This window comes from Sulfobacillus thermosulfidooxidans, assembly GCF_001280565.1.
GTDB lineage: Bacteria > Bacillota > Sulfobacillia > Sulfobacillales > Sulfobacillaceae > Sulfobacillus > Sulfobacillus thermosulfidooxidans_A.
Genome location: NZ_LGRO01000001.1, coordinates 571,759 through 624,832, shown reverse-complemented (window position 1 = coordinate 624,832; position 53,074 = coordinate 571,759). Strand labels below are relative to the sequence as shown.

Genomic DNA, 53,074 nt, shown 5'->3' with positions numbered 1-53,074 from the left:
TTCAGTGTGTAACCATTATTTTAGCTTTTTATAGGTTACATTATAAGAAAAAAATGACACTTGTAAATGATCATTTTACCGGTTACAGTGAAGGGGGAGTGATGCTAATGGATCGTGACAAATCTTTCACGTTATGGACGGATTTAGTTAATACGCGGTACCTGCACAACGGGCATGAGGTTGATGACTTACAAACCATGGATCGTGCGCAAGAGTGGCTTCAACGACATTTTCCGGACATGCTGCCTGTCCTCGCCACTGATGATGCTGTGTTTTCCGAACACTGGCTGGGCCGTCTTCGCGAATTGCGGGACATTTGTCTTGACGTAGCGTCCACCGTCCATGATCCCGTATCTTTGGGGACCGTGTTAGACCGTTGGAATCAATGGATGCAAAACCTCCATCTTACGGCTTACATCATAAAGGATCACGACCAACTCCACGAAATAATCACGGGCGTGGGGCGTTCGGAGCAAATTTTGTGGCGTATTAGTCACAGCCTTGCAGAAACGCTGCGACATTACCCCCTTGAGCGGATACGTCAATGCGAACATGATGAGTGCATTCGCTATTTTGTTGATACATCTCGTGGCGGCCACCGCCGCTGGTGTGACATGGCAACCTGCGGTAACCGTCAAAAAGTTGCACGGTATCGGGCAAAACGGTAATGGCGACGTGTGCGAAGGGCGTCTGCGCCGCTGAGATGAGAGTGATTTGGGACATGGATCCCTTTGCCTGGTGCAGTATTGCCCCGATCCTATCCCATTTAAGGCAGTTTTGGCATCGCTTTTTCTTCCTCCGATACCCTTTTTGTTAATTGACCCTCTCCGCTCACCAACACGTTGTGCCCGGCAATGCGATAAACCACGTGGACGCCTGCATCGGGGATGGGCGGCAAGGTTTTTGTAAGCAACACAACCTCTTGATCATTCACCCGCGCCTCATAGAACCGAAAGCCCATCAGCATCAGGGGCAGATTGACATACCGCACCGATGTCGTCAGGCCCAGCGTCCCCACGATCCCGAGACTCAATACCCAAGCCCCCACTTCGCTCCACGTATGAGCCGGAAAGAGCATCAGCGGCAATACATAACTGATAAGATACGTGGTCATCGTGGAATAACTTGGCGAGACTGCCGAGATGGGAACTCTAAGCAAGCCGTGGCGATAGGTGATGGTCAATACCAGCAATTGTCGGACTAACACGTTAGCTCCCAGCGAGAGCCCAGCTACTGCGATAACGACCCACTCAACCACATGGGACGGCGTGAGTGTGAGTCGAAAGGGCCAATAAAACCCCCGGAAGCCCAATATCACGAACAATGGACTATACGCGCTGAGGCCAAACACGCCAGACCAAAATTGCCGGGAACGATACGTGAAGCCCCGTTCAGATACTTGTCGAATCAGACGAGTCATGGGATGAAATCTCCTCTTCGAGTTCCCACAAAACCTGTCGCACGTACTCGGTGAGCCACGGAGGAGCATCGCCAAGGAATGTTAACAGGGCGCATTGGGCCGTTTGTCCTCGCCACTGCTCAAATGCATTCACGGCGAGGTACTGCACAAATGGGTGGGCGTGGGTCAACGACGTGGCAACAAATTGAAGAATTTCGGGGCGTTCTGAGACAAACGTCGCATCCAGGTGTGCCAGCGTATACAACACCTTCGCCATGCAGTCCGGAGACTCCTTTATGGTATCTAACTGGCGAAGAACCTGCGGATAATAATCCTGTAACAACATGCGCAATGCGTTTTCTGACGATAACGTATAGCCGAGATTGAGGGGTTCCTCGGCCATTTGACGGGTATAATCCCGCCATCGCATGAGAAAGTCTTCCGAAGATCCCGTCAACCGCCCTCACCTCCTTTTTACGCTGGTGTTTCCAAGGTGTTCCATTCATGCGAGGAATCCCTAGAGCCACCCGACCCCTTCGGGGTCTCCCATGCGCTCCGACAACCACCGTACAAACCGGGGGGTCTGAGACTGCGGGATGCCCGCCGCTCCCGGATGCCCGCCCCCTCCAAATCGTTGGGCCAACGCGGACACATCGAATGATCCCCGAGACCGGAGGCTGACTTTGCGCGCGAGAGGGTCAAGAATGACCACCGCATCCACTCCGGGACGATGCGCGAGCAGCTCTCCCAGTTCCGAATGATGCCGCTCGGCCACCACCACGACCAAGGTTTCCCCACTCTCCCCAGATACCCGGCGCAATGTCGCGGCACACCGCTCCAGATACGTTTGACGTTGCTGTCGCAATGCCTCCACCATAGCGGAACCCGCGAGGGCATCGGGGTCATCCCCCCAGAACGCCTGCACAAATGCGGGAGCATCCTTCCACGCCGCGATCATCCAGTGGGGGCCAAAGGCATCCAACAACAACGCCAAGTCGTCTGATCGGGGATCGCGTCGAATCCACAAGTCATAATCATTGACGATGGCCACGAGATCCCGATGAGCTTGAATCCTGTCTCCCCATCCCTGGTTCACCAAATACTCGAAAAACAGGGCAGCGCCACACCGGGACGGATCCACAGTCGCCCACGCCCACTGATTGAGTGGCAGAGCCGTGCGGTGATGATCCAACACCACCACCGCGTGGGGCCAGGTATCGAGAACCTGCGCCGTGGCCTCTCCCACACTCATATCCACCACAAATACGCGATCCACGTCGGGGGACTGAATCACTCGTTGAACCGTGGCATCATTGTGGCTATAGTCCACTAACTCGACCTGATCCACAACCCCAGCGACGATGCCCAACGTGGCCGCCAGACACCCATCTAAGCAATGGTTATGAGTGACCAAGACACTCGCCATGTATCTAGCTCCTTTTGCGACCTCTTCCGAGTGCGACGGGATCGAATCCACCGGGACTGCGCTACGTCTCGACTGATTTCGTTATCCATTCCTCCACATCTCCTCGTTGTCATGTGCTTTATGGGTCTTGGCGGATGACGTCTTGTTCGTGAGGTGCCATATCCGAACACTCCGCCCCCATGGAGTGCTGCTCAACGGGTTCAAGCGATTCAGCATCAAGGGGATACAAGATATCGTCCAAATACACATCAACCCAATCCGGCTTGGTATCCAAGTGCGATTTCGCCGTAGCCGATTTTTCGGCTAACGACAAAAAGGCCCGAAAGAGATCGGCATATTTTGTAACATCGCTCTCTTTCCAATCCAGAGCCCGCAAATGTAATGCACTGACCAGTTCATCCACTTCCATTCGGGTCAGGGTGAGATGGGCTTTTTGCTTACGGGACATGGCGCATGGTCCTTTCTCAATGGGATGGACAATGACCGGGCACACAAACACTCGATTGATCCCCCGACACGCTCCCCGCTTGGGTCGGTGTGGGGTTCACAACATGTCCGGGGGCGGGGTATCACCGCCCCAGGGACTTAATTGCCAAGTGGTTTGTCTTGGGAAAGGCAAATGACTTCGCCATCTTTCAGGTATCCGTGATTCTCACACCATTGGAACCACTGGTTCCGCAGGTCGCTATTCCACACTAATTTTAACCCTTTGAGATCCGCGATAATTCCATCTCGCATGCGGGCAATTCCTCCCAACACCACTCCCAAGGGGCCTTGCGATAATCCTGCCAGAGTTTCTGGACTGAAAACCACATCTAAAAACGTTAGGGTATCCCACCCGTTCTGTATGGCTCTGCAAGTAACTTGATACAGACTGTCAAAATAGTCCTCATAATTCGCATTGCCCACGACATCATCGCTCCTTTAGGTTTTTGACATCCAAATTGTTGGATGCCCTCGACATCTTAATTTTCTCGACTTGGAATTTCGTTGTGCTCGACAATACCTTGTATTCCTGACTTCGTGTTTGCTCACGACTTCCGTTGTTGCTCAGGGGATAGTGGCACCGAATAACCTCTCGATTCGTTCCTCCCCTCAAAGAAACACCTCACCACCTTAGTCCGTGGTGAGGTGTTTTCATCGATGCCAGCAAGACCCTTCCCCACTATCTACATTGGGGAGACAAACCGGAGTTCCATCCCTTCCCGCCTTATGGCTCCTGGGCCAGCCGGTCGAGAGCGGCTTCGAGAGTTCGGAGCACCACCCACATCTCGGTGATGGCCTGGTCTATCGCGCTGATTTCGGATCGCAGAGTTTGCAGGGTATCCCGAATGGCTTGCACATCAGACTTCATGAATTTCACCCCCATGCTGGGGCGTATCCAATATCATCAGATCGCCTGCATTGCATGAAAATCATCAAAACCTTTGAGGAGCGTTCTTCGTGATAGACGTTGAAGAAACGCCCGATCACGTTAACCAAGGGGTTTATGATACTGATGCTCCCGTTCCCGTTCTTCTTCCTCCCGGCACTGTCGGCAAAGCGTGATCCATCCTTCGTAGGAATCCGTGACGCGGATTGCGTGCGTGTAGCACAGGGGCTTGCCACAATACGTACACCGATCCACGGCGCGGTGGAAACAGTCAGGTTCTTGGCATAGGCGATTCATGGGTGGCCTCCTTTCGCGTGGGCATGGCCCACAAACGCCCCCGACCCATAACGTGGCGAGGGTCATGGGCCGAGAGCTATTTCCCTGGATCGTGAGGCCGATGTCCCGCGCTGGTGAAGTGGGCCTTCCCGTTTCCGATTCGCAAAACCGAACCTCGGATGGCTGGCGCATCAGAGGTGAGGGGGATGAGACCGTGCGTAAAGAACGTAATAAACCAGTTCTCTTCCATCGCTCCACAGGCGCATTGCCGCAAAAATTACCAAGGGAAGAACCAACAACACGGTGATAATGCTCCCAATTTCAGCCCCCGTTTGGAGGATCGTATAGATGAGGGGGTGATGGATCATCATCCCCCGTACATCCTGATTCCCGAAAAGTCGGGGGTTGGTGATCAGTTGCACGGCGAATATCGCCCCCAACGCTCCGCTGGATCCCGCCCAATATTGTTGCGATTCAGAGAACAGGTAACTCAACCCCAGAATCAGGAGCCCTCCCACCATCAATGCACAATACCCCGCCAATAACAGGGTATGCACCCGATTCACCGTATCCTGCCACACAAAAAGCCGATCCCCGCTCCAAAGAATGCCCGCCAGAACACCCAAAGAAACCCCGAAGGCTATCAGGTCCTTGAGCCCGTTAAACACAATGGATTTCACGTGTGTCTCCTTTTGTACCAGAACGATTCCTCACGGTTTGTGAATCCCCGACTCCGATCTCGGATCGGGAGAAAGGGGCAACAACGTCTCGTCATCGAGTGGCCAGGCCCGGGGAGGGAGTCCCCGAGTTTGACGGATGGCATCGGCCATCCGTTGCAAACGCAAGAGAATCCGGAGTTTTTCTTCATACGGCAGGGCGGCCAGAGCCTGGCGTCGGCGGTCTTTGGCCACGATCACCCCGGCCATGCACTCGGGTAGCGCACGGTTCATGATCATCCTCCTCGTCATGGGGTTCTCTCAATCCCTAGGGAATTTTTCGAGAGTGATGGAGCATTGGCTTTTCCTCATTCTTCGGATAAGTCCGGGAAAGGCACTACCTCGTTCGGACTTTGATGCCAATAAAGTTTCCCCTTAATCCGTTCATAGCCTCCGCACCAACACAGTTCGTGCTGTTGTGCTTCCTCTCGACAACGGAAACCATCCTCCGCTGCACTGTGTAAACAACGAGGCCCACTAAGATCACGTTCTATACGGGGACCCCAAACACCCAGTAATGCTAAATCGGCCCAACAAAACCGCCCAGGATGTTGTTGCCACAAGGCTTCTAACCGCTGCATCCGACGTTGTTCCACAGTTTCTTTCTTATCGTCTGCCACCTCGTCCTCCTTCTGTTTACCAGCCACCCCGGTGACCATGCCGCTGGCTGTGTCACCGCTTTTTGGACAACGCGGTTCCCGGGGTAAATCCCTCAACAGGAAGGGGTGCCCGGAACGCGATCCGATGACGGTGCAATTCATCTTTGGAGGAATGGCCTGCTTTTTCCGTATTCCCCTGGTCTCTTAACACTTCGAATACCCACACGCCTGACAGTGCTGGCATCCTTCCTCGTACACCAAGGATGCCGCCCCGCATTGCGGGCATAAATCTCCCGCCCGACGCGGGGTGGGGGGGATAGGGGCGGGAGCCACAGGGGGATCAGGGGCTTCGGGTGAGGCCCCCGATCCTTCAGGGGGCTTTGCCGGTAGCTCCGCCGTCTCTCCCCCATCCTCCGATGATTCGGCTAAGTGCTGGGCCATCAATTGCCCCACCGCATCCACGACACTTAATACCCGATGCGGTCCCCATCCCATTTGTTGCGCCCCTCCAATGCCTTGGAGTTGGGCCGCCACAAGCTCCAAGCAATCCCGGGGGGTCAAGGCTTCGGATGACCGCAAGTACAAACTAATCACCCGGCCCAAGGCTTCCAGAAAGGATTGCACTTCGGATCCCGCCCGCCCCAACAAGAGAAACACTTCGGTCGGTTGCCCGGCATGGGTGTTGATGATCACCCGCAGAGTGCCTGCGGGCGTTTCGCGCCGATAAGTGATCCCCGTGACCATCCCGGGCACGGGGCGCACCGGATCGTGCTTAGACATGGCCATCCCTCCTCATCGGATCATCTCCCCATCACGCATTCGGGCAGGGAGTAGGCACACCCTCAGACGCCATCGCAGGCCCATCCATCAGCCATCGCATCAGGCGATCCATCCACTCGGCATCCCCCCGATGTCGCCATCCCCGCGAGAGAGGATGGCCCTCGGCATCCGTGAACACAGGCCACACCGAGAACAGGGGCAACACATCCGCATAGAACCGCTCCACGGAGAAGGAGGACACCCGCCAATGCACATCACGGGGCGTGGGAGGCACCCACTCCACAATCCGAACCGCCTCATCGGGAAGCCACGGCCCCCACGTCCATTCGCGTCCATGGTCATCCCGCCCCCGCCATCCCAACCGAAACCGGAATGCCGTGGCCTCTTCCGGATCACGGGCATCCCACACACAGAGAGCGTGCCCGATCACGGCCTGCAATTCCTCCGGATCGAGATTCGACAGAGCCCATTGAATCAGGCAGGATTGGATGTGTGTGCGAATATTCACGGCATTCCTCCTTATCTTCCTACCACGTCGCCTCGCCCCACGATTGCGCGGGGCCTCGGGACTGAATGACTGTGCTCGTTGGAGTGATGGCCACAATTTCCACGAGCATCACCGCTTCCTCGTGTCGGGGCAACACCAACATTCGGTCATGCACCTGCACGCCCAATACCGCTGGGGTGAGGGTTACCTCGTGATGATCGCACAATGCCCGCCATTCGGCATCGGAGACTCCAGTGATGGCAATCATGCGTGCGCTCCTGTTCTCGTTGCTTCATCGGGGGCGGATTATTCGGAGGATTTCGCCTCCGTCATCGTTTTGCCGATCTGACGCCAAGAGCTCATAAACCCACTCGTGAATGCGACATCGAAGAGCGCCCACAGGGTATGGTGTTGGTAGTAACTCGCGATCCTCAGTTTGGCACACGTCACCGCGCCATCGAGGACGGGCAACTGCTGACACCACAATATTTAAGATGGCGAGAAAACGGCGCACATCTGCATCCACCATCAACCCCTCCTCACATCTCCAGCGCAGCGATGTCTTGCTGCATCGAACACGGTGATAGCCCACCAAACGAATCCACCCCGGCACAACGAGAATCCCCGCTCGAAACCCCAGCACGGCCCTCGCCATGCCACAGGGTTTCAGAAATCGAGGAAACGGGGGGACGCTCCGCATGGAGTCCTTCGATTCGGGGCGATAAACAGGCCCAGGCACCGATGGCACAAAAAACCGGCATCCCTGCCCTACGAAACAGGGATGCCGGTTTTTGCGGGTTTTGCGCACCCTCTCGGGGGTGCGGGTCGAAAACGTTGAAATCATTGTACTTGATACACCCCCCGTCGACAAGGCTCTTTTCCCATTTTTTTATAAAAACCCGCAAGATACTAGACGCAGACAGGGCACTGCCCGGTCATGCTCATCGGTCTCTCCCGCGTCTTGATGGGCTTGACCGGGCAGAGACGGAGCCTAGACGGGGATCGGCCCCGAAAGGCCCCATCACGAAAAGCCATCGCATCGCTCCCCAGGACGGGCGGGAAATTCGATGGGCCTTTGCCCCCCCTCGACACCGCTCGCGAGATGCGTTATAATACGCACTACCTTCTACACGAATCGGGGTTGGACTCTGCCCCGACTGCGCAAAACCGCAAAAAACCGGCATCCCATCCTGTTGGACGGGATATAACCAAACCCCCTCAATGATGACACCATCATTGAGGGGGTTTTTCGTGTGCGTGGCGGCCCGTCCTCCACCACAGCCCTGCGTGACCATTTCATCACCAAAGGAGGTCAAAACATGAACCCTTATGATCATACACCCCCGGAACAGGCGACACAAGCCCGGGACACCACATTCCCCGGCAATCCACCGGGGCGGGAACCTTTGGACGAACCCCAGGGGCCTCCAGCCTTTTCCGATTCCCTGGATGATGACCCCCGCCCCACCGCAGTCCCCACGCCCCCGGACGCGGCGGACTGGTCACAGGACACCGACCCCGTTGCCTGGGTTTCGGACTTGGCCCAACGCATGCACGACCGGGTGAAAGCCCATGCCCTCCCCGAGGAGTTGTTAGCCCCGGATACGCTCCGGCGTCTCGCGGTATTGGCCTATCATCACCCCAAAACGTGGGATCTGGTGCGCCCCATTTTGACCAAGGCCGTGCCGTGGAAATTGTGGCGCGTTGAATTTCGGGAGGCCCAAGACCAACTGCGGGCCGATTGGCAGCAAGCCGAAGTCGAGCTGGCCTTGATGCAACTCGCGTGGGATCTCGAACACCATCAAGTGTCATCGTGGGAGCAGCTGGCGGATCTGATTACCCACATCTGCACCACGGGAGGCCCCGACTATCTGCGACACCCCCTGGTCCTGCGCGCGTTAGGCCTGGCGTGGGCGGACTACCGCGATGGCATTGAACGCTTAGGGCGGAGCCTCACCAATGGCCGATGGCTGAAAACCGATTGGACGGACTGGCTGAAAAGCATTGCCCGCCTGAACCCGTCATCGGCATCGCGACGCAAAGCCCAAGAGCGGGGATTGCAGATTGTCAGTCCATCGGATTCGGCTTCCACGCCTGGGGACGGTGTAGATCATCCGATGGAGGCGATGGAGGTTTCGTGGGATCCGGATTTACCCCCCGCATTTGACGGGTTGGTCGTTCCCGAGGGGTATCGCGTGACTCGTCAGGGATTGTTTCAAATCACCTGGTCGCTGGATGGGGAACCCGTTGAACGTCTGGTTGCTCAGTGGCCATTGGTCATTTTACGCCACTTGACAAACCTGGATACGGATCAGGAGTACGCCGACCTTGGCTGGTTATCTCCGCACTCTGAGAGGGTCTGGAAACGCCGTATTGTCAGCCACGGGGTAATTAGTCATGCACAACAAATTGTGACGTTAGCCGATTATGGGGCTCCGGTAAATTCCAACAACGCTAAAGCCATCATTGCGTTTTTAGATGCGTTTCATCGAGCCAATGCAGATCACTATCCCCGAGTGTTTGCCACGTCACGATTGGGGTGGCAAAGCCATCAGCGAGGATTTGCTGTGGGGGTTGATCAGTACTATGACGCCACCGGCACCTTGCAAGTCGTGGAATTTTTGGCGGATTCCGCTGGAGATCAGCAAAAAGCCCAAGGCTTCCATGCTCAAGGCGATGCGGCGTCCTGGTGGGCCATGCTCGATGACGTTGTGGCCTTTCCCGCTGTCATGATTGCGGTGTTGTCCAGTCTCGCCACCCCGTTATTACACCTCATTGGCGCACCCAACTTTGTCTTAGACTACGGGGGCATCACCAGTAGTGGGAAAACCACTACGTTGGAAATTGCAGCCAGCGTATGGGGACAACCGGATCTCAAGAACGGCCCCGCGGCCATGTTTTCCTGGGCTTCCACCAACGTGGGGGTGGAAATGTTAAGCCAGCTCATTAGTGGACTTCCCGTGATTCTGGATGACACTAAAACCGTTCAAGGAAACCCCCGCAAAGTTACGGAAATCCTCTATGGGATTGTCAGTGGGATTGGAAAAATGCGGGGAGCCAAGGCGGGAGGATCTCGCGCTACGGGACACTGGCGCACCATTTTGCTGAGTAGTGGTGAACAGCCTATTACATCCTTCACCACGGATGGAGGGATTAAAACCCGCACGCTGTCCGTCACCCAGGCCCCATGGGGGGATGAGGATCAGGCCGAGCTCGTCCAAGACATCAAACGCACCATCCGGGCACATTACGGGCACGCGGGATCCGCCTTTATCGCGTGGCTCTTGCAGCATCGCGATCAGTGGTCCACGTGGGCCCACGCTTACCAAATGCGCTTGGCGGATCTCGGGCGGCATCATACCCGAGGCACCGCGCGGTTAATGGAATATCGAGCCTTGCTGGAGGTGACGGCGGATTTGCTCGATCAAGCCCAACTGGGCGGAGAACGGGCATGGACATGGGGCATGGTGACTCAGGGAGAAGGTTGGCAAGAGTTGTGGAATCGCTTTGAAGAACAAGCCAATGACCCCTTGGGATTGCATAAAGCTCTGCGACAACTGGGCAGTTGGATTCAGTCCCACGCAGAAGAATTTATGGGGCATCGCACAGACACCGATCACCCCCCATTGCAATGGGCTGGACAATGGAAGCTCACCTCCTCGCGACATGGACATCCCGCTTCTCCGTGCATCTATACCCACGTACTAGAGCAATTGCTCATGCAATGGGACTACTGGCCCCCCGCCATTATTGACGGGTGGTATGCGCAAGGATGGTTGCAAACTGAGGGAATCCATCGTTTACCGAAAGTTACGATCCTTGAAGGTCCCGATGCCGGACAACGCAAGCGTGTGTTTTATGTGCTAAGCGATAGAGGAATGCAGGTGGCGTTTGGAGAGGACGAAGATCTCGTTGCACCGACTTCTGCGATGCTCGAATCCCCCTCGGATGACCTGCCCCCGTTGCCGGATGAGGATCTGCCATTTTAGGACGTGGGTTTCCCATCACTCCCCTAGAGTCACGAGCCAAGCGTTGGGAACCAACAAATTTTTTTAACCCCCTCCCCTTAACCCAAAAGACAAAAAATGCCGTGGGGCAAGTGGGGCAAGTGGGGCAAAACCATCTCTTTCCTTGTTTGGTTTTTTCTACCTATCAATTTTTATTTTGACGTTGTAAGCATTACTTAATATAACGTTTATAGAAAAAGGGAAATGCCCCACGCCTGCCCCACTAAAAATCGGTCTGCCCCACTCGCAAAAAAACCGCAAAGCCTCACAGGACAAGGGATGCCCCACATGCCCCATAACGCCCCACTAAATCGCTATATAGAGGGGGGGGAGGGGAGGGGGTAAAAAATATTCACGTGCAAAAAAAAAAAAAAAAACCCCCCCCCCTCCCCTATATAAAGATAAAAATGCGTGGGAACGTGGGGCAGTGGGGCGTTGCCCCCGAAACCGTTGTGTGGCAAGGGTTTCGGGAATCGCGCCTTGTGGGGCAGTTTTGGACAGTGTGGGGCATTAGTTCCGAGACCGTTCCCGTGCGGGATCACGCCCCGATGAGATCGAAGGCCATGCGATAGCGTGCGTGGGACAAGCACCCCGGCTGGAGACCGGGAACAGGGTTGGATGGTTCGAGAGGTTGAACCCCTGGATTATTTGGTGGTGGTTGGATAAAAACCCCCCGTCAGACGCCCTGAGAACCCGTCTACGGTGAAAAATGGGGTCGCCCTGTGTTCTGCCCCGTGTCTCCGAACCAACGCCCCGGAGAACGCCGGATTCCGGCACAACGCGGGTTCGTTGGGAACCCCCGGATGATCATGCGAAAGGAGGATGTCCTATGTCCACACGGATCTGCACTGCGGATACGGTGTCCGAGGCCGCGTTAACTCGTTTGCGCACGTTTTTCCGGCAAATCGTCGGACGCCCCCGCCACTCCTCGCTCGTGCGGGTGACGGTCGATGACATTCGGCGGGCCACGCATTTGAGCCGGATTGTCGTCCAGCGCGGATTGCGCCAATTAGAGCGCGAGGGATGGCTGACCATTGTGGGGCCGACATCGTGGCATCGGATGTCCAGCTATGTGTGGCTGGATCGTCCCGATGATCAGGCTCCGGTCGTCCTGTCGCGGGCCGAATGGGATGCGCTTGTCCGCCGGTGTCAAGGTTTCGAAGCCCCGCCCCGCTCCGATCCCCGCAAATCTCGCGATGTCCCTCCCTCCTCACCCCGGTAACTCGCCCCCATGCGTCACAAAAAATTGCGCCCGGGACTTGACACGATGCGCACGGTCTGCCTATAATGCCTTAACAATAGATATCGGGTTCGCATAGCCATCGAACGAGTGCACAAAACCGCAAAAAACCGGCATCCCACCTTCTCAAAGTTTTCGAGAAGGTGGGATTTTTCTGTCTCATCCATTCCCTCCGAGGAGCAGAGGGACTCGCATCCGAGTCCCCATACCCCAAGGAGGTGCAAAAAGGATGCGTCTGCAGCACACGTTTACCACGTCTTGGTCTGCCATGAACCCCGTCTGGTCTTATCACGCCCAAGCCCGATGGCGCATGCGCGTGGGAGGCCATTTACCGCATCGCGGCACCGTGTGGTGGGTCGGACGGTATGACCGCTATACGGGGTGGCTCTTGCGATGGCGTCATCGGTACTGGGTGCTCGTCACCGCGAAGGATCAGGAACGCATGATCGTTGTTTCCGTCTGGAAACCCCAATGGTGGTACGACCGCTTAGCAACCCTGGCATCCGATCCCCACGCTCGCGATATTCATGCCGCGATGACCACACTACAAGATTACGTGGCCCTGGCGCAATAAACGCGGTCTCCTGCCCGCCACGGAATGCACCACACGGGTTCATTCCGGTCCCTCGTGATGAGGTGCCCAACACGGAGATCAGCAATTTTACGAGAAAAGAGGCCAACGTGATGTCATCTTCTTCAATGCCCCCCTCATCGCCAGCCGGACTGCCCACGGTGTTTGATTGGGTCGCGATGTATCCTGCAATGGCCGATGCCACGCAGTTTGGGCTGATCACGATGTCCCCCGATGACGATGCCCAAGGGTATGCCCTGATCATGGGGGACCCCGTGCGGATTTTACGGGCGTTTTTAGCCACGATCATGATGGATCGGGTCGAACATCATCCCACCCTACCCGTGGGAGAACTGGTCGGGGAAATGACTGCGCTCTGCGTGGATGCCCTCGACCAAGCCTTAATGTACACGCAAGCCACGGTGTCGGAATGGCATCCCCGCCCTGATTCCGAATCGTAGGGATTGGCCCCACGGCCTATTGGCTAACACGGTTGATTGCGAGGTGAAATGCAATGTCTACTCCAACCCGCACGGTGTTTGATGTGGTGGTGGCCCACCCGGATGTGGCGAATGCCTCCACCTATTGTGTGATCACGATGCCCGCGTCCGAGGAACCGGATCGCGTGGTGATGAACGCGGCGCCCCGCGATGTGTTACACCTGTTATTTCTCGCCTGGCTGACGGCGTTGCAAACCGAAAATCCGAACACATCGCTGGAAACCGTCATGGAGACCCTGACCCACCTGACCCTGCACGCGATGGTCGAGGCTTTGCGGGATTATGCCCACGACACGCCATCGGAGGGCGATGCCCCATGACCGCCATTCCAGTGTTGTGGCCCTGGCAAGGGAGCAAGGTACGGTTGGCCCCCGTGATTGCCTCCCGTCTGCCTCCCCATCGCACGTATGTCGAACCGTTTGCAGGCACTGCTGCCGTGTTGTTGGCTAAAGATCGTAGCCTTGTGGAAGTGCTGAACGATGTCAACGCGGATCTGGTGGCCGTGTATCGATGTCTCCAAGACGCCCAGCTCAGTCGTCGGCTGTACCGGCGCATCCGGTGGACGCCGGTGAGCCGCATCGAGTGGAACCGGGCGCAGGATGCCCCCAATCCCGATGACGTGGTCGAACAGGCCGCTCGATTTTTGATTCGCATGCTCCAGGGATTTAACGGCAAGCCCGATGCCACCGCATGGGGGGGCAAACTCACACCCCAGGGCGTAGTGCAACGCCAAACCCGCTTTTTACACCGGATGATGCCCGCGGCCCAGCGACTGACCGGGGTCATTCTGGAATCGGGGGATTGGCGCACCATCGTGCAACGGTATGAAGCCCCCAGCACGTGTGTCTTTTGCGACCCCCCCTATCGCACGGCATCCTCGGATGCGGAGAACGCCTACGGAGGCCCCCCGTGGACGGATGCCGACTGGAACGATCTGATTACGTGGGCTCTCCAAACTCCCGCAATGGTGTGCCTCACCCACTACCCCCACCCGGCGACCGACCGCCTCCGCGCCGCGGGATGGCACGTGGAATCGGTGCGGTTGTGGGTGAACGTCAAAGGCCGCACGCAGAGAACGGGCCTGGCGGGAGGGCATCTCAACACGTCCGTGGATACCCGGGTTGAGCATATTTGGTGGTCTCCTCGTGCATGGGACCAAGCCCCCCGGCAATTAACGTGGTGGAACGCGGATGTGTCCCTAGCGGAGGTGGGGGTTGATGGAGAGTAACACGGTAGCAAGCGTGACGGTGTTGATTGGGGATGTGCGGCGCCAGTTGGCCACCCTGCCTCCGGCATCGGTGCATTGTGTGGTCACGAGTCCCCCCTATTGGCAATTGCGGTCGTATCTCCCCCCCAATGACCCCGCCAAAGAGCAGGAAATCGGGAACGAAGCGACTCCCGCAGAATATATTGCCCATTTAGTCAGCGTGTTTGATGCGGTGGCTCGGGTTTTGCGACCCGATGGCACGCCTGGATTAATATCGGGGATACCTATTCCCGAGGGGATAAGACGCGGGTGCCCCGTGATGCCGAACGGGGCGTGCGGAGCCGGATTCATGGCCCCGTAGCTCAGCGGGCCGGATACGGAACCGGGGGGATGGCGGATCGCCCGCCCAAAAACTTGCTGTTGATTCCCGCCCGGCTGGCCTGGGCATTGCAGGATGCGGGATGGATTTTGCGCAGTCATAGACCCCACACCTAAAGGCGGGGGCTTGGGTTGACGAGCCTGAGTGAAATCTATGCACTAGACCGGATGCGCGTAACGGGCTACGAAGCACCTCCCGAATGCCAGTCCTAGTTTGGGGAAATGCGGCAGAATCGTTGAATGCCACGGTGGGGAGAAATTCCCCTCCTAAGCCGGTTATGCAAGGTCGAAGGACACGAAACTCCGAAAGGAGGCACGAATACCGTGCAAAAAATACCTGTTGTTCATCAAGACGGGACACCCCTCATGCCTTGTTCACCGTCGAAGGCAAGGAAGTTGCTAAAGGCAGGCGCAGCCGTGCGAAAGTGGACGAAAACAGGGATCTTCTACATCCAATTGACGACACCAACGAGCAAGCAGACACAGGCTTTGACGCTGGGTTACGATCCCGGCGCATACTACGATGGATTTGCGGTGGTGAGTCACCAACAGATTCAAACCACGGGGATGCTGGAAGTAAAGAACAAGATTTCAAAAAAGCTGGAGCAACGAAAGAACATGCGGCGTGCCAGACGGTTTCGCAAAACAAGGAGACGCCCGAAACGGTTCAATAACCGCAAACGCCCGGCGGGTTGGTTGCCGCCGTCGATCCAAGCGAAGGTTGATATGCGTAAGACGTTCCTCAAAGTCTTGTTGGCGATCTACCCCGTCAGGACTGTGGTCGTGGAAGACATGCGGATCGACGGAAACGATCTGAAAGGCATTACAGGACGGAAATATTTCACCTGGACAATGGAGAACAAGCGGCCCTTCTACGATTGGTTGCGGGAACGTGCGAACCTCGTGTTGTACGAAGCGAACGATACGGCGCAAACCCGACACCTGTTAGGGCTGACAAAGACAAAGAAGAAAGGTGAGCACATCTTCACCTCCCAGGCTGTGGACGGAGTGGCACTGGCCTGGATGGAAGCCAGGACGGAGGACTTGCATGTCCCCGGCTTCACCGTATGGCGGAGGCCGGAAGTGCCCCGGCGGCAACTGCATCGGTTCGAGCCGGAAAAAGGCGGCGTGCGCAAGCTGTATGGCGGCAGTCGGGCACTGGGATTTCAGAAGAACACGGTGGTGTGGTATCAGGGGAAGTTGTATCGGACAGGCGGGACAACGAAAGGGAAGCTGAGTCTGCATACGTTCGACTTTGCCAACAAGCGAGTGAAGCAAAATGCCAAAGTAGAAGGATGCCAACCGCTATTCGTACAGACCTGGTTTACCAAGCGAGTTATTTGAAAACGAAAGGAGCGAAGGCACGGCTCCTCCCCATAACGGAAGTCAGGGGTGTCCGCCGTGCCGAAATGGATGAGTATGTCTCATGTTTTTCGACGCCAAACGTTTCTTGCGGAGGATCAGGTCGTCGTGAGCACCATCGCCGATGTTGATCGCATCGGACTGAGGGATACGGCGGAAACGATGGTATTTCCGGCCACGGCCCCTGACGCGATCCAATTCGAGCAGGTGCTCTATCGCGAGGGCCATGGCATGTTTCCCAGTGTGGAGTGGTTGCAAGCTCGCCACGATGCGATTGTGCAGACGCGCCCCTGGGTCCGGTAACGGAGAGGACATTCGGGTTTTCGCTGCCCTGATTATCACCGACCTCGGGGGAAATCTCCGGCCTGAAAGGCCACGTGAAAGCGTGGTCATGCACGGGGACGAATCGTTTCCTGCACTATGCCCTGACAGCCAAATTGGCCCCGACTCTTCACGAGGCTCGGACGTTGTTGGTCGCGATGGAGCGGAAAATCGAAACTCTGGCGGAGTTCCCAGCATGCGGGGAATCCGTGACCACGACCACGAGACAGATGTTCTGCACTTATATAGCAAGGGTGCGAAACAACAATGGCATTGCAGTTTCGCAGCATGGATGCATTAGAGCAACTCGTTCAAGAGGCGCAACCCTGTAAAAATTATGGCCATAAAGCGGCTGGTGTTTATAAAGTGCAAACGCCTTCGGGCTCGCAGTATGTGCAATGGAGAATCAGTGAAATGACGACCGATGAAATGGCTCTGGCATTATTAGCGGCTGGATGGGTAACAGTTGATCCCGAAACGGGCAATGTGTTCATCCATCGTGGCCCGGGCGGACCGCGACTATCTGAGCCGAGCCAAGCAAAAGGTACCATAATTAATGGTTATCGAAGTTCTAAATTTCATCTGAATGGAGAAACTCATCCCATACGGCATCATCGGCTCATTTGGATATCCGCTAATGGGTCGCCGCCAGAGGGCTTTGTAATTTGCCACCGCAATAACAACAAGCTTGACAATCGCCTGAGTAATCTCTATTTGGCTACTCCACAGCAAAATAGCCACGATGCGAAACGGGACGGTCTCTACCCCGATTATAATCACCATCCTCGTGCAAAAATCGGCATTGAGACTGCCCAACAAATTGCCAATGACTACAAGCATGGTCAAGGAAGTATTTACCAACTTGCTAAAAAATATGGTATCTCCAAGTCTCGTGTCTCACAAATCGTGCATGAGTTTGGATAGACGAAAGTTGACGCCCACGTTCTTGAGCGCTTCGATGGGGTGCGGTATCGCTTGGTAGGCAACGCGATTACGGTGCCCGTGGTGGCGTGGATTGCCCGGCGGATGGTAGCGGTTGATGCGTTGCGGCATGAATGGGAGGATCACCCATGATCTTGTATCTCTCCGGTCCCATGTCGGGGCTGCCAGATTTTAATTATCCGGCGTTTCATGCCATGGCATCGCAGTTGCGTACTCGGGGATATGTGGTCATCAACCCCGCTGAGAGTGGCACGCCCCCCGGTTGGGAATACGCGGATTATTTGCGGCATGATCTGGTGCAACTGGTGGAGCACGCTGAGGGCGTGGCTTTGCTTCCGGGATGGCGGACTTCCCGAGGATCGCGCGTGGAAGTGATGGTGGCCGAAGCCCTGGGGTTGCCTGTGGCGAGCCTTAATCAGTGGATGACGCACGGGTCGGAACGGTCTTAAGACCCCCCGGAATCCTCGAAGAGATGCCCCTGGGCACCCGATGCGGCGCCCAGGGGTTTTGTGTGGGGGTTCTCCCCCATCCATTCTCCAGACAGGAGGCGTGTGGCATGACGTTGCGAGCCGCTTGGGATGACGCCCAACACGATGCCGCCATTGTGCAAGGTCGGCAATGGCAGGGAGTCACTCCTCGCGTCACGATAGATCGCATTAATCGGTATTTTCGTCGGGTGTTGGCCCCCTGGCAAGATCGCGAGGCCCCCATCACATGGCGTGCGGGACATCCTCGGCACGGCCCTACGCAATGGCGGGGGCGCATCGTATCGGTGGGGCCCACCGGCATGGTCGTGGGGGCGGTCAATAGTGCCAACGAGGTGATTTGGCGCACCTTTATTAGTTGGGTGGATCTCTGGGCGGGTCACGTCAGCGTGGTCACTCCGGCTACCTGTGATCACGACATTCAAACGGCCCGGTCGCGGTTGAGCACGATTACCGTGGCGCGCTCCCGAGAACAGGAGGGGTTATGGTGAATTGGAGCGATGTGTTGTTTTTGGCAAGCGGCTTAGGAGTGTGCGTGTCGGGGGTGTGGGATGTCCTGGCGCAAACGGCGGCGTGGGACCGGGAACAATCCGCCGCGTTTCGGCGGGCTGTGCGCAAAGCGGAATTAGCCGGACGGCTCCCCCCCGATTGGGAAAGCTGGAACGATGCACAAATTGTGCAAACCCTGCGGGATCTGGCCACGGCAACAGGCCATCCGGAAGTGGTGGATGGGGTCATGGCCCCGGATGTGGAACCCCCACGGCCTGCCATGGGAGGCACCGTCATTCCCGGCCCGTGGGTGCGGTGAACGGAGTCCAAAAAACACACAAGGAGGAACACTATTATGTCTGATCGCGTGATGGGGTGGAAAAATACCCATCCCTTTGCCGCCATTGTCGGGTTGGGGATCGTGTTATATTTTATCGCGGAACGGGTGCCTCTGATTAACGGATTAGTGGGGTGGATCGTGTTGATTAGCATGCCGATTCTCTGGAGTCGGTGGAATGCTTCGGCTCTCACGTCCCGAGAAAGCCCGGTCGGATATGCCGTGGGAATCGGGGTGCTGGTGGGAGCCTTGGTGGATTTGATCGGAGCCATTCTGAACACGATTTTTTTGGGCATCGTGACCGTGCTGTTTCAATCCATGGGCAACGCTACCGGATTGGCGGGAGCCACGGGCGCCGGGCTGATTACGACGTTTAGTATTGTGCACTGGTTTATTGCTCCGTTCGTGGGAGGCTTCTTAGGGGCATTGGGAGGACTCATTGGAGGAGCATCCCTGCCCCGCAGTCGGTGAAACCCTTTACCGCCATCACCGCGCGCATGCATCGTGGACCCCAGCGGGTTCGGGTCATTCCGTGGCGGTGGTGGCGGATCCATGCAGTGGTGCGCCGGGCTCAAAGGAACGAATCCAGTCTTGAGTTTTTGTGGACTCTCTCCTCCCCCTGGGTCTTACCCATAGCCCGTGCGTATTATGCCCAGGAATGGGAAGAGGATGACTGGGTGCAAGAGGTGCGCATCGGGTGGTGGAAAGCGGTCCAAACGTTTCAGCCGGGGCGGGGCATCTTTTTTGGAACATGGGCCAAATGGGTGGTGCGAACGCATTGCCATTCCGCGCTACGAGGAGCCACGCGCTATAAACATCTGCCCTTGAATACTGCCATTTCCTTAGCCGCCCCCGTGGGGTCGGATCCCGATAGTCCTGTGTGGGAAGACCGGGTGGCCGATCCCACGCAAGATCCCTTGGACGCTCTCTGCGCTCGAGAAACCCGGACAGCGCGGTTGGCGGCATGGCAAGCCCGCCTGACGCCTTGGGAATGGATTGTCCTGTGGCACCGAGTCGCCGGAGATTCTTATGCCACAATCCAGTCCCGGTATCATTGTTCGAATCGCCAAATCGACAACGCCTGGCAACGCGTTCGACGCAAGGTGCGGCAGATCGAACGGAGTGTGATCGCTTGTGACCGATGACAGCATGTCGTGGCCCTGGGTCATTCACACGGGGGTGGGGGTTGTAGCTCCGACCACATTAGGGCCGGATGCGGTGGAATACCGTGAGGTGCCCTTCCCCCGAGAAGGAGTCAGCCGGACCTTATGGATAGGCCGACAGGGATCCGTCTGGGCGTGGGTCTGGCGACACACTCCGTATCAAGGGGTGGGCTATCCCACTCCCAAGGCGGCGATGTATGCCGCCTGTGCGGTGGCGGCCCAAACGTGGGATTGGCGGTGTGCCGTGGCGGGGGCGCAGTCGTGATGCCTCCCGCCAGCAACCCCTTGGCGTGGGATGTGCCCGCTATGCGCCAGACTTTGCGCCGGGTGGTGTCGGCCTTGCAAGATGTGGGATGGCCCAATCCTCCCCGGTTGCGGGCGTGGGGATTGCGTCTCGGACAGGGCTCCCCCTCATCCCAGTGGGATGGCCCCACGTTGCACCGAGCCATCGTGCTATGGGGCACGATCACTCGAACCCTGTCCCGTATGTCTCCGGTTCATCGGGATGCGTGGTGGGATACGTGGGGAGATGGCCCTTGGGATGATGCGTGGGTGACTCAAGCCCTGGCGGATTGGTTGGGACACCTGGATGCGACTCGGAGTGCAGGCCCCCCCGGATCGTGAGAACCCCTGGGGATTGGGAACGGTCTGGGGGCACCATCTTAAGATCCAAACCGACACGCCCCCGTCTTGTTCGGACTGAACGTGGTATATTTTGCCCTCGTGGGATTGTCGCAGTGGTTTTGGTGGCGGTGGAATCCCTAATCGACCACCATCTTCGGCATTTCGTGCGACTAGACTAAAGGAGAATGGCCTGTGACATATCACCTCATCACCGATGCGGTCCCAACCCGGTGTGCCCGGTGTCAGACCCCGTTTCGCCCGGCCCGCCATCACGGACGCTGGCAACGATATTGTTCTCTGGCGTGTGCCCGGCGCGCATCCTCCGAGGCCAAACAGTCCCTGGTCAAAACGACTTATGGGTTAGCGGATGATGCCGCGTTGCGAGCGTGGTTAATTGACCAACTGAATCACCGCTCGGCCACTACCGTGGCGGCATTGTGCGGAGTCCATCGCCAAGCCTTAATGCACTGGATGCGCCAGTTAGGGATTCGGAAGGTGGTGCGCTTTGAGTAAATGGTACGGAGTGCTCTGGGTGCCCGATCTCTGGGGGGCGTGGATGACGCTGGCGCGGGCAATGGCTGACCCACATGCCCCGGGCGTTCCGGCTCATATCGTGGTGCAAGGCCCCTGGGATCATCGGGCGGATATTACTACGACTCCGTTGGAACATGTGATGACGGTGCATATTCGGGGGTTATCCCGATGGTGGCGGGGATCCCGCTTGATTCTTGGATGGGCCATTGATGCCCCATCTCTGGCTTCGCTCTGGCACATCCCGCCCTCTGCCCCGTTTTGTCCGGGCATTGTGTTATATGATGGAGAGGATGTCGCGTATGCGATTCGGTTGTGGCGAGCTTTAGCCCGCCCGAGCCATCGGATTCAGGGATCGTTTGTCGCATCCGCATTGAGCGCGTGGTCTCCGGATGGAGAGAGTGACGCTCCTCCATATCCGGCGTGGACCCCGTTTGCACTGACCCCTGCCGAGCGGATTGTCGCCACCCGCCAGCTGGTGCGCCAGGGAATGTGGGGATCTCGCTCCGTTCGGAGTTTGTGAGGATTTCCTACTGAAAACAAACTAGACGAAATAAACGGGAGAGATACCATGCGTGACCCGTTTTGTGGTTCAAGATCCGTGGAAACGCCAACGATAGGAGATGCCCATTCATCATCTTAGGGTTGGGGTCAGAGCGTATTTGTATTGCGAGAGGATCGGGAGGAAGAAAATGCGTGCCTCCCCATTGCATTCCACGATTCCCATTCGATGGTCGCTCGTTGCCCTGCGACAAGTGATGGGACAAGAGATTGCGAAAGTCACGGGAGACGATCTGTGGCATCAGCCTCTACCTGGGACGCGCGCGACATGGGAACAATTGCACCAAGCCTGTCACCACGCCCCCCGTGCGGAAGTGTGGGAGGGCCCGTGGTTGTTGTGCAGTGCCCCCGACGTGTGGGAGCAGTACTTGACGCACTACGATGCATCTCCTCCGGATGTGCAGGTGGCCATCCGCGAAGCCTTGTGGTTTTGGGGCGGATTGGATTGGAGTCCGTATGCCAATCTCGCGACATGGGCCCTCGAATCGTATCTCATAGACATCTGGCTTCCCGATTTTTGGCGCACGTTGGTGCGATGGCCATCGCGCCCCGTGCGGGATTGGCTCCGACTGGAACGGCGCATCTTGTATCTGCGCGTGGCCATTGACACCGCGGCCCAGGATCGGGCATCCGCCCGATGGGGTCAAGGGTGGATTGATTGCCAGGGATTAATCCTAAACAGTAAATCCCATGACGTTTCGGGCGAATGAATGGAGCGGATTACGGTGATGTAATGCATGGGCCGGTATCCCTCAATGCCCCTCTCCCATCGTATGAAGCGTTTTGCTAATTTCACACCAGGAGGTGATTTGTTTGGGATACACCCATTATTGGGATCGCCCGCCATCGATTGATCCAGTGGCCTATGGGCACATGATCACGGACGCCCAACGCATTCTTGCGGCGTGCGTGGCGCAAGGCATTGCCGTGGCAGGATGGGATGGAACGGGCTCGCTGACGTGTACTCCCGATGAGCTGGCATTTAATGGCAATCGAGAGGCCGGTGAACACGATGAAACGTTTCGGTTCGACCGAGAATCGCCCGACCCGTTTAGTTGTTGTAAAACCGGGCATCGCCCATATGATCTGGCGGTGACGGCCATGCTCGTGGCGATTAAACACCACATTCCCGAGGTGCACGTGCATTCGGATGGTACGTCCTCGGACTGGGATGCCGCAAGGAACCTCTGTCAGGCGGTCTGCGGATACGGCGCGGACTTTGCCTTGGACTCATGATAAAAGATAAAAGGCAATAACCATACCATTTGGGAAAAAAGGACGGGTTAAACGCATGAACAATCCTCTCGCTCAGCACCTTCTCACCTTTCTCCGCGACATTTCCAACGTTGATCCGCCCTGTTTCCTGACACCGAGCGTGATAGCCCGGGCTGTGCAGGCTGACCCGCAAGACGTGTTTGACACACTGGTCGCTCTCTCGGACCACGGACTCGTGACCCAACACTTTGACATCCGCTGCCCGTGTTGCTCTTACCTCTTTCCCTATCCTGCTCCTGAAATCGACCAGGCCGTTATCTGTCCTGCATGCCATCACACGTTTCCCATAGCTTACGACCATCTGATGGTGCGTTTTGCTTTAGTGTCAGCATCTTCCCCCATGACGATATCCGATGCCTACAATGCCGTGCAGACGTTTCACGCCCGGCATGGATTTCCGGTTGCTACGGGAACCCGGGACGAATTGTTGCTCCGTTTGGCCCTCATGCAAGAAGAATTGGGCGAAATCGCCTCAGTGGTGACGAAAGCTCCTCGGGGCGCCGATCACACGGGGTTTACCCAAGCCGATTGGGAGCACCTCACCGAAGAACTGACGGACCTCTTATACCTGTGGTTGGGCACTGCCGTGCATTGTGGCTGGACTCCTGAAGAAATCTCCCAAAAGTTTCACGCCGTCCATCACAAAAATATGGGGCGCGCGCCCCGCCATACGGCCTTGCAACACCCTCACTCCGAATCGGAGTAAATCTGCTATCACAATATTCTCTCCGACCGATTAACGCTCCCTCAATCCCGTTTAACCGCTTCGGTGTCAAAACTCTTACGATTACCGACTAATATCCTCGCGGCGTCATCAAAGTCTCGCGAATGGGGTTCGGTATGTTTGGCGTGCACCGGAAAGATCCGCGATGCCAAGACATGGCAGGACAACCCGTAAATGTGTTCGTAAGAAAGGAGACCTCGTATGCAGATTCTCGACCCGATTGAGATGAGTGAAAGCTATCGGGATCCGTGGCACTTAGACGACTACGTCTGCGTTGGAGAATGGGGCTTGGGCACATCTTGTCGCCCCGAGATGGATGATGTGGTATCCCTGTATCGACACCGCACCGATCCGTGTCAATACGTCTATGACACCGACGAATATGCGTATCGCTTCCACGTGGACGATCCGCAGGCCTCGCCCGTGGCCGTGCGGGATGCGTTGTGGCACGCATTTTGGCCCGATCCCGCGCTCGGTCACCATCCTCACCAGTTTGTCGAGAGAGATCATGATTAACCCATCAGCATCTTCGTTATCGACCTCCCGTTGCGTGGAACAAGCTCGCCAATGGGTTCGGGCTCCCTGGCAAGCCGGACCGTGGGACCCGGATGTCGCGATGGCCTGTATCCAGCAAACCGAGCACCGGGTCGATGCCACGCTCGCCCACCGATCCGCCGCGTGGTGGCAGTTCGTGGAACGATCCGAGTGGGAGACTTTCCGGGCGTGGCGTGTGGCGCATCATCGGATGGTGCAGGCGTGGAGCGCGCAAGATCCTCCCACGTTAGCCCAGGCCTGTGTAGACTGGTGGCAGATGACACGGAAGCTCGCCGAGATCCGCGATCCAAACGGGGGATCGCTTCGGGGGTAAACAGGGTTCCCGACATCGCAATGCATCGGAGTTACGAAAAACGCGTAAAATGGGAACAAAAAACGATGCACAAGTAAAGAGGTGTGCTGTTATGCATCGACCCGTCGCCATTGCTGTGGAGATTGACGAAAGCACTCAACAATTGTGTATTCACTTATCGAATCACGGGGAACTGCGATTTCCCCTTCATCGCTTCCCCCGACTTGCCGCAGCATCAGCCACTCAACGACAAAACTGTCAGATTTGGGGTGGTGGGCAATTTTTGCAATGGCCGGAAATTGACGAAGATATATCGGTCCCGCAATTATTGTGTGGCGTTTGTTCCTGGGTCGCACTGGATGGCCCAGCTCATCATCAACCTATGCATCTGTCATAGCGGGGTGCATGCCCCATGGGAACGCTCCCCGCCCAGTGGCTCAATGATGAGCCGTGGGAACCCGATGATCTGCCGCTTCACCGGGAAACGGTTGAGGTGATCCCTCCCCCTTGTCGCCATGGGAACGGACACCGGGCAATGGATTGTTCCCGCCACCGATGGCCCCATATGGTGGTGGGGCGTCCCGGACCCGAAGCCCGGGCGGATTCCCGTTGTAGAAAAGGAGCAAAGTAAATAGAGGCGGGAGAGAAAACCGGAGATTTGATGGTGGCCCTTCGATCTCGAATCCCTTCGGACACGATGCCCGGCTGAACGGCCAAGGGCTTCGCTGATCCTGGTTCAGGTATTGGGGTAACCATGTCAAGATGGTGTGATTCAGAAAGGGTTTAAGCCGATGAGTGGAAATGTACTCGGTGTCCTGCGGGTGTTGGGGACGGGGGTTGCCTATGCCATTGTAGGATGGGGTGTGGTACATCTCGCGGCTCCTGCGTGGCAGATGCGCAATGTGGTACCATGGGGAACCATCTGCGTGTTAGTGCTCTTCACGGTGTGGTGGCAATATTTGGCGGTGCCCTCGTTCTCGTTTACCCGGGAGCGGTCTGTGCATAATTTTGTCCCGGCATTGTACATCCTCATTTGGGTGCGATGGGGGATGGGCGTGGCCACCTGGGTGGCTCTCGGGCACGGGGCAGCCACGATCCTGTATCGCTGGGCCGGTCCTCGTGTGGCCCAGCGGCATCCCACGCACCCTCTTGTGCGATGGTGGGCGGTCTTAGTGAATGACACCCCTCAGCATTTGCAACGCATGGGGCAATCGTGGGTGCCCTACGTGCAAAACGCCACCGCCGCCGTGTTGTTTTTGGGATGGCTCTGGTGGTGGCGCGGGCTTATGCCCCCGGGAGATCCGACGTGGATGCACCAAGCCGGTCGCATGGCGGGGGCTGTGATCGCCGTGATCACGGCGAATAACTATTTGGGGGTTTTTCTGCTCAGCCCGCTGTTACCTCAGCGGGACGCGGAGCGACTGTGGCGTAGCACCATTTGGTGGGATTCCATCCCCGTCAGTGTGGTCGAAAGCATTCTTGCGCTCTTGTTGATTGGGGCGTGGCCCGTCTGGTCGTGGGGAGCGTTGGCCCTGATTATGGTGATTGTGCATCGGATGGCTTCCCAGCTGACGCAACAGCGGCGGTTGCTGGAACAAGAATATTGGTTACAGCGGGAGCGCGAAGCGGCCCGCACAGACCCCCTGACGGGGCTACCCAATCGTCGATCCTTGGAAGAGTACGCGGCCCAAGTGACCACGGAGGGATTACCCGCCGTCATCGCGTTATTGGATATCGATCACTTTAAGCACGTCAATGATACTTGGGGGCATGATGTCGGGGATCATGTGCTCAAGGTCGTGGCGGAACGCGCTCGGCAAGCCTGTCGGACAGATCGAGCCCCCTGGCCCGACATGGTGGGCCGGTGGGGGGGCGAAGAATTTGTCTTGGTGTTGCCGCAAATGCCCGATGCCGCGGCCCCGGGGCGTGTCGAAACCATTCGGCGCGCGATCTCCCAACCCGTGCGATTGGAGAGCGGGCAAATCTTGGCGGTCACGGCATCGATGGGAGCGTATAGTGTCACCCACCATCCGTGGGATTTGACCCATGCCGTGAAACACGCGGATCAGGGTCTCTATCAAGCCAAAGCGCATGGACGGCATCAGGCGTGGTGGCAAGGATCGCAAGACTCCGAACCGCATCCCGTGACCGGAGGCTCCCGATTTCCCGCCACGGACCCGATGGGGAATTCCGAGCTCTCGGCTCCGTGGACGGGCGATGTCAGTGTGCATCCGCATACCCATGGCTAATTGTCAAGGAGGACATCATCATGGCATCATCTTTCTCGTTAGGATCATGGCCCCAGGCGATTGAAACGGCGTGGGGGAGGATTGCCCCCACGCTCGTGACGACCACGGAGGCCGTCTATGCCCAGATTCCCATTACCCCGGATGGCACCACCGTGACTCTGCGGGTGGCGCAACGGGGGTCCACGTGGTGGTGGGCCTTAGAGGACACTCCCTTTTCGGGTACGGGGGCATCCACCCCCCAAGCCGCTGTGGTGGCTGGAGCGCAACGGATTACGGAGCTATTTGGGGTGCCCTGTTTGGTGACGGCATAACCCCACGAAAGGAGCATGTGATATGCGTCAATGGCAACGGGTTGGCATACTGATGGGTCTGGGATGCTTGGCTCTGGCGGGATGTGGCCGAGAGTCTGCTCCCCCTTCCACTCCGGTGGTCGCTCCGATGGTATCGGCTTCCTCCTCGAAGGCGCATTCGGCATCGCCTGCCAGTGCCCGGTCCCATCCGTCCCCCACGGAGGATGGAGGAGGTTCCGGATGGGCCGAAGCCCTTCGCCCCACGTCTCCGGCCGAGGATCGGACTCCCGTGCCCGTGCAGTTTGGCGGCTTGGCATCTGCGGAACCCGGGAGCACCCTCACCATGAGCTGGCCGGCGGATTCGTGGTCGTTATGGAGTATCACGCTTTGGAATTTTAACTATGCCCCATCCTCGTATCCCACGGAATATTGGGGCACCAATGCGCAAGGGGCCTATACGTTGGCCATTCCGATGGCTCTGCAAGGGGCCCGGGTCCGGATTATTGTGCAATTCTTTGGCCCCCACGCACAAATTGTCACGGAAACCAGTCCGGTGTTTGTTATTCATTGACCATCGCGATTCAGAACACCTCGTACCGGGATATAATAAGGGAAAAGTTCCCGATGACTTGAGGCGGGAGATGGAGGCATCGTGGTGAAATTGTCATCAAACGTTATGCCCTGGCATCGAAAACGAGTGCTTCAACGTCGATTATCGCATTCCGCCATGTTTTGGGATGTTGCGCGGAGTGCGATAGACTGGCAATCCCATGCGGATTGGATTATTGCGCGCGTGTTGCAATTCGGATCTATTCAAGACTGGCACGATATGTTTGTGCTGTATGGATCGGATCGCGTCCATCGTGTGCTTCATCGTTCACGCGCTTTACCTGATTCTGTACGACAATTTTGGCGAGATTATTGGGAGGTGCCTCGTGTGTTAAGACCCGAAGTTTTAGCTCCTGGAGCCGCGAATCTTTTGCACCAGGAAGGACCTTTTTTCGCTTCGTTGCCGCACTTTATGTTAGCAGGGGGCACCGCATTGGCCTTGTATCTCGGGCATCGGCAATCAGAAGATTTAGATTTTATGACCCCCATCCCCCCAGACATGGAGGCCATTCGTGCCGAAATTATTCGGCGGGATCCGAGTGTTTACATTTACGAACAGACGGTTGGGAGTCTTCACGTGGCATGGCAAGGAGTCAAAGTCTCGTTTTTGTGGCAAAGAGGGATTCAGTTAGATGAGGGCGACACCTTTGAAGGATGCCAGCTGGCTTCGATTCCATCTCTTGTGGCATTGAAATGTAACGCCGTGTCGGGACGGGCGGCCCGCAAGGATTTTGTCGATCTCTATGCACTCCATGAGGCGGGTTGGTCATTAGCGGATTGGATCAAGATTACCACTCAGAGAGCACCGGGGTTGAGTACGGGTCACCTCTTGCGCAGTTTGACATACTTTCAGGATGCCGTCAACGAACCCGAACCGTTATTGTTTCGGGACTGGTCTTGGCACGACATTGAGCAATTCTTCACGAACGCGGTGAGAGCGTACATCCAAACACACATTGACACCTGAACCAACCCAGACCTTAAAGTCGTGGCTTTATGCGTAAATCATACCCTTGACAGCGTGCAGAGGCGGGATCTATACTACGGATAATTGAAATGGTGCGGAGCACGAAACCCGAATGAGTGCGCAAAACCCGCAAAAACCGGCATCCCTTCCCGAACGTGATGAGGATGGCGGTTTTTTTGTGGTATTTCCCCAATCCTTTCCCGTCTTTTCGCTGCATCGGAGGCGGTGTTCGTCCTCGAAGAGGTCTGGCAAATCCGGGGGATGGCAATGACCGCCTTCCTCGGAGAAACGCATACCGAAGAGGTGATGAGAGATGTCTCACCAGTTTTGCATTCAATGCGGTCGGTCCTTATCCGATGGAGGCCGGGGGGTGAGTGATCCTCTCTGTGAATCTTGCGTCCGATTTAACCATCGGCGCGTGCCCTTGCCTCCTCCCGCCCCTCGGTATTGCGCCACGTGCGGGGCCACCGCCCCCTTGGTCGATGGGCAACGGTGTGCCGCATGTTGTGGCGAAACGGGCTATGTGCGGTTGGCATCGCCCCCGCACTCCTGATCGTTCGTTTCTGTCCACGAAAGGAGACCCGCGATGAACCCTGTTTCCCTTTCTCCCCCATCCCGAACCGACCGCCTGGTTCAGCAAGCCATCCACTGGGCGCAATCCTCCCAGAACGCACCGTTGTTGCAGGAATTGGTCACGGACTTAGTGCACCACCACCACGAGGATCTGCTTCACCACGCTCTGCGTTATCTCGTCACCACGCAGCAAGTCGATGCCGCCCATCGGCTCATGCGGTGTTGGCATCACGCCACGCGGGGGTCCGGAGCCCTCGGGGATTCTGAGCATTGCTAGGAGGAACGCGAATGAACGTGACGATGTGGGATTGGCTCATCACCACGGTGGCCCCACAACGGGCGGAGCGGTATCACCCCACTCCCGAGGCCCAGGCCGCCTTTCTCCGGGGATTTCGGCAGGAGATAGAGGTCTTGCGGGAGATGGCCCGGTCAACGACGGGTGCCGATGCGTGGAATGCGGCCTGTGATGCCCGCTTAGACGCGGGATTGGCCCGGCGGGCCGCGGCCTCTCGCCCGGAGGACTGGGATGAGGCCAATGGGTGCATTGATGCGGTTCAAATGGTCTGTCGCTGGAACGGGGAGCTTGCGGATGACGATTGTTGAGGCTTTTGATCACTTTTTAGATGAAATACACCTTATTACCCAACGGGCCACGCGGTGTCCCTTGGGATTGTCCGATCCTGCCGGACCTCAGCCGGGGTGGGCCTATTCCTTAGCGGGCGATCCCGGGCACGATTTTGCCGAGCGGGTGCAACGGACTACGTGGCATCACGATGCGCTCGTGCATCTCTGGTATCGGGATCTGACGGGCCGGGTGGTTGCTCGATGGATTTGGGATGTGTCGTACTGGGAGCAGGATGGATGGGGCGACAGTTGGTATATCCGGACTCCCCGTGATATGTGGCGACGCATCCCTGATGACTTTTTGGTCTTGTGGATGACCATGCCCGATGCGGTACTGCCCCGGCCTTCCGCTCTCTAGATCCGAAAGGTCATGGTGATGGTGTGTTCTTCATGTGTGCGGGAATTTCGCAGTGGGCAAAACGACCACCGCCTTCGCGGTGCATGCGCTCACGGAGTGGCCGGTGGTCGAGATTGAGACGCTCCGATCTGTAGCGGATGACGAAGATGTGGCTTGGGACTGGGCGCAACGGGTGTGGCGGGCATGGGATGCCCCTGAACTCACCCCTCCCCACGTGGGGATTTGGGTCTCCACGGGCTATAACTGGCGTGAACAAGTGGTGTGGACCCTGTCTCCGCCTCGCTATGTGATGCGTGTTTGGCTCACGGCGAATCCTGCGACGCTCCAAGCCCGATGGCGATCCCGCCCTGCTCGGGATGATCATCGGGGGCCTTGGCCGTTCGATGAATCGCCTTATGAGGTGGCGCAGAACTGTCTGGCGTATGACCGGGGAGAACGTGTGTTGCCGTGGCCCGTGGATGCCATCTTCCGCACAGACCAAGCTCCCCCGCCCGAGATCGCCAACCAGATTGTCCGGCAAATCCGTGATCTCGCCCCGTTCGCGGGGCATTAACCCGAATTGCAGGAGGTTCACACATGAATCAAGTCGAACTCATTGGGCGGCTCACCCAAGATCCCGCGTTGCGATATACGTTTCAGGGCACCCCTACGACCTCGTTTACGGTCGCAGTCCCCCGCCCCTATAAAAACGCGCAAGGTCAATACGATGCGGATTTCATTCCGGTTGTCACCTGGCGCAAGCTCGCGGAGCACGTCGGCAATTATTTGCGCAAAGGGCGGTTAGTGGCGGTGACGGGACGCCTCCAGGTGCGATCCTATACGGCTAAAGACGGGAGCCGGCGATGGATCACCGAGGTCATTGCGGATAGCGTGCAATTTCTCGATGGGCGGCGGGACGATGCAGGAGCCAGTGACTCCTCGCCCGATCTTCCCCCGGCAGAAAACCCCTCGGGAGATTTGACGCCCCCCGGCGATGCGGATTCCATGGTGCCGGACGATTTGCCATTTTAATAGTATGGCCATGATTTAATGGTCGTGCCACGAAAGGATGATGATCATGACCATCAATGTCGCCTATCAGGTGGACGGGGCCTTTGATTTTGCCCCGGAGGATTTCCGGCATTTGTATGAAGGGTGCCCCGAGACGGACGATCCCGATGCGTGGCGAAGGTGGATTCGCGAGCATGAGGTCGAAGTGATTGGGGCCATTGCGATGATTGCGGATCTCGAAGATGAGGTGATTATCACCCGGGTGCAAATGTTTGATTAACGCCGCTTCCCGTCTAAGACAGGGACCGATGGGATTCCAGGAAGAGAGGGCGGATGCGGATGCGCGAAGAAATTATCGAGTGCGCCGTAAAACCCCTGGCTTTAGCCATGGGGATATAAGGCGCTAGACAACAAACTGAGAATAAGAAAGTGAGGTGGGATCATGCGGAAAACGTACAAGTATAGGCTCTACCCTACGAAAGAACAAGAGGCGAAAATTCAATTCACCCTAGAACGCTGTCGCCTGCTTTACAATCGTCTTCTTGACGAACGACGGGTTGCTTATAACACTGACAAAACCACGTTGAATTACTACAATCAGGCGAACACGTTAACTGAGCGTAAAAAATACATTCCTGCGTTAAAACAGGTTCATTCGCAGGTATTGCAGGATGTGGTAAAGCGACTGGACAAAGCATTTCAAGCCTTTTTTCGGCGTGTGAAGACTGGGGAGAAACCTGGCTATCCACGTTTCAAATCGGTCAGTCGATACAATTCGTTTACGTATCCACAAGGCGGCTATTCGATCAACGGTAACAGGTTAGTCCTTTCAAAAATTGGCGAAGTCAAAATCAAACTGCATCGTCAGCCGCAAGGAAAAATTAAAATGTGTACGGTCGTTGTGAAAAACGGGAAGTATTACGCTTGCCTATCGTGTGAAGTGGAACCGAATATCTTGCCAGAGTCCCATAAAACCGTCGGCATCGATCTGGGTGTTAAACACCTTGCGATTACGTCCGACGGGGAGTTTTACGAACATCCGAGGTTTCTGCGTGAATCCGAACGAAAACTACGAAAAAAACAACGATCCGTATCGCGCAAGAAGAAAGGGTCTTCTCGACGTCGTAAAGCGATTCGTGAACTCGCTAAAGTGCATGAGCATATTGCGAATCAACGCAGGGACTATGCACACAAAGTCTCGCGAAGACTGGTCAACGGGTATGGACTCATGGCCTTTGAAAACCTGAACGTGCAGGGAATGGTGAAGAATCATCACCTGGCTAAAAGCATCGTGGATGCGTCGTGGAATCAACTTGTGCAGTACACCACGTACAAAGCGGAAGAAGCTGGTCGTCGTGTCGTACTCGTTGATCCAAAGAACACGAGTCAACTGTGCTCAAATTGCGGTGAAATCGTCCCAAAGAAACTGTCTGACCGTGTGCACCGATGCGAACATTGTGGGTATGTTCAAGACAGAGACATAAACGCCGCACAAAACATCCTCAAGCGGGCGTTGGTCGTCTAAATCAATTGGTCAGGCTCGGACGGAGCCTTCGGGGATCGGTCGGAGCATACGCCGCCGAAATGAACCGAGAAGCCCCCGCCTTTAGGCGTGGGGAGTCGTCACTTACCCCCCGCACTGGGAGGCCATTCGTGCGGGGCAAATTACTTGTGACCTCTGGTGCCCCGATTCCCAGCGGCTCCGGGTGGGAGATATTATGGTGCTCCGCGAATGGACCGAAACGGGAACCGGACGCACGTGCCAGGTGCAAATCCAAGCTATTGCATGGCCCCAACCTCATGTTGCGCATCTAATCATTCGCCTGATTCCCGAGGAGTAAGCATGCGCCCTCGTGTCCTGTCCTCAATACTCCGGAACCCTTTCATTCCGCCATCCAAGAGGGGTTAACGGAAACCCCAACCGTGGACCGCCTGGCTAGGGAGATGGACTGCCGGGGGTTTGTCCACTCGCGGCATCGAGGCGGCTTTGACCACGTCAACAGGAGAGCGCTTATGGAGTCACACCGTGATCAGTGAAGTCACCGATGCCTTGTGGTCTGAGTCCGAAGCTTTTCAATGCCGATCGCTTGCGGATATTCCGATTCTCTATTTATTTCTCGATGCCGTGTACAGATCGATGCGCTGCTCCGGATCCCCCGATGAAACCGTTTGAGCCGCGTGGGGTGTTGTTCCAAATGGGCAGAAAGTCTTGCGGAGTTTGAGCGGGGGTCAAGCCGAAAGTTTTGAAGTCTGGCGCGACTTTTTGCGGGATTTAGTGCGGCGGTTTGGTCTGGAAAGGAGGTGTGAAATGAACGCACCCCGAAAAAATGCGTTGAACGGTGGTTTTATTAGAAGGAAATCTTTGTGAAAATGGCGAACCTCCACCCAAATAGTATTTTGGGTGAAAGAAAACATGACAAAGTTAATGGAAATTAATCAACGGATGGAACAACTTTCCTTCGCGTATGTCAAAATTATTTGTTCAACAGCAGGATTTGCTCTTGCAAGACCCTCTGTTGATGATGACAGTGTTGACTTGACTATTTATTCGCGTTCGGGTAGTCGGCCACGTGTCGACCTACAAATAAAGAGTACCAGCCGAGATAATGGTAATGACAATTTTCGATTCCGGTTGCCTCGAAAAAATTATGATGATCTTCGCATAACAAACGTAATGGTTCCTCGATTGCTAGTGGTTGTAACAATGCCACAAGAAATCACTGATTGGATAACGATTTCGCGAAAGGAAGAAACTACTATTCTCGGGTGCATGGCTTATTGGTGTTCATTACACGGAATGCCTGATCGAAACCAAGAGTCAATAACTGTAAAAATACCGCGAGAACAGGTCTTAGATCCGGATACATTAAATGAGCTGATAAGTAGGGTTGAGGTTGGGAGAAGATTATGATGGATCAAACAACATTAAAAGAGATATTGGTTGCTATAAAACCCGAGCAGATTCAGCGCTACTTGAAGATTAAGGGATGGACACGTTCTCAAACCTTTGATCGCGGTGAATTATGGACTCATGCACAACGTGATGAGGAAATTTTACTTCCACTCGATCAAACTGTCGCAGACTACATATTGAGAATGGCCGAGGTGGTGGAAGTTTTACGTAAAATTGAGCACCGTTCGTTCGTCGAAGTTTTAGAAAGTCTACAGGATGTCTCGGTAGATTCCTATCGTATTCGCTGGGTTAATGATGATATACAAACGGGACGTATACCTCTAACAGCAGGTGTTCAACTATTTGAAAGCGTCAAGTCCATGTTAATTGCTGTTGCCTTATCGGCAGTTTCACCTAGAAGGTACCATTCAGGAAGTCGACCAGAAATAGTTGAGGACTATTTGCGCAAAATACAATTGGCTATTCCAGAGCATGGAAGTTACGTTGTTTCAGTGAAGTCACCAGTCGTTCCCTCCCCAGAAAAAATGGACTTTTTTTATAAAACAGAAGCGTTTGGCCGTCGCGTATTAATTATGTTGGATCAGGCTTTGACCCAATTGAAAAATGTATCCGAAGAGGTTTTTAAATCAGAAACTTTACCACAGCTTGATGAGAGTATATCGAAAGGAATCAGTTTTAATTTATGCAAAGCTATTGCTGACGTATTGGATGAAGGCGCTCAATATATTGAGGCCCAGGTATCATGGTCTCCTATTAGCCCCCGTAATTCCGGTCAACCGGTAGTCTTTGAGCGAAAATTGGCTCCGGCGATACGTAAGATCGGGGAGTTTTTACTGGATCATGCTATTGTAGAAGACTTTAATCTCATCGGGTTAGTTACAAAGTTATCCAGAGATCCAAAAGACGAGATGGGTCGAGTATCGATTTGGGCGTTCGTTGATAATCATCCAGTAACAGTAACAGTTGATCATGTGTGCGCAGAGAATTATTCCCTCTTCACAAAAGCTCATGATGATCGCTTATTAGTGCAATGTGTAGGAGATCTTGTGCTCGAGAAAAAACACTATACATTGAAGAGACTTCGTGATGTAGTAGTACTTGAACCCAGCCAATAGCATGAATAGCAGGATACCATTGGATTGAGCGGTTGGAGTTTGGCCTAAAAGCTCGAACATTCGGACCGGGGCTTGATGCCCCTATTTTTGCTTTTTGCGCGGCCAAGGCTCCGAGCCCCTCAGAAGGAAGGTGCAACATGACCATGCACGAGGCACAGCAACTTGTGCAAACCAGCGTCCAGCAACTGCATCTGGCACCACGAGGGTCTCGCTGACGCCCGTCGGATGTTGTTCGTATGCCAGGGTATAGACCCCATGGTCATTGCGTGGTGCAGGGTGCGCGCTTTACACCTAAAAAAGAGACATTGCGCCGTTCCTCCCTACGGCTGAAGCCAGGAGACTCCATGTGCTAGCCGGTTGATGACTTCGCTCTATTTCACGATGGCACAGGATATTCGGTTTGTCTTTGAGGACGTGGTGCGGGTGTTTCAAGAGCAAGCATCAGGGATTAACGAAAACCGCAAAGAGTTGCATTATCTCTTGATCATGGCCGAACAACGGGAATTCCAACGATTGCTGATTGAATACCCGGATCGTTTGGCACGTTTTGGCTATCGCTATCTGGAACGATATTTGAACAGCCACGGCGTCACCATTGAGTCCACGCACGTTCAGGAATCGAAAACATCGCAAGAAGAATTAACAGAAGATCTGCTCACGATCATTACCGTGTTTTCGGCACGGTTATATGGCAAGCGTTCGCAGGAATTTCGGCAGAAAACCAAACACCTCGTGAATGCGATGAAAGAAGGTGAGCCACATGGCGATGGTCACGAAGACCATCAAACTGGGTGTCCATAAGGAAGTCCATGCCATCAAGCGAAATGCCATTGTCGAAACGCAAGTCTTATACAACCGCGTAATCGCATTTTACATGGACTTCTTTGTGGCACACCGGGGCGTGTTTAAGGAACACGTATCGTACACCAAGAAAAACGGCGAACCAGCGGAGCGGCACTGGACAAACCAAGAATTACTCACTCTTGCGGAACGGCATACCCTGTCCACCCCAGCGCATCCTCACCCGTTGATGCCCCTAGAAGCCATCCCCCAAGCGAAAGGCATGCCCACGGGATTGCGCCGGGCGGCGATCAATCACGCGGCGGGCAAAGTCAAAGGCTGGTTCGTTCTGCTCAATCAGTGGGAACAAAACGGGAAGAAAGGTCGGGAGCCACGGCTCGGTGAACCGAACGAGCCCGTCACCTTCTATGCGGACATGGTGGATTATCCCGACTTTGACTTGTTGCCGCAAGCCACCGTGCAACAGACGTTTATCGCCGTCAAGTTGTGGTACGAAGGTGAGTGGCAGAAAGTGCCCTTGCCGATCACATTGCCCCTGCGCGACTCCGAAGCGCTCCGGGCCGCTCAAGCCGAAAGCCAGCGGATCCGTACAGAGACGGCACAGATCAAGGCAAGAAAAGCCCCGAACGAGCCCTGGACGGATGAAGAGCGCGCTGCGCTGCGTCCCAAGGTTTGGGTCGCACGGTCGCTGTCGCTTTATGCCCAACGAGACAAACGATATCCCGGCAATCTGCGCTTTGCCTTGCACGTGCCGCTGGAGAAATACGTGCAGACGCCCAAAAAGGCCAAGGAACAACTCCAGAAGAATCCGGGTCTGCCTGTCGTCACCGTGGATCTGGGGGTCAATCGGTTAGCCGTGATGGGAGCCTTTCGGCTCGACCAATTGCTCGCCACCCAGTTTATCCATGGGAGCGCACTAAACCATAAGCGCCATCTTCTGCTCAATGCGATCAGCAAAAAACGGGCACAGAGCGGCAGGTTGCCCAAGAATGTCCACGACAACGTGCACCTTTGGCAGAAAGTCCGGCATCTCGACGAGAATGCTGCGCGGCAGGTTGCCCGCCGGATCGTCGATTTCGCGTGTCAACACGGAGCCCAGGTAATCGTGTTCGAGTATCTGCGGAAGTACCGGGCACCGCAAGAAAAGATGAGCCGGTCTGGGCGAAAGAACCACAAGCGGGCTTACTGGCTGCGCGGCCAGATCGTGCAGTGGGTGCGGGACCTCGCGTTTCGCGAGGGGATCCTGACGGTGGAGCGCAATCCCGCCTATACGTCGCAAATGTGCCCGCATTGCCCCGCTAACTATCGGCAGGTGGGTTCCCGCCAACGGCACACGTTTACGTGTTCGAATCCGGATCACGTCTATCGAGCCGATGCCGATTTTGTCGGGATTATAAACTTGTACCGCAAGTGGAGCGGAACCTTTACGTATCCTTCGAGAAAGAAGGATGAACCAAAACCTGCGTAGGCCCAGGCCTAATACGGCGCAGGTCTATCGTGTCGCCAGTGACGACTCGGTAGTCCCCCAGTGGTGGGGGGCGTTTCTGAGGTTGATCAGACGGGTGCTGCTTGTCAGATAAGGGGATCAACCACACGCCGAAAAGAGGATACACCCAAACTCCTCTCCACACGAAAGTGTGAGAAAAAGGTCAGACGAATGGCTGTTGTCTATGTTTGTTTATGTTTTCGGGCAACTGCTGACACCACCGGTACTTTTTATTGGAACTTGATGCAGAAAACTACGGGGATGTAGACGAATTGTTAGCCATTTTTTTGCGAACCCCCTGCGGAGGGCACGTGCGATAAACACGCCATGTATAAAGGAGAGACCACGATAACCATGACCACCATGCGAAAACTGGCTTTGATGAGTAGCTTAATGATCGGGCTGACGGGGTGTGGACACGTTTCCGCAAAGCATCCCGGTTCTTCGCCATCGAACAAATCCACCGCTCCAAGAATCTCCATATCGCTCCCTGCGCCTTCGTTAGCCACCACGCATCCGGTGCAATATTTGGATCAGTACAATCAATATGCCATGGCACAATTTTTACGGCAAAATCGGGGGAGCATTCCCGGGGTTGCCACCACGGGATTTCTCGCCGGAACCTTTACACTCCCGGCCCTCAACGGGCCTCTCTTGCATCGCTATGGAGGGCCTCCGATCCCTCCCACACCGGCAGCGGCAGGAATTCATTTGTCCTTTCCGACTTCGGGCACGATTCAAGGGGTCTCCCGCTTTGTGGCGGGTACTTATTCCGTGTTACACCGGGCCGGGGAATTTCCGAATCTTTCCGCTTCGGTGTTCCAAGCCGGTGTGGTGGCCGCAGCCCGAGGAGTCATGCTATCCGAAAGCAACGATCCAGCGGCGGCGTTTTTGGCGATGCTGGGCCCTTCAACGTTAAATGGACAAACGGAAAGTCAGCAGGTTGCTCAGGGATTACAAACCGATTACGGCCCCCACGGATTCGGGGCCAATCGCACCTATGTCTACACCGCATGGGTTACGATGGCTGCGCCACCCACCCATCTCCTTACAACGCCTATAGTACAAGAACCAGATTGGGGAGCCGAAGGAGCCGCCTTGCCAAAAGGATTTCCATCTCCCACCCTCATGACGTTGGAAAATGCCATGACGCTGCACGCGGTGTTCTCTCAAAAATATTCCGCTGCGGGGAAAACGGTATTGCTGATTGACAACGTGAGTGTTCCCATTACGCAAATGACGATGGCCTATGTGCCAGGGCACACGCATCCGGGTCAGTGGGTGGTCTTTAGCGAACAATTTGGCACGCCCCACTATGCATGGGAGTATACCGTGCCGGCAACCCGTGACAAAGCCTAATCAATGCCGTGCGCCTGGCTAACAAGCTCTCCTCCTTTCGGAATCGAAAATCGAGGAGAGTATTCTTTTTGTTTTCGCGACCCGATCTCGGGTTATCCAAGGAGGGAAACATCATGGCAAAATGGTCGCGACAGGCGGTGACGGGGGTTCTGATCGCTGTTGTCGGGAGCATCGGAGGGGTGGTGCCCACTTGGGCGGCGAACTTCAGACAACCGCACTTTGTACCCACGCCTGAGCCGATCTTTTTTCCGGGGAATCACGCCGGGCATGTCACCACTATTACAGGGCCGGGTAATCACGGCGGTGAGTGTGGTTCCAATTTGTATCTTCAACCATTTTTTCATTACTGCGAGCCCTCGTCACCCCCTGGCTCATCTACCGGAGGAGGGGCTTTAGAGCTACCCGATCCGATCTTTCCTCGGGGACCCAGACATTTAGGATGGACCGTGGTCAGCATCACCTCGTCGGGTTGTGAGTTTGTCAAAGACTCTAATTATACGACTCGGGGGCATTTTGCCTTTGAAGCCCCGGGAGCCACAGGGCCATTTGGATATTGTCCATCATCCAATCCTCCCTCTAATGGAGGTGGCAGTCCTCCTTCTAATGGAGGCGGCAATCCTCCGGGGAACAACACTCCCTCCCCCGTGACGAAGTTGGTGAATTCGCAAAACACGGCGGTGCCCGTGACACCGATGTACTTTAACGGATGTGAACCGCGTCCGGCGTTGACGAGTGTCGAACCTGCGGCCCATTTTGTGCTGGCCCCGGGCGAGACGGCGGGCACGGCGATTACCCCGCCCCAACCGAATACGGTGGCCATGGGGTCCGAGCCGCAAATGGCTCCGGGTGCGGTGTTTTCCGGCCAATTGACCAGTGCCCCGGCGTTGTGGGATGCCATGCAAAACGAGAACGCCACCGGCCAAGTGTTGCCTGGGCCGATGTGGGGCGTGGTGTCGCAAGAATGGCAAAACGAAACCATCAACACCTACGAAACGATCAATCCGCAAACGGGCCAAGTCTTGAGCACGTCAACCCAAACAGTCGATGATGGAGCCCCCTATTGGGTGGCTAACGAGAGTTACAACATCAATAGTTGTCCGGTGCCTGTCCCGGATTTTGGGTCCAATGGATAACACCATCGTTATATCGCATCACGCCATGATTTATTATCTCACGGAATTTGAATGTTCTTAAATATTACGATCCCGAAAGGATGGGAGTAACTTAGCTAACCACACTGTAGATGAATCGCCCTGTGAGTTTCACTTTCAAAACGAAAAAATTCGAAATCTTAAATGCGCAGCATATTTTACGAAGTGAATTGCGATATATTAAATATACAGGGATCGGCGCGATCAGACAAATACAGGCAATATCCATACTCCCAAATCACCACCATTGAAAAAGACACGTTTTATCAGTGGACCTAACTAGAGGAGGAATCATTGTGGCAGAGTCAAAAGAGAAACATCCCCACGACAAGAATGGCACTCAATCTCCCGAAGATCTGGTTGAGACATTTATTCGTTTGACACAAAGCGAAGATTCCACTATCGTCTCACAAGTTCAGCTTGCTAAAGCGGCTCGGGAAATGGGGCAAAAATTGCGGAAAGAAAAGCCGACCCACGAATTATGGGAGGGAAACCCATCTCTATGGCTGAATCTTCATCACAAAAAATAAATGCTCACAATATTGACTTGCCGCCTCAAAGTCCTCTATTTCATGCTGAAAATGCCAGTCGTTATGATCGGCAAGCCTTAATTCGCGAATACGAAGAGCGATTCGCGTGCAGATTATTAGTTATGGTAGACATTATCGGGCCATGGGGAATCACGTATCTCGAAGATTTAATTTACGATGCTGATCCCCGTCAGGATATCCATGTCATCATTTCCTCCCCAGGTGGAGATGGAGAGTCTGCCGTGCGCATGGCAAGATCACTCCAATCTCGATGTAAAGAGCTATACATTCTCGTTCCTGATCAAGCCAAAAGCGCAGCCACACTGTTAGCGTTAGGTGCACATAAAATTGTCATGGGACCGACTAGTGACTTGGGACCAGTTGATCCTCAATTGCAGATCAGTCCAGACTCCAATCAATTCATTGCAGCAAAAAACATCATTGCGGCGGTGGAGACCGCTGCCCAGAAAATAAAAGAGGCACCAGAAACCTTCCCTTTGTACACATCCTTGTTGAGCAATGTCAATGCACTTATGGTTCAACAAGCACTGGCAGCACTGGGCCGAACGGAAACAATTTTAGAGGAAGCATTAAAGTGTAACCCCGACAGAAAAATAGAAGACGTAGACAGCTTAAAGCAAACACTTAAAGACCAGTTAGTTGATTTACCTAAAGACCATTCAGCTACATTTGGGGCATTAGATGCTAAAAATGCTGGACTTCCCGTATTAATACTGTCCACAGAAGATGTACAATGGCAGTTAATTTGGAGATTGTGGACTAAGTATTTTGTGTTAAAGCATCGCATTTATGAAGGTGCCCGGGTTTCTCATGTATTAGGGTCGTGGCTCTCCTCCTAACAGTCAGACAGCAAGATCGTGATAAAAAATTCTTCGTAGCCTTTAAACCTATGCCTACATCCCTTTGCAGCAGCTCTGCAATAGGGATTATTTGTTTGCGTGACATGGCTATCGCATGAAAGGAGCGCGCATATGCCATCTTCTTCTGTGACGATCTCTCGCAAGCTCTTGGGAGGACTCCTCATGGTGGTAGCGGGGAGCTTATTTCTGGGCGGATGGGGCTTAGGCGTGTTGACCACGCATGTCCCCCCGAGCAGGAGTGCATCCGGAACCGCGCGCTCGGGATCGCAACCGTCCACCCCGTCTCCCGTGTCCAATCCGTTTGTCGCCGGGACGATGTTTCCATTTCAGCAGACGACGGTAGACACCTTATCGGGGCATCCCACGCACCTGGCTCAAGGCACGAAAGCCACCGTGGTCATGGCGATGGCCAGTTGGTGTTTGTTTTGTGGCTATGAAGACAAATGGGTCTGGCCCACGATCGCGAAGACTCATGGGGTCGTTATTGATGTCGTGGATGTGTCGCCCCAAGGCGGCATTGCGAATCCCGGCCCGGTTTCGCCGCCTTTTCACGGGGCGGATGGTGTCGGCGGAGCATTGAGCGTGAGCGGAATGGAAGCCACCATGCGCCAATACGTCCACACGTATGGCTTGCTCGGCTCCCCGGCCATTCATGTGTATGTCGCCCCCACCGCCGTGCAACAGGCGTGGCACGTGGCCGCATTCCCGTCGATTGCGTTTGTGTCGGCCTCGGGCACGGTGACGGTGGCTCCGCCGGGGGCCATCACGCTGCCCCAAGCTCGCACGGCCTTGGCGGAAACCATGGGTCACGCATTGTCCTAACCAATTGGCGAAGATGTTGTCCATGAACCGATCCCGAGAGCAGCTCATTGCGGAAGCATTAGAGACCACTGTTCACCCGTATGATGACACGGAACGCATTCCCACGGTCATCATGGAACCCGATGGCACCTGGATCGTTATCGTGCATCCGCCTGCCGTCCTGGAGACGTTAAAACGCCTCATCTCGTTGGAACCCCCGCAATCCCTCGCGTAGCGAATGTTTATCTTGGGTTTCTTCGCGACGCTACAATAAAAACTCTACATTCCTCATGGCGTAGAGGGGGGGTTTATATGTTAAAAATTGATGGTTCGGCAGTCTCCGTTGCGTATGATGCCCAAGCGGATGTGCTCTATGTAGGCTTTGGAGGGGATCCGCCTCCTGCCAGCTATAGCATCGGCAATCCGGCGGGCGATCCCGATGTCGAATGGATGGTATCCCTGACGGAGCCCGAGATCCTAACGGGGGCGATGATTTTGAATTGGCGGCGACGGTGGGTTGCTCATCATGAAATCCCCCCGCTCCCCTGCCCGATGGACTGGCACCAAGTCACGCAAGGCATTGGTGTCCCATCTTCGACTCATCTTTTTTGACGAAAAATCCGGTGGTGCAAACTCCGGACTTTAGTCCTAGAGAGGTTCAGTTATCGCGATTATGAGAGGAACTTTTCGTGTTGTTGTTCAAGGGCCGGTACAGACACGCCGAACGGCGGCGCCGCGACCCTCTCACTAATTGTGTGCATCTGCTTCTTCATCGACGATCCAAATGGGAATCGTAGTGCTTCCTAATAACCACAGAGCATAGACCCGTCGCAGTCCATCATCGATCCATATCGAACCGTTTTTCAGGAAGGTTCCGGTTATGGGTTTTTGGCGAACAACCTGCTTCGCTTGATCAGCCTGGGCTATTTGTTGGCGATTGTTAAGCAACAAAACGGCAACCCGTTGCCAGTGCTGTACAGTGGATGGCCAGGTATCTTGTCGATGAAAGAGCCATGCATCCCCCACGACATGCTCTACCGGAGTTTCCTTGAGAACAGGGATCGCCAGAGCGCGAGTTTGTGTGGGTGGCGGGGTGGCACTCTCGCTATATGGCGATGGCAACATTGTGCGAAAATCGGCAAGCAGTGTGCCTATAGCCATACTGATTTCTACGCGGGTAGCGGTCGGCGATATTTGCGCCAGTTGTTGATCAATCAGATTGAGCACCATAGTTTTTGACAACTGGGTCACGTTCCATCATTCCTTTCCAGAAAGGTCTGGGATCTATGAGGAATTCAACACGTTCTCTGAAAGTCCTCCTGATGCAGTGGCTAGCAACAATGGATCACTGGGTTGCCCTCAAAGCCCCCGATCCCCTGATGATTACACTCTTAAACCATGTCGCACACCGTGCAACCGAACAAGGACAACCGTGGGCTTGGTTGAACGAGGGGGGGCTGGCCGTATCGTCATGGCCTCCCGAAATTCCGTGGGATGCATCATGGTTGGTATTGGTCGATCAGTGGCACGAATTAGCTCATAGCCTGCTGCAAGACCGAACCGTACCCTGTCGGAGAGGTATCATCGCGGGGACTCAAGTGACCCCTAATCACATTCCCTGGATTGGTCAGGGCTCCGTCGCGGTTGTTGAGGTGGTCATTACGGAGCGGAATGACCAGCAGATCGGTGTGCGGTGGACGTGGGTTGATGATCAACGCCGAATGCATGGCGAGGACATGGTGTGGCGCAGCGATTTAACCCAATCAATAAGGGTGCAGGGCAAACGTTGGCCGAGCCCTCTTATCTGGCGTAAACAGACTGCTTCGTATTATTGGTGGGCATCACCGACTCAGGGCATATTGCCGATAGAGTTTGCCGAGAACGATTCGCCAGGAAACCCCGTCGGGGCTTTTGATGATCTCGTGCGGTCCGTAGGAAGCCGCATTCAACGTCCTGGTCGGTGGATTTTTGCGACCGGGCACCGGGAAACGTGGTCGGTCGTATTGCAATCGCTGGCGAATCACCTGGTTCGCCAAGGAACGTCCGTTCTTATGGTGCATGATTCCGAGACGCCCTGGGAACTCCTGTCGCAAGTCAGCCAGGCTCCGCATACGGTGTGGCTTTGGAACAATTGGCGGGGGCGCGGGTTCCTGCGCTTGCCCGAAGCTAAATCGGGCGTTGTGGTCTTTCATGGCGGGCACCCCCACAGACTATCCGAGTTTCAGTGGCCCTTGGTTCCTCCAGGTACTCGGGTCGTCTATGAAGATCTCACCCTGACAGCTCAACAACAGATCGTCTTGACTGACGAGTACGGTCAACACGTGTTCCAGGATCAGCCTCCAACATATCGATTACTGCGTGACTGGTTTTCGTGGTCATACGACCCACGCGGTCTGTGGCAGTCAGAATCCGATCCGTGGACTACCGTATGGGCCACTCCGCCGATCTCTGACTGTTTGCAGGATAGTGCGCATTAACTCTCTCCTGCCTTGAGGCGCGGGGAGGGTCAACCACGATAAAATGGGGGGCGTCAAAATGTTTGGGTCTCTGTGGCGCACGACAATGGCGCGCTTGCTTCGGACACCCGGATTCTATGCAGTGCCCCTGTGGGGCATCGGGCCCAGTCTCCTGATCGGGATCGGTTGGCATGTGATTCAGCATGCCTCATTGCCCCATGGGGTGATTTTTTATGGGATCGCGGCGGGATTTCTCGTGCTTTCCGCCACCCTTCACACGATGGCAGCGCATGTTAAAGACCTGGTCTGGCCCCCTCCGGTTCCGCGCAATCCGCTTCGCGTTTTTTATCGCCGGCTATTGCTGTGTGATTCGCCTTGGAGCCGTTCCGTGGCTAAAGGCCTCATGAACAGTGCCGCCGTCCTTTTTCTGCTGCCGTTGCTCTTTGGCACGATCGTCAGCGGCGTGATCGTATCGCATTCTGAATCTTTTCAAAGGCTCCAGACGCTGTTTTTGTCTGGGATGGACCACGTTCTTCCTCTGGAGATTCCCGGGGGGATTCTCTTGCTGATTCTCGCATATCTTGTCGGCTTGGCCTTGGTCTTTCCCTTCGTGCTCATGGAAGGCATTGCGCCGGCCTATGTCTTTCCGAGTGGCAACACCCCGCCTTCGCGCCAGCCGTGGCCCTCTCGGGCCGCCCTGATTGCACGATGGGGCTATCCTTTCGAGATCCTCGATGGACTGGGAGGGATCGCTGTGGGGGTTGTCCTCTATCACATGCTGATTCTGGGGATTCTGCTGATTTATGTCTGGATTTTGGCGCAAGGGTTGCTGTTTAGTGGGGCATTGATTGGGGTCTCCCTGCTCCACGTGCCCCCTGACGATGCAACTCCCGTTTTGGCCCATTCTTTTGCCCGGGCCAAAACGAAGGAACAATAAAGAAGTTCTGGGTTGACCCAATCAACACGAAAAGGATGGGGAGCCATGCCAACTTATCAGGTTTTTGTCACGTGCCGGGTGGGAGGATATGTGGAAATCGAAGCGGCGTCACTCGACGAGGCCGAACGGCGTCTCCTGCAAGAAACCGTCCCAATCCCCGAGATTGCCGATCCGTATCTGGACGACAGTTTGGAGATTGTCTGGGATACGTTAGATGAGGTTTAAGTGCCATCTTCGACTCGTTAGACGTTTACCAAGCCCGGCCCGCATGGGTGGGGCTTTTTTATGAAATTGCATGACGGGATGATTCCTGTCAGAAAGGGTGAGCGATCATGGCGACTTTGGCCGAGGAATTACGTGGGGCCCGCATTGTGCGACGGGATGCCCTCCGGGGTTTAACGTTAGCGTGGTACGGGGGGCACGGAGTGCATGCCTATACCGATAGTGGCTATGAGGCGGCATTTTGGAATGTGGGTGATACCGCCCAAGATAATGCCTCCGAAGCGGAAGTGCTCGATGATATGGAGGATCGGATTGCCACGGGGGAGTATCCGTGGGCCGAAGGCGAGCCTCCTGCGGATGTCCGTCGCTTTTAGCAATGGGTCATCCGACAAACGATTTCCGCACGATTCCGTATGATGCTCGGGCTCGGACTATTCAATTCGAGGGCCCATGGTTGGTGGTGCAGTGTCAGGACGGGAGGGAACTGCGAGTCCCCGTGGCGTGGTTCCCCCGACTTGCCCAGGCGTCTGCCGAAGATCGGCAACAGTGGACCATCACGGGCGATGGCTGGGTCGTGCATTGGCCGGTGTTAGATGAAGATAGTCATGAACCCCGCGCCTGAAGGCGGGGGCTTGTCCTGGTGGAGGCAAGGGTGACTTCATGACTAGGGGGCACGGGTTCTCCCGCGCAGTGGCTCCCGACCGCTACAAGCACGTCCAGGTGTTTCGCCAGCCTGGACCCCTGCGGCAGAACCGCTGAATGCCACGGTCCCTCCAAGGGCCTAAGCGGTCGGGGCAACCCCGAGGCGACCATCACTCCGAAAGGAGGCCGTGTATCGGTAATGAGAGTTCCAGTTGTTGGAATAGACGGGCAGCCCCTGATGCCGACCACACCCCGAAAGGCCCGCATGATGCTTCGGGATGGAGTTGCGATCCCACGCCGGAACAAGTTGGGCGTGTTCTACATCCAGATGACTCGCCCGGTGGGAATGGAAGCCCAGCCGATAGTGTTGGGAGTGGACCCCGGCGGTCTGCACGAGGGTCTGGCAGTGGCCTCGAAGGAGGGCATCAATCTCTGCGGACAGGTCGAGCTGCCCAAGGACGTCCACAAGAAGATGAACACGCGCCATAACCTCCGTCGAGGACGCCGGTATCGGAAGACACCACGCAGACCCAAGCGGTTCAATAATCGGCGGCGAAACGGGTACTGGCTCGCCCCAAGCCAGCGGGCAAAGGTAGAGACTCGGATTAAAGCTGTGCGTGAGCTGTGCCGGATCTACCCGATCAGCCGAATCGTGTGCGAAGACGTGCGCCACGATCCTCGAATCGGGCAGGCAGCACGGTGGTTTAGCACAGCAGAAATCGGAAAGCGGGCAACATACAAGGCGTTTTCCGTCTTCGCGCCGCTAGAATTGGTGCGGGCCGAGGAAACGGCGACCCTGCGGGAGAAATTCGGCCTCCGAAAAATCACTGGGCCACATCGCCCACAGGTCTTCGAGTCCCAGGCCGTGGATGCTTGTGCCCTGGCGATGAACAGACTGGACTGTCCACTAGGCGACCCGCCCTTCCAGGTCTGGCGGCGACACGCATTTGCACGCCGGAGCCTGCATCGGCAGAATCCCCAAAAAGGTGGGATTCGGCCCCGGTTTGGGGGTACGACGAACAAAACGTTCTTCCGTAAGGGCGATTGGGTGGAAATCCGCATGAAAGCACAGACGAAACGCGGCTGGGTGTGCGGTTTGCCTACCGAAACCACACCAAAGATCGGAGTACAGGACGCGGACGGCCGACGAATCGGCCAGTTTCGTCCCTACACTGTGCGGTTACTCGCCCGGTCTGGTGGGTTTTCCTGGAAGACAAGTGCAACGCTCCTCCCTACGGCTTAAGCCGAGGGATTCCGTGCCGCGTGTTCCTTGTTGAAGTGCGTCATTTGTTTTGGACGGACAACACGCATGCCGCCCTGCCCCGCTCTCCCTCTTCCTAACACGCAGCCCGATGGCTCCCCCATTGGGGTATCCTCTCCCCCGTTCTTCCTCGGAAGAACGGGGGTTTTTGTGTCCTACACGAAAGGCGGGGTGTGTTATGGGTCTAGTGCCGTCATCTTCTTCGCGGCGGTCTTCGCGACCCCGGGTGATCCCCTGGTCACGCTTGCGGGCGGCGATTCGCCGCAAACGGTGGCATCCGTGGCTACGATGGGGGGGCGAATACGGGTGGCCCCTCTTACTTGGGGTGGGCATCCTCGTGTTAATCGGATGGGCTTTGTGGGTGGCGGGGCATGAGGGATTCCGCCACACTCTCTCCCAAGTCGTCCTGGTTGGCCCTGACCGGGCACGTCCCTAATTCCGCCAGCAATGAGCAATGGTAAGGCAAAGGAGTGACAAGGTATGGTCAAAGGACCGACACCGCTTGTGGTTCCATCCCCGATGGATCGCGCGGTCATTATCGGGGTTCGGGCGGTCTGTGCGAACGCCGTTGGAAGTGGGGATACCCCCGACTCGGTACGATGTCTCCTGACGGATGCCCCGTGTGGAGTGTTACGGGGCATGGCGTGCGGGTGGTGGGATCAAGCCGTCTGGCCGGGCCTGACCCCGGAGGATCAGCGGCGGCTTCGGAGGCTCGCTCCGGATGCCGGGAGGCCACGGGAATGATCTCCCCTGGGCATCCCGCGTCGCGGTCCCCCATTCCTCCCCGCATCGCTAAAGTGGGTCTCCTGGCCGGGGGGTTGTTGGGATTAGGATGGCTCGGCACCGTGCTGACAACGCCCGCTCAGCCCCCAGGGGTCTTTGCGCAATACGGGGGTAACGCGGCCCACAATCCGATAGTGCCTGGCACTGTGGGCACCTGGCACACGTCCGTGGCGGGGCGTGGGGTGTTTGAGGCGGCCTACGATCCCGCCACGCAGCAAATTTTCGTCGATACCATGACAACGCACCGAGGCTGGCTATATGCGCTTAATGCGCAGACCGGGCACATCGAGTGGCGATGGCACGCTCCGAACCAACTCATGGCGACCCCGATTCTGAATTCGGCAGGCACCGTGGTCTATCTGGGGTGGGGCAATGGCACGATGAGCGATGTCTCCCCCCATAGCGTGGGCAATGCGTTTGAGGTGCGGGGCAGCGGGGCGTCCGGGGTGGCGGCCTTTAACGCTCGCACGGGCCACATCCTCTGGCACCACACGACCCAGGGGGCGGTCATGCCAACCCTGACGTATTATCATGGAGCGGTGTATGTGGGCACGGGGCATCGCTATTTCGATGGGTGGAATGCCACCACGGGGCAATCGATGGTGCATCAGTGGATTGCCGGATTTGACTCCATGAGTGCGACCCCCGTGACGGCATCAGGGATCGCCATCGTGCCCGCCATGGCCCCGGCTAGCATTTGGGGGATTGCTGTGCCCTCGGGTCATATCCAGTGGGTGACAGCCAATCCGGTCTGGACCGGGGGCATCACCGATACCAATCCCTTGATTCAAGGCCAGGTGGCGTGGCTGAGCACCCTGACGACTCCCCTCTCTCAGCCGTCCGTGCCCATTGGAGCCCGGGTCACAGTCACCGCCTTGGAAATCAACACCCGCACGGGGCGGGTGCTCCGACAGATCGCGTTGGGACAAGGACGCCGCCCGATTCATACCGAAACCGGAAATTACACGGCGGCAGATGGGCACCTCTACCTCACCTCGCCGGTCACAGATACTCTGTATGCTCTGAATCCAGCCACGGGCCGCGTGATGTGGGAGTTTCAACCCGGCACCCCGATCCGGGCGGGCGTGTTGGTGTGGCACGGGCATTGTTACGTGCCGACCGGACAGACCCTGTGGGTGCTCAATGCCCAAACGGGCACCATTCAAGGGCAGAAATCGTGGGGATCGTCCGTACAATTTGGCATTGATTCTCCCATTCTCGTGGGGCATCATCTGATTCTGGTGGTGCCGAGCCCGCACACGAGCGTTGTGGCGAGCGTGCCCCTGGCGGCCAATGGGTTACCCCCCGCATCCTCGTAGGGCGTGGCGATAAGCAGGAATTTTTTCCCGGTATCGCGAATTTAGGCACAGTTTTTCTCAACAAAAGGAGGCAGGATATGGTTCAGAAAACACAATGGCATCGCATAGCTCACACCGGACGACGTGTCCTCTTAACCCTCGCCAGCACCGGATTACTGGTGAGCATTACGGGGGCAGGACGCCCTCCGGCGGTCTCGAATTTGGTGGCGCATGGTCCGAATGGTCCGCAAAAACCCGGCACCACGTTAACCTACACCGCCACCGCCAATGGCAACGGAGGCACGGTGGAATATCAATGGTGGGAAGAGTTTCCGTCCGGATGGAAAATGGTGCAGAACTATTCCCCCAACAATACCTTTACCATTGCCGATGCCCCGGCCGGGTCCTATCCCGTCGTGGTGTATGCCTTGGACGCCAATCAAATTGCCGCCGGAGACTGGGCGCAGGCGCAGTATCAACAATTTATTGCCAATGTCGCCAGCACGGTGACGCTCCAGGGGCCGTTTACGCCATTACCAACCAAAACTCCGCAACCGTTGAGTGCCCCAGTCAATGCGGATGTCGTAACTCAACATTCCATTACATTTACGGCTCATGCCCAGAATCTGCTTAATCCAGTCTATCAATTTTGGTATGAAACTCCGAGTGGACATTGGGTGGGCACGAATTATTCCACGCAAAATACCTTTACGTTGACCCCAACGCAATCAGGTCTGTACCGGGTCGTTGTCTACGCTAAAGATCCCAGTGCACCGAATAACGCAACGTTCGCGGTTTGGAGTTCGACCCTCACCGGACAAGCCGTGGCACAAACGACGGGTAGTCCCGTGCCTCTGTCGCAATTGCCATCTTCCGTGGCGTCCGTAGCACCTCAGCCGGAAGTAAATGCTTTGCCACCCGCACCCTATGTGAATATTTATAGTGTGTCGCAGAATGGGCAGGAAATCAGCCCCACCAACCCCATGCAAGCGAATGTCCCGGTGATCATCAAAGCTAATCCGTTAACCGAAAACCTGAACAGCAATGAGATGTCGGCCGCGGTCTCGACGTCTAGCCTCGGAACATCCTATCCCCAAAAATCTGTGCTGTTCTGGGTCAAAGCCAGTCCGACCGCGCCATGGGCTTTGTTACCTGCCACGCTCGGCACGGATCAAGCGACGTGGTTGGCACCCCCAGGGTCGGAGTGGGCCATAGCGGCAACCGTTGTGTGGACAGCCCCCTTATCCCCGAACATTACCACGTCGACTCAACTCCTGACGGACTATACGGGTCCTATGGTGTTGGGGGGACAACAAATTGTTACGACATCGAGTTGGGATCGGACTCGCGCTGATTTGCAGGGATTCGTACCACGCGGATACCCGGTGAGTTCGATGCATCAAGGTCCTTTGCAATATCTGGTCTTAAAGCCCTATGGAGGACAATATGCCACTGAAGAAGTTTGGACAGATGGAATGCGCTATATCACGTCTGCCCAATCCGCTCGGGAGGTCTTCGGACATCTGGGACTTCCGGCATCGTCGGTGAGTGGAACATCCACGATTACGCAAGCGAATTCGTCGCTCTCCTCTACTATTGTTAATCAAGTTGTTGCCGTCGCTCAACAGGATCTTCAGACGTACCTCAATAATCCTCTCAAAGCGGCATGGCAATTACCCCCTGCTGTGAGTCAGGCGGATTTGGTGGCATTGATTGCAGACCAACACGCGACGCCTTTTGGCACGTGGCGCTACAGCGACGCCATAGCGATTCAGCCATCTGTGACCATCCCCACCACCGTCTCGCACTTATCGCAAACCGTCACAGCCCATGTGAGTGCGCAACAAAACGCCCAGGGATTGTGGACTATCACGGTGCCATTTCAAGTGAGCAGTCAAGGGGCACAATATGTCAATGGCAAGATCCAAGCCCCGAGTACATTCCCCACCATCCCTGGAGCGATCACCCTGCAACAGGTTCCCTTCGTGGGAGGCCCCAATGGAGTGGCGTGGACTGTCGATCAATTTGTCTATTAAGCTCGGTTTGCTCGTAAGAGCCGCTGCATTTTTCCCATCACAGGGGATGCAGCGGCTCTTTTTTGAGGCCACAAGGCAAAGGAGTGAATGATTCTGTGCGATGGTGGCAAATTCTGCTCGGAGTCGGATTGATGGGCATCGGTCTGGGCATCGGATGGAAAGTCGCGTCCTCAGGTTCAATCGCGCCCCGGGTGATTCGCCCGACACACGGGGGAACCTCGCCGTCTTCTGTTCCGGTGGTAATCACATCCGCGACTGCATGGAAGGCCCTACAGGTGCAAAACGCGAGGGTCTGGCAACATCAATGGGTGGTCATCCGCCGACATCTTCTTGGATTGCATGCGGCATCCCAAGGGATCATCTCTCCCTCCTTAGCAGGCTGGCCCCCGACCACACCTGATCCTCATGTCACCGCTTTGGGATTGCCCTCGACGATGCATCAGTGGGATGCCGCTATTGTGCACATCCCCGTAACGGTAGCTCCTCGGCTGCCTGTATCTGTATGGAATGCGGCATGGAATACGGCGGTCAAGGATCTCGCTATCGCATTGGGGCCCGATCCGGGGGCTATCATTAGTCAGACCGGTCCCGGCGAAGCATCGCACTTTACCGCGTGGGTGGATCATCGTTATGCGGTATGGGCTGCCCGAATTCCCCACCATATCTGGGTTACGCAACTCGACATTGGGTTAGGCACCATTCATCCCGCTGGACGACCTGCCGTGCGATGGGGAGTGTTTCGTCCCCCATCTACACTAAGCACCTCAACCATTCACGTTATTACGTTAACCCGGGTGCCGTTCGTAGCGAACGTGATTTTACAAGCCCGACATCATGGTGACACTACCACGGTGCGCTCCGGATGGATCGTCTTGGGATTGGTGCGAACACCTCACCAGTGGCACTGGATATTGGAGGGACTGCATCTTAACCCTGGTTCTTCGTTGCCCTCAACCCCATTGTCCTAATTTTGGTGTATTCCCGTCATCAGATTGCTGTCCAATTGCGTAACAACGCTCGAAAGGGGTGATAGTCCATGATTCAACGGTGGCGATGGAGCGCGCTCGGCATTCTGGGTTTGACAATTCTGGCGGGCGCGCTTCCATCTCCGGTATATGCGTG

At 55.9% G+C, this 53,074-nt stretch carries 78 protein-coding genes and 1 pseudogene (1 of these 79 cut by a window edge); 65 read left to right on the top strand and 14 right to left on the bottom strand.

All coding sequences use genetic code 11. The annotated features are described in order from the left end of the window. The first annotated feature begins 107 nt into the window (after positions 1-107). Positions 108-668 carry a CGNR zinc finger domain-containing protein gene (locus tag AOA63_RS19650; protein ID WP_053958391.1) on the top strand — a complete coding sequence of 187 codons (561 nt, stop codon included), beginning with the start codon at positions 108-110 and terminating at the stop codon, positions 666-668. A 98-nt stretch (positions 669-766) separates the two neighbouring features. Here the strand turns inward: AOA63_RS19650 and AOA63_RS03320 are convergent, their stop codons facing one another. The 13 genes from AOA63_RS03320 to AOA63_RS03265 form a co-directional block, all read right to left on the bottom strand. Then, positions 767-1,420, bottom strand: coding sequence for a hypothetical protein (locus tag AOA63_RS03320; RefSeq protein ID WP_053958390.1), 654 nt, complete (start codon positions 1,418-1,420; stop codon positions 767-769). Next, on the bottom strand, positions 1,392-1,856 hold the full coding sequence (locus AOA63_RS03315; protein WP_053958389.1) for a hypothetical protein: 465 nt from the start codon (positions 1,854-1,856) through the stop codon (positions 1,392-1,394). Before AOA63_RS03315 ends, AOA63_RS03320 begins: the two co-directional genes overlap by 29 nt. Before the next feature lie 60 nt (positions 1,857-1,916). Beyond that, positions 1,917-2,825, bottom strand: coding sequence for a DHHA1 domain-containing protein (locus AOA63_RS03310; protein ID WP_053958388.1), 909 nt, complete (start codon positions 2,823-2,825; stop codon positions 1,917-1,919). 118 nt (positions 2,826-2,943) lie between these two features. Beyond that, positions 2,944-3,273, bottom strand: coding sequence for a hypothetical protein (locus AOA63_RS03305; protein ID WP_139061488.1), 330 nt, complete (start codon positions 3,271-3,273; stop codon positions 2,944-2,946). A gap of 137 nt (positions 3,274-3,410) precedes the next feature. Further along, positions 3,411-3,734 (bottom strand): hypothetical protein, encoded by a 324-nt coding sequence (locus tag AOA63_RS03300; protein ID WP_053958386.1) that lies wholly within the window; start codon positions 3,732-3,734, stop codon positions 3,411-3,413. Positions 3,735-4,035: 301 nt separating this feature from the next. Next, a complete protein-coding gene (locus tag AOA63_RS19645; protein ID WP_171822597.1) occupies positions 4,036-4,179 on the bottom strand; it encodes a hypothetical protein in 144 nt (47 codons plus the stop codon). A gap of 485 nt (positions 4,180-4,664) precedes the next feature. After that, positions 4,665-5,153 (bottom strand): hypothetical protein, encoded by a 489-nt coding sequence (locus AOA63_RS03295; RefSeq protein ID WP_053958385.1) that lies wholly within the window; start codon positions 5,151-5,153, stop codon positions 4,665-4,667. Between the two features lie 30 nt (positions 5,154-5,183). Beyond that, on the bottom strand, positions 5,184-5,423 hold the full coding sequence (locus AOA63_RS03290; RefSeq protein WP_053958384.1) for a hypothetical protein: 240 nt from the start codon (positions 5,421-5,423) through the stop codon (positions 5,184-5,186). Positions 5,424-5,497: 74 nt separating this feature from the next. Further along, entirely contained in the window at positions 5,498-5,809 is a 312-nt protein-coding gene (locus AOA63_RS03285; protein ID WP_053958383.1) for a hypothetical protein, read from the bottom strand. 183 nt (positions 5,810-5,992) lie between these two features. Then, complete coding sequence (locus AOA63_RS03280; protein WP_053958382.1) at positions 5,993-6,568, bottom strand: hypothetical protein; 576 nt, start codon at positions 6,566-6,568, stop codon at positions 5,993-5,995. Between the two features lie 31 nt (positions 6,569-6,599). Further along, positions 6,600-7,076 (bottom strand): hypothetical protein, encoded by a 477-nt coding sequence (locus AOA63_RS03275; protein ID WP_053958381.1) that lies wholly within the window; start codon positions 7,074-7,076, stop codon positions 6,600-6,602. Between the two features lie 19 nt (positions 7,077-7,095). Then, on the bottom strand, positions 7,096-7,323 hold the full coding sequence (locus AOA63_RS03270; RefSeq protein WP_053958380.1) for a hypothetical protein: 228 nt from the start codon (positions 7,321-7,323) through the stop codon (positions 7,096-7,098). Between the two features lie 24 nt (positions 7,324-7,347). Beyond that, a complete protein-coding gene (locus AOA63_RS03265; protein ID WP_053958379.1) occupies positions 7,348-7,584 on the bottom strand; it encodes a hypothetical protein in 237 nt (78 codons plus the stop codon). A gap of 790 nt (positions 7,585-8,374) precedes the next feature. Here AOA63_RS03265 and AOA63_RS03260 point away from each other — a divergent pair. The 51 genes from AOA63_RS03260 to AOA63_RS03015 all read left to right on the top strand — a co-directional run bounded on the left by AOA63_RS03260 (position 8,375) and on the right by AOA63_RS03015 (position 42,929). Then, positions 8,375-11,044, top strand: coding sequence for a DUF927 domain-containing protein (locus tag AOA63_RS03260; protein ID WP_053958378.1), 2,670 nt, complete (start codon positions 8,375-8,377; stop codon positions 11,042-11,044). A 437-nt stretch (positions 11,045-11,481) separates the two neighbouring features. Then, positions 11,482-11,634: a hypothetical protein gene (locus AOA63_RS20020; protein WP_206742806.1), complete on the top strand. Its 153-nt coding sequence runs from the start codon at positions 11,482-11,484 to the stop codon at positions 11,632-11,634. A 257-nt stretch (positions 11,635-11,891) separates the two neighbouring features. Beyond that, positions 11,892-12,284, top strand: a complete 393-nt coding sequence (locus AOA63_RS03250; protein ID WP_053958376.1) for a hypothetical protein — start codon at positions 11,892-11,894, stop codon at positions 12,282-12,284. 247 nt (positions 12,285-12,531) lie between these two features. Further along, the gene (locus tag AOA63_RS03245; RefSeq protein ID WP_053958375.1) at positions 12,532-12,876 is read left to right on the top strand and encodes a hypothetical protein; all 345 of its coding nucleotides are present in this window, start codon (positions 12,532-12,534) and stop codon (positions 12,874-12,876) included. A gap of 110 nt (positions 12,877-12,986) precedes the next feature. Then, on the top strand, positions 12,987-13,334 hold the full coding sequence (locus AOA63_RS03240; RefSeq protein WP_053958374.1) for a hypothetical protein: 348 nt from the start codon (positions 12,987-12,989) through the stop codon (positions 13,332-13,334). A 53-nt stretch (positions 13,335-13,387) separates the two neighbouring features. Next, entirely contained in the window at positions 13,388-13,693 is a 306-nt protein-coding gene (locus AOA63_RS03235) for a hypothetical protein (protein ID WP_053958373.1), read from the top strand. After that, on the top strand, positions 13,690-14,601 hold the full coding sequence (locus AOA63_RS03230; RefSeq protein WP_053958372.1) for a DNA adenine methylase: 912 nt from the start codon (positions 13,690-13,692) through the stop codon (positions 14,599-14,601). Before AOA63_RS03235 ends, AOA63_RS03230 begins: the two co-directional genes overlap by 4 nt. Then, the gene (locus AOA63_RS03225) at positions 14,591-14,941 is read left to right on the top strand and encodes a DNA methyltransferase (RefSeq protein WP_053958371.1); all 351 of its coding nucleotides are present in this window, start codon (positions 14,591-14,593) and stop codon (positions 14,939-14,941) included. The genes AOA63_RS03230 and AOA63_RS03225 overlap by 11 nt, the downstream gene beginning before the upstream one ends. 341 nt (positions 14,942-15,282) lie before the next feature. Then, positions 15,283-16,302 carry an RRXRR domain-containing protein gene (locus AOA63_RS03220; RefSeq protein WP_082343717.1) on the top strand — a complete coding sequence of 340 codons (1,020 nt, stop codon included), beginning with the start codon at positions 15,283-15,285 and terminating at the stop codon, positions 16,300-16,302. 57 nt (positions 16,303-16,359) lie between these two features. Next, positions 16,360-16,623, top strand: a complete 264-nt coding sequence (locus tag AOA63_RS03215; protein WP_053958370.1) for a hypothetical protein — start codon at positions 16,360-16,362, stop codon at positions 16,621-16,623. Between the two features lie 285 nt (positions 16,624-16,908). After that, the gene (locus AOA63_RS03210; RefSeq protein ID WP_053958369.1) at positions 16,909-17,565 is read left to right on the top strand and encodes an HNH endonuclease signature motif containing protein; all 657 of its coding nucleotides are present in this window, start codon (positions 16,909-16,911) and stop codon (positions 17,563-17,565) included. Between the two features lie 146 nt (positions 17,566-17,711). Further along, positions 17,712-18,032 carry a DUF4406 domain-containing protein gene (locus AOA63_RS03205; protein ID WP_053958368.1) on the top strand — a complete coding sequence of 107 codons (321 nt, stop codon included), beginning with the start codon at positions 17,712-17,714 and terminating at the stop codon, positions 18,030-18,032. Positions 18,033-18,139: 107 nt separating this feature from the next. Further along, positions 18,140-18,559 carry a hypothetical protein gene (locus tag AOA63_RS03200; RefSeq protein WP_053958367.1) on the top strand — a complete coding sequence of 140 codons (420 nt, stop codon included), beginning with the start codon at positions 18,140-18,142 and terminating at the stop codon, positions 18,557-18,559. Continuing rightward, positions 18,553-18,876, top strand: a complete 324-nt coding sequence (locus tag AOA63_RS03195; RefSeq protein ID WP_139061487.1) for a hypothetical protein — start codon at positions 18,553-18,555, stop codon at positions 18,874-18,876. Before AOA63_RS03200 ends, AOA63_RS03195 begins: the two co-directional genes overlap by 7 nt. 36 nt (positions 18,877-18,912) lie before the next feature. Beyond that, on the top strand, positions 18,913-19,365 hold the full coding sequence (locus tag AOA63_RS03190) for a hypothetical protein (RefSeq protein WP_053958365.1): 453 nt from the start codon (positions 18,913-18,915) through the stop codon (positions 19,363-19,365). After that, positions 19,362-20,039, top strand: coding sequence for a sigma-70 family RNA polymerase sigma factor (locus tag AOA63_RS03185; RefSeq protein ID WP_053958364.1), 678 nt, complete (start codon positions 19,362-19,364; stop codon positions 20,037-20,039). The genes AOA63_RS03190 and AOA63_RS03185 overlap by 4 nt, the downstream gene beginning before the upstream one ends. Continuing rightward, the gene (locus AOA63_RS03180; RefSeq protein WP_053958363.1) at positions 20,029-20,322 is read left to right on the top strand and encodes a hypothetical protein; all 294 of its coding nucleotides are present in this window, start codon (positions 20,029-20,031) and stop codon (positions 20,320-20,322) included. The genes AOA63_RS03185 and AOA63_RS03180 overlap by 11 nt, the downstream gene beginning before the upstream one ends. Then, entirely contained in the window at positions 20,319-20,681 is a 363-nt protein-coding gene (locus AOA63_RS03175) for a hypothetical protein (protein WP_171822596.1), read from the top strand. Before AOA63_RS03180 ends, AOA63_RS03175 begins: the two co-directional genes overlap by 4 nt. Before the next feature lie 192 nt (positions 20,682-20,873). Next, positions 20,874-21,194, top strand: coding sequence for a hypothetical protein (locus AOA63_RS03170; protein ID WP_053958361.1), 321 nt, complete (start codon positions 20,874-20,876; stop codon positions 21,192-21,194). Continuing rightward, positions 21,187-21,735, top strand: coding sequence for a hypothetical protein (locus AOA63_RS03165; protein WP_053958360.1), 549 nt, complete (start codon positions 21,187-21,189; stop codon positions 21,733-21,735). Before AOA63_RS03170 ends, AOA63_RS03165 begins: the two co-directional genes overlap by 8 nt. Positions 21,736-21,904: 169 nt before the next feature. Then, a complete protein-coding gene (locus AOA63_RS03160; RefSeq protein ID WP_053958359.1) occupies positions 21,905-22,483 on the top strand; it encodes a hypothetical protein in 579 nt (192 codons plus the stop codon). 103 nt (positions 22,484-22,586) lie between these two features. Continuing rightward, a complete protein-coding gene (locus AOA63_RS03155) occupies positions 22,587-23,009 on the top strand; it encodes a hypothetical protein (protein ID WP_053958358.1) in 423 nt (140 codons plus the stop codon). Between the two features lie 55 nt (positions 23,010-23,064). Further along, on the top strand, positions 23,065-23,754 hold the full coding sequence (locus AOA63_RS03150; RefSeq protein ID WP_053958357.1) for a nucleoside triphosphate pyrophosphohydrolase family protein: 690 nt from the start codon (positions 23,065-23,067) through the stop codon (positions 23,752-23,754). A gap of 219 nt (positions 23,755-23,973) precedes the next feature. Then, a complete protein-coding gene (locus AOA63_RS03145; protein ID WP_053958356.1) occupies positions 23,974-24,288 on the top strand; it encodes a hypothetical protein in 315 nt (104 codons plus the stop codon). Further along, on the top strand, positions 24,281-24,640 hold the full coding sequence (locus AOA63_RS03140; RefSeq protein WP_053958355.1) for a hypothetical protein: 360 nt from the start codon (positions 24,281-24,283) through the stop codon (positions 24,638-24,640). The genes AOA63_RS03145 and AOA63_RS03140 overlap by 8 nt, the downstream gene beginning before the upstream one ends. 91 nt (positions 24,641-24,731) lie before the next feature. Next, entirely contained in the window at positions 24,732-25,016 is a 285-nt protein-coding gene (locus AOA63_RS03135; RefSeq protein WP_053958354.1) for a DUF2442 domain-containing protein, read from the top strand. Positions 25,017-25,031: 15 nt separating this feature from the next. Next, positions 25,032-25,250: a hypothetical protein gene (locus AOA63_RS03130; protein WP_053958353.1), complete on the top strand. Its 219-nt coding sequence runs from the start codon at positions 25,032-25,034 to the stop codon at positions 25,248-25,250. A 160-nt stretch (positions 25,251-25,410) separates the two neighbouring features. Further along, entirely contained in the window at positions 25,411-26,868 is a 1,458-nt protein-coding gene (locus tag AOA63_RS03125) for a GGDEF domain-containing protein (protein ID WP_053958352.1), read from the top strand. 20 nt (positions 26,869-26,888) lie between these two features. Further along, positions 26,889-27,179 (top strand): hypothetical protein, encoded by a 291-nt coding sequence (locus AOA63_RS03120; protein WP_053958351.1) that lies wholly within the window; start codon positions 26,889-26,891, stop codon positions 27,177-27,179. 22 nt (positions 27,180-27,201) lie between these two features. Next, on the top strand, positions 27,202-27,729 hold the full coding sequence (locus AOA63_RS03115) for a hypothetical protein (protein ID WP_053958350.1): 528 nt from the start codon (positions 27,202-27,204) through the stop codon (positions 27,727-27,729). Positions 27,730-27,834: 105 nt separating this feature from the next. Continuing rightward, positions 27,835-28,734, top strand: a complete 900-nt coding sequence (locus tag AOA63_RS20155) for a nucleotidyl transferase AbiEii/AbiGii toxin family protein (RefSeq protein WP_139061486.1) — start codon at positions 27,835-27,837, stop codon at positions 28,732-28,734. 586 nt (positions 28,735-29,320) lie between these two features. Further along, positions 29,321-29,584: a hypothetical protein gene (locus AOA63_RS03105; protein ID WP_053958348.1), complete on the top strand. Its 264-nt coding sequence runs from the start codon at positions 29,321-29,323 to the stop codon at positions 29,582-29,584. Positions 29,585-29,595: 11 nt separating this feature from the next. After that, a complete protein-coding gene (locus tag AOA63_RS03100; RefSeq protein WP_053958347.1) occupies positions 29,596-29,910 on the top strand; it encodes a hypothetical protein in 315 nt (104 codons plus the stop codon). After that, positions 29,897-30,289: a hypothetical protein gene (locus tag AOA63_RS03095; protein WP_053958346.1), complete on the top strand. Its 393-nt coding sequence runs from the start codon at positions 29,897-29,899 to the stop codon at positions 30,287-30,289. Before AOA63_RS03100 ends, AOA63_RS03095 begins: the two co-directional genes overlap by 14 nt. A 52-nt stretch (positions 30,290-30,341) precedes the next feature. Further along, positions 30,342-30,842 carry a hypothetical protein gene (locus tag AOA63_RS03090; protein WP_053958345.1) on the top strand — a complete coding sequence of 167 codons (501 nt, stop codon included), beginning with the start codon at positions 30,342-30,344 and terminating at the stop codon, positions 30,840-30,842. A gap of 23 nt (positions 30,843-30,865) precedes the next feature. After that, the gene (locus AOA63_RS03085; RefSeq protein ID WP_053958344.1) at positions 30,866-31,300 is read left to right on the top strand and encodes a single-stranded DNA-binding protein; all 435 of its coding nucleotides are present in this window, start codon (positions 30,866-30,868) and stop codon (positions 31,298-31,300) included. Positions 31,301-31,346: 46 nt separating this feature from the next. Next, on the top strand, positions 31,347-31,559 hold the full coding sequence (locus AOA63_RS03080) for a hypothetical protein (RefSeq protein WP_053958343.1): 213 nt from the start codon (positions 31,347-31,349) through the stop codon (positions 31,557-31,559). Positions 31,560-31,721: 162 nt separating this feature from the next. Further along, a complete protein-coding gene (locus AOA63_RS03075; RefSeq protein WP_053958342.1) occupies positions 31,722-32,804 on the top strand; it encodes an RNA-guided endonuclease InsQ/TnpB family protein in 1,083 nt (360 codons plus the stop codon). A 193-nt stretch (positions 32,805-32,997) separates the two neighbouring features. Beyond that, positions 32,998-33,120, top strand: a complete 123-nt coding sequence (locus AOA63_RS20340; RefSeq protein ID WP_278276928.1) for a hypothetical protein — start codon at positions 32,998-33,000, stop codon at positions 33,118-33,120. A 119-nt stretch (positions 33,121-33,239) separates the two neighbouring features. Beyond that, the gene (locus AOA63_RS03070) at positions 33,240-33,452 is read left to right on the top strand and encodes a transposase (protein WP_053958341.1); all 213 of its coding nucleotides are present in this window, start codon (positions 33,240-33,242) and stop codon (positions 33,450-33,452) included. A gap of 240 nt (positions 33,453-33,692) precedes the next feature. Further along, complete coding sequence (locus tag AOA63_RS20540; protein WP_053958340.1) at positions 33,693-34,190, top strand: DUF4365 domain-containing protein; 498 nt, start codon at positions 33,693-33,695, stop codon at positions 34,188-34,190. After that, entirely contained in the window at positions 34,187-35,308 is a 1,122-nt protein-coding gene (locus AOA63_RS03060) for a hypothetical protein (protein WP_139061483.1), read from the top strand. The genes AOA63_RS20540 and AOA63_RS03060 overlap by 4 nt, the downstream gene beginning before the upstream one ends. A gap of 381 nt (positions 35,309-35,689) precedes the next feature. Next, positions 35,690-36,109 (top strand): recombinase family protein, encoded by a 420-nt coding sequence (locus AOA63_RS03055; RefSeq protein ID WP_197648376.1) that lies wholly within the window; start codon positions 35,690-35,692, stop codon positions 36,107-36,109. Then, the gene (locus AOA63_RS03050) at positions 36,069-37,577 is read left to right on the top strand and encodes a zinc ribbon domain-containing protein (RefSeq protein ID WP_053958338.1); all 1,509 of its coding nucleotides are present in this window, start codon (positions 36,069-36,071) and stop codon (positions 37,575-37,577) included. The genes AOA63_RS03055 and AOA63_RS03050 overlap by 41 nt, the downstream gene beginning before the upstream one ends. Positions 37,578-37,949: 372 nt before the next feature. Then, positions 37,950-38,954, top strand: coding sequence for a hypothetical protein (locus AOA63_RS03045; protein WP_053958337.1), 1,005 nt, complete (start codon positions 37,950-37,952; stop codon positions 38,952-38,954). A gap of 113 nt (positions 38,955-39,067) precedes the next feature. Next, entirely contained in the window at positions 39,068-40,087 is a 1,020-nt protein-coding gene (locus AOA63_RS03040) for a hypothetical protein (protein WP_053958336.1), read from the top strand. A 314-nt stretch (positions 40,088-40,401) separates the two neighbouring features. Then, a complete protein-coding gene (locus AOA63_RS03035) occupies positions 40,402-40,635 on the top strand; it encodes a hypothetical protein (protein WP_053958335.1) in 234 nt (77 codons plus the stop codon). Beyond that, positions 40,608-41,495 (top strand): SDH family Clp fold serine proteinase, encoded by an 888-nt coding sequence (locus tag AOA63_RS03030; RefSeq protein WP_053958334.1) that lies wholly within the window; start codon positions 40,608-40,610, stop codon positions 41,493-41,495. Before AOA63_RS03035 ends, AOA63_RS03030 begins: the two co-directional genes overlap by 28 nt. Positions 41,496-41,627: 132 nt before the next feature. Beyond that, on the top strand, positions 41,628-42,338 hold the full coding sequence (locus tag AOA63_RS03025; RefSeq protein WP_053958333.1) for a hypothetical protein: 711 nt from the start codon (positions 41,628-41,630) through the stop codon (positions 42,336-42,338). Between the two features lie 22 nt (positions 42,339-42,360). Next, positions 42,361-42,552, top strand: a complete 192-nt coding sequence (locus AOA63_RS03020; RefSeq protein WP_053958332.1) for a hypothetical protein — start codon at positions 42,361-42,363, stop codon at positions 42,550-42,552. Between the two features lie 77 nt (positions 42,553-42,629). Beyond that, positions 42,630-42,929, top strand: coding sequence for a hypothetical protein (locus tag AOA63_RS03015; protein WP_053958331.1), 300 nt, complete (start codon positions 42,630-42,632; stop codon positions 42,927-42,929). A 135-nt stretch (positions 42,930-43,064) separates the two neighbouring features. Here the strand turns inward: AOA63_RS03015 and AOA63_RS03010 are convergent, their stop codons facing one another. Next, positions 43,065-43,568: a hypothetical protein gene (locus tag AOA63_RS03010; protein ID WP_053958330.1), complete on the bottom strand. Its 504-nt coding sequence runs from the start codon at positions 43,566-43,568 to the stop codon at positions 43,065-43,067. Between the two features lie 71 nt (positions 43,569-43,639). Here AOA63_RS03010 and AOA63_RS03005 point away from each other — a divergent pair, with 71 nt between their 5' ends. The 13 genes and pseudogenes from AOA63_RS03005 to AOA63_RS02950 all read left to right on the top strand — a co-directional run. Next, positions 43,640-44,794 (top strand): hypothetical protein, encoded by a 1,155-nt coding sequence (locus AOA63_RS03005; RefSeq protein WP_053958329.1) that lies wholly within the window; start codon positions 43,640-43,642, stop codon positions 44,792-44,794. A gap of 58 nt (positions 44,795-44,852) precedes the next feature. Further along, complete coding sequence (locus AOA63_RS03000) at positions 44,853-45,710, top strand: hypothetical protein (RefSeq protein ID WP_139061481.1); 858 nt, start codon at positions 44,853-44,855, stop codon at positions 45,708-45,710. A gap of 45 nt (positions 45,711-45,755) precedes the next feature. After that, positions 45,756-45,935, top strand: a complete 180-nt coding sequence (locus AOA63_RS02995) for a hypothetical protein (RefSeq protein ID WP_053958327.1) — start codon at positions 45,756-45,758, stop codon at positions 45,933-45,935. Positions 45,936-46,042: 107 nt separating this feature from the next. Next, entirely contained in the window at positions 46,043-46,306 is a 264-nt protein-coding gene (locus AOA63_RS02990) for a hypothetical protein (protein ID WP_053958326.1), read from the top strand. A gap of 2 nt (positions 46,307-46,308) precedes the next feature. After that, positions 46,309-46,554 carry a DUF2442 domain-containing protein gene (locus tag AOA63_RS02985; protein ID WP_053958325.1) on the top strand — a complete coding sequence of 82 codons (246 nt, stop codon included), beginning with the start codon at positions 46,309-46,311 and terminating at the stop codon, positions 46,552-46,554. 219 nt (positions 46,555-46,773) lie between these two features. Further along, positions 46,774-47,244, top strand: a pseudogene (locus AOA63_RS20150) (RRXRR domain-containing protein); the annotation flags it as partial. A 390-nt stretch (positions 47,245-47,634) separates the two neighbouring features. Beyond that, positions 47,635-47,817, top strand: a complete 183-nt coding sequence (locus AOA63_RS20145; protein WP_242848387.1) for a hypothetical protein — start codon at positions 47,635-47,637, stop codon at positions 47,815-47,817. Positions 47,818-48,013: 196 nt separating this feature from the next. Then, positions 48,014-48,271, top strand: coding sequence for a hypothetical protein (locus tag AOA63_RS02975; RefSeq protein WP_053958323.1), 258 nt, complete (start codon positions 48,014-48,016; stop codon positions 48,269-48,271). A 44-nt stretch (positions 48,272-48,315) separates the two neighbouring features. Beyond that, positions 48,316-48,579 carry a hypothetical protein gene (locus AOA63_RS19640; RefSeq protein ID WP_053958322.1) on the top strand — a complete coding sequence of 88 codons (264 nt, stop codon included), beginning with the start codon at positions 48,316-48,318 and terminating at the stop codon, positions 48,577-48,579. After that, complete coding sequence (locus tag AOA63_RS02965) at positions 48,576-49,937, top strand: PQQ-binding-like beta-propeller repeat protein (RefSeq protein ID WP_053958321.1); 1,362 nt, start codon at positions 48,576-48,578, stop codon at positions 49,935-49,937. Before AOA63_RS19640 ends, AOA63_RS02965 begins: the two co-directional genes overlap by 4 nt. 77 nt (positions 49,938-50,014) lie before the next feature. Continuing rightward, complete coding sequence (locus tag AOA63_RS02960) at positions 50,015-51,952, top strand: hypothetical protein (protein WP_053958320.1); 1,938 nt, start codon at positions 50,015-50,017, stop codon at positions 51,950-51,952. Positions 51,953-52,047: 95 nt separating this feature from the next. Then, positions 52,048-52,920: a hypothetical protein gene (locus tag AOA63_RS02955; RefSeq protein ID WP_053958319.1), complete on the top strand. Its 873-nt coding sequence runs from the start codon at positions 52,048-52,050 to the stop codon at positions 52,918-52,920. 68 nt (positions 52,921-52,988) lie between these two features. After that, positions 52,989-53,074, top strand: the start of a protein-coding gene (locus AOA63_RS02950) for a hypothetical protein (protein ID WP_053958318.1). It continues 1,075 nt past the right edge of the window; the window shows 86 of its 1,161 coding nt (coding positions 1-86); its start codon is at positions 52,989-52,991; the stop codon falls past the right edge of the window.

What these genes read in the sequence shown, in the direction of transcription:
- AOA63_RS19650 (WP_053958391.1), top strand. Translation starts at nt 108, where the DNA reads ATGGATCGTGACAAATCTTTCACGTTATGGACGGATTTAGTTAATACG.
- AOA63_RS03320 (WP_053958390.1), bottom strand. Translation starts at nt 1,420, where the DNA reads ATGACTCGTCTGATTCGACAAGTATCTGAACGGGGCTTCACGTATCGT.
- AOA63_RS03310 (WP_053958388.1), bottom strand. Translation starts at nt 2,825, where the DNA reads ATGGCGAGTGTCTTGGTCACTCATAACCATTGCTTAGATGGGTGTCTG.
- AOA63_RS03305 (WP_139061488.1), bottom strand. Translation starts at nt 3,273, where the DNA reads ATGTCCCGTAAGCAAAAAGCCCATCTCACCCTGACCCGAATGGAAGTG.
- AOA63_RS19645 (WP_171822597.1), bottom strand. Translation starts at nt 4,179, where the DNA reads ATGAAGTCTGATGTGCAAGCCATTCGGGATACCCTGCAAACTCTGCGA.
- AOA63_RS03290 (WP_053958384.1), bottom strand. Translation starts at nt 5,423, where the DNA reads ATGAACCGTGCGCTACCCGAGTGCATGGCCGGGGTGATCGTGGCCAAA.
- AOA63_RS03280 (WP_053958382.1), bottom strand. Translation starts at nt 6,568, where the DNA reads ATGTCTAAGCACGATCCGGTGCGCCCCGTGCCCGGGATGGTCACGGGG.
- AOA63_RS03270 (WP_053958380.1), bottom strand. Translation starts at nt 7,323, where the DNA reads ATGATTGCCATCACTGGAGTCTCCGATGCCGAATGGCGGGCATTGTGC.
- AOA63_RS03265 (WP_053958379.1), bottom strand. Translation starts at nt 7,584, where the DNA reads ATGGTGGATGCAGATGTGCGCCGTTTTCTCGCCATCTTAAATATTGTG.
- AOA63_RS03260 (WP_053958378.1), top strand. Translation starts at nt 8,375, where the DNA reads ATGAACCCTTATGATCATACACCCCCGGAACAGGCGACACAAGCCCGG.
- AOA63_RS03250 (WP_053958376.1), top strand. Translation starts at nt 11,892, where the DNA reads ATGTCCACACGGATCTGCACTGCGGATACGGTGTCCGAGGCCGCGTTA.
- AOA63_RS03245 (WP_053958375.1), top strand. Translation starts at nt 12,532, where the DNA reads ATGCGTCTGCAGCACACGTTTACCACGTCTTGGTCTGCCATGAACCCC.
- AOA63_RS03240 (WP_053958374.1), top strand. Translation starts at nt 12,987, where the DNA reads ATGTCATCTTCTTCAATGCCCCCCTCATCGCCAGCCGGACTGCCCACG.
- AOA63_RS03235 (WP_053958373.1), top strand. Translation starts at nt 13,388, where the DNA reads ATGTCTACTCCAACCCGCACGGTGTTTGATGTGGTGGTGGCCCACCCG.
- AOA63_RS03230 (WP_053958372.1), top strand. Translation starts at nt 13,690, where the DNA reads ATGACCGCCATTCCAGTGTTGTGGCCCTGGCAAGGGAGCAAGGTACGG.
- AOA63_RS03225 (WP_053958371.1), top strand. Translation starts at nt 14,591, where the DNA reads ATGGAGAGTAACACGGTAGCAAGCGTGACGGTGTTGATTGGGGATGTG.
- AOA63_RS03210 (WP_053958369.1), top strand. Translation starts at nt 16,909, where the DNA reads ATGGCATTGCAGTTTCGCAGCATGGATGCATTAGAGCAACTCGTTCAA.
- AOA63_RS03205 (WP_053958368.1), top strand. Translation starts at nt 17,712, where the DNA reads ATGATCTTGTATCTCTCCGGTCCCATGTCGGGGCTGCCAGATTTTAAT.
- AOA63_RS03200 (WP_053958367.1), top strand. Translation starts at nt 18,140, where the DNA reads ATGACGTTGCGAGCCGCTTGGGATGACGCCCAACACGATGCCGCCATT.
- AOA63_RS03195 (WP_139061487.1), top strand. Translation starts at nt 18,553, where the DNA reads ATGGTGAATTGGAGCGATGTGTTGTTTTTGGCAAGCGGCTTAGGAGTG.
- AOA63_RS03190 (WP_053958365.1), top strand. Translation starts at nt 18,913, where the DNA reads ATGTCTGATCGCGTGATGGGGTGGAAAAATACCCATCCCTTTGCCGCC.
- AOA63_RS03160 (WP_053958359.1), top strand. Translation starts at nt 21,905, where the DNA reads ATGCGTGCCTCCCCATTGCATTCCACGATTCCCATTCGATGGTCGCTC.
- AOA63_RS03150 (WP_053958357.1), top strand. Translation starts at nt 23,065, where the DNA reads ATGAACAATCCTCTCGCTCAGCACCTTCTCACCTTTCTCCGCGACATT.
- AOA63_RS03145 (WP_053958356.1), top strand. Translation starts at nt 23,974, where the DNA reads ATGCAGATTCTCGACCCGATTGAGATGAGTGAAAGCTATCGGGATCCG.
- AOA63_RS03140 (WP_053958355.1), top strand. Translation starts at nt 24,281, where the DNA reads ATGATTAACCCATCAGCATCTTCGTTATCGACCTCCCGTTGCGTGGAA.
- AOA63_RS03135 (WP_053958354.1), top strand. Translation starts at nt 24,732, where the DNA reads ATGCATCGACCCGTCGCCATTGCTGTGGAGATTGACGAAAGCACTCAA.
- AOA63_RS03130 (WP_053958353.1), top strand. Translation starts at nt 25,032, where the DNA reads ATGGGAACGCTCCCCGCCCAGTGGCTCAATGATGAGCCGTGGGAACCC.
- AOA63_RS03125 (WP_053958352.1), top strand. Translation starts at nt 25,411, where the DNA reads ATGAGTGGAAATGTACTCGGTGTCCTGCGGGTGTTGGGGACGGGGGTT.
- AOA63_RS03120 (WP_053958351.1), top strand. Translation starts at nt 26,889, where the DNA reads ATGGCATCATCTTTCTCGTTAGGATCATGGCCCCAGGCGATTGAAACG.
- AOA63_RS03115 (WP_053958350.1), top strand. Translation starts at nt 27,202, where the DNA reads ATGCGTCAATGGCAACGGGTTGGCATACTGATGGGTCTGGGATGCTTG.
- AOA63_RS20155 (WP_139061486.1), top strand. Translation starts at nt 27,835, where the DNA reads ATGCCCTGGCATCGAAAACGAGTGCTTCAACGTCGATTATCGCATTCC.
- AOA63_RS03105 (WP_053958348.1), top strand. Translation starts at nt 29,321, where the DNA reads ATGAACCCTGTTTCCCTTTCTCCCCCATCCCGAACCGACCGCCTGGTT.
- AOA63_RS03100 (WP_053958347.1), top strand. Translation starts at nt 29,596, where the DNA reads ATGAACGTGACGATGTGGGATTGGCTCATCACCACGGTGGCCCCACAA.
- AOA63_RS03095 (WP_053958346.1), top strand. Translation starts at nt 29,897, where the DNA reads ATGACGATTGTTGAGGCTTTTGATCACTTTTTAGATGAAATACACCTT.
- AOA63_RS03085 (WP_053958344.1), top strand. Translation starts at nt 30,866, where the DNA reads ATGAATCAAGTCGAACTCATTGGGCGGCTCACCCAAGATCCCGCGTTG.
- AOA63_RS03080 (WP_053958343.1), top strand. Translation starts at nt 31,347, where the DNA reads ATGACCATCAATGTCGCCTATCAGGTGGACGGGGCCTTTGATTTTGCC.
- AOA63_RS03075 (WP_053958342.1), top strand. Translation starts at nt 31,722, where the DNA reads ATGCGGAAAACGTACAAGTATAGGCTCTACCCTACGAAAGAACAAGAG.
- AOA63_RS20340 (WP_278276928.1), top strand. Translation starts at nt 32,998, where the DNA reads ATGGTGCTCCGCGAATGGACCGAAACGGGAACCGGACGCACGTGCCAG.
- AOA63_RS20540 (WP_053958340.1), top strand. Translation starts at nt 33,693, where the DNA reads ATGACAAAGTTAATGGAAATTAATCAACGGATGGAACAACTTTCCTTC.
- AOA63_RS03060 (WP_139061483.1), top strand. Translation starts at nt 34,187, where the DNA reads ATGATGGATCAAACAACATTAAAAGAGATATTGGTTGCTATAAAACCC.
- AOA63_RS03055 (WP_197648376.1), top strand. Translation starts at nt 35,690, where the DNA reads ATGGCACAGGATATTCGGTTTGTCTTTGAGGACGTGGTGCGGGTGTTT.
- AOA63_RS03050 (WP_053958338.1), top strand. Translation starts at nt 36,069, where the DNA reads ATGGCGATGGTCACGAAGACCATCAAACTGGGTGTCCATAAGGAAGTC.
- AOA63_RS03045 (WP_053958337.1), top strand. Translation starts at nt 37,950, where the DNA reads ATGACCACCATGCGAAAACTGGCTTTGATGAGTAGCTTAATGATCGGG.
- AOA63_RS03040 (WP_053958336.1), top strand. Translation starts at nt 39,068, where the DNA reads ATGGCAAAATGGTCGCGACAGGCGGTGACGGGGGTTCTGATCGCTGTT.
- AOA63_RS03030 (WP_053958334.1), top strand. Translation starts at nt 40,608, where the DNA reads ATGGCTGAATCTTCATCACAAAAAATAAATGCTCACAATATTGACTTG.
- AOA63_RS03025 (WP_053958333.1), top strand. Translation starts at nt 41,628, where the DNA reads ATGCCATCTTCTTCTGTGACGATCTCTCGCAAGCTCTTGGGAGGACTC.
- AOA63_RS03020 (WP_053958332.1), top strand. Translation starts at nt 42,361, where the DNA reads ATGAACCGATCCCGAGAGCAGCTCATTGCGGAAGCATTAGAGACCACT.
- AOA63_RS03015 (WP_053958331.1), top strand. Translation starts at nt 42,630, where the DNA reads ATGTTAAAAATTGATGGTTCGGCAGTCTCCGTTGCGTATGATGCCCAA.
- AOA63_RS03005 (WP_053958329.1), top strand. Translation starts at nt 43,640, where the DNA reads ATGCAGTGGCTAGCAACAATGGATCACTGGGTTGCCCTCAAAGCCCCC.
- AOA63_RS03000 (WP_139061481.1), top strand. Translation starts at nt 44,853, where the DNA reads ATGTTTGGGTCTCTGTGGCGCACGACAATGGCGCGCTTGCTTCGGACA.
- AOA63_RS02995 (WP_053958327.1), top strand. Translation starts at nt 45,756, where the DNA reads ATGCCAACTTATCAGGTTTTTGTCACGTGCCGGGTGGGAGGATATGTG.
- AOA63_RS02990 (WP_053958326.1), top strand. Translation starts at nt 46,043, where the DNA reads ATGGCGACTTTGGCCGAGGAATTACGTGGGGCCCGCATTGTGCGACGG.
- AOA63_RS02985 (WP_053958325.1), top strand. Translation starts at nt 46,309, where the DNA reads ATGGGTCATCCGACAAACGATTTCCGCACGATTCCGTATGATGCTCGG.
- AOA63_RS20145 (WP_242848387.1), top strand. Translation starts at nt 47,635, where the DNA reads ATGAAAGCACAGACGAAACGCGGCTGGGTGTGCGGTTTGCCTACCGAA.
- AOA63_RS02975 (WP_053958323.1), top strand. Translation starts at nt 48,014, where the DNA reads ATGGGTCTAGTGCCGTCATCTTCTTCGCGGCGGTCTTCGCGACCCCGG.
- AOA63_RS19640 (WP_053958322.1), top strand. Translation starts at nt 48,316, where the DNA reads ATGGTCAAAGGACCGACACCGCTTGTGGTTCCATCCCCGATGGATCGC.
- AOA63_RS02965 (WP_053958321.1), top strand. Translation starts at nt 48,576, where the DNA reads ATGATCTCCCCTGGGCATCCCGCGTCGCGGTCCCCCATTCCTCCCCGC.
- AOA63_RS02960 (WP_053958320.1), top strand. Translation starts at nt 50,015, where the DNA reads ATGGTTCAGAAAACACAATGGCATCGCATAGCTCACACCGGACGACGT.